General features: G+C 73.7%; 46 protein-coding genes and 1 pseudogene. 18 read left to right on the forward strand and 29 right to left on the reverse strand.

The window, feature by feature from the left end; genetic code table 11:
* Nucleotides 1-305 precede the first annotated feature (305 nt).
* The 3 genes from ACZ4NT_RS33060 (at nt 306) to ACZ4NT_RS33070 (ending at nt 2,981) form a co-directional block, all read left to right on the forward strand.
* Nucleotides 306-1,283, forward strand: coding sequence for a fibronectin type III domain-containing protein (locus tag ACZ4NT_RS33060; RefSeq protein WP_467728735.1), 978 nt, complete (start codon nt 306-308; stop codon nt 1,281-1,283).
* Nucleotides 1,284-1,345: 62 nt separating this feature from the next.
* Nucleotides 1,346-2,272 (forward strand): LysR family transcriptional regulator, encoded by a 927-nt coding sequence (locus tag ACZ4NT_RS33065; protein WP_121408274.1) that lies wholly within the window; start codon nt 1,346-1,348, stop codon nt 2,270-2,272.
* A gap of 181 nt (nt 2,273-2,453) precedes the next feature.
* Nucleotides 2,454-2,981 (forward strand): hypothetical protein, encoded by a 528-nt coding sequence (locus ACZ4NT_RS33070; RefSeq protein ID WP_121408275.1) that lies wholly within the window; start codon nt 2,454-2,456, stop codon nt 2,979-2,981.
* An 18-nt stretch (nt 2,982-2,999) separates the two neighbouring features.
* On the opposite strand, the gene ACZ4NT_RS33075 is transcribed toward ACZ4NT_RS33070, so the two are convergent.
* From ACZ4NT_RS33075 to ACZ4NT_RS33090, 4 genes are all read right to left on the reverse strand, one after another.
* Nucleotides 3,000-3,602 (reverse strand): PadR family transcriptional regulator, encoded by a 603-nt coding sequence (locus ACZ4NT_RS33075; protein WP_121408276.1) that lies wholly within the window; start codon nt 3,600-3,602, stop codon nt 3,000-3,002.
* A 75-nt stretch (nt 3,603-3,677) separates the two neighbouring features.
* A complete protein-coding gene (locus tag ACZ4NT_RS33080; protein ID WP_467728738.1) occupies nt 3,678-5,693 on the reverse strand; it encodes an FAD-dependent oxidoreductase in 2,016 nt (671 codons plus the stop codon).
* A gap of 271 nt (nt 5,694-5,964) precedes the next feature.
* Entirely contained in the window at nt 5,965-6,747 is a 783-nt protein-coding gene (locus tag ACZ4NT_RS33085) for a putative protein N(5)-glutamine methyltransferase (protein WP_467728740.1), read from the reverse strand.
* 176 nt (nt 6,748-6,923) lie between these two features.
* Nucleotides 6,924-8,012 (reverse strand): ABC-2 transporter permease, encoded by a 1,089-nt coding sequence (locus tag ACZ4NT_RS33090; RefSeq protein ID WP_467728786.1) that lies wholly within the window; start codon nt 8,010-8,012, stop codon nt 6,924-6,926.
* 143 nt (nt 8,013-8,155) lie between these two features.
* Here ACZ4NT_RS33090 and ACZ4NT_RS33095 point away from each other — a divergent pair, with 143 nt between their 5' ends.
* Nucleotides 8,156-8,563 (forward strand): MarR family winged helix-turn-helix transcriptional regulator, encoded by a 408-nt coding sequence (locus tag ACZ4NT_RS33095; protein WP_121408693.1) that lies wholly within the window; start codon nt 8,156-8,158, stop codon nt 8,561-8,563.
* Between the two features lie 112 nt (nt 8,564-8,675).
* On the opposite strand, the gene ACZ4NT_RS33100 is transcribed toward ACZ4NT_RS33095, so the two are convergent.
* Entirely contained in the window at nt 8,676-9,449 is a 774-nt protein-coding gene (locus ACZ4NT_RS33100; RefSeq protein WP_121408279.1) for a GNAT family N-acetyltransferase, read from the reverse strand.
* Nucleotides 9,446-10,366: an NADP-dependent oxidoreductase gene (locus tag ACZ4NT_RS33105; protein ID WP_121408280.1), complete on the reverse strand. Its 921-nt coding sequence runs from the start codon at nt 10,364-10,366 to the stop codon at nt 9,446-9,448. The genes ACZ4NT_RS33100 and ACZ4NT_RS33105 overlap by 4 nt, the downstream gene beginning before the upstream one ends.
* A 298-nt stretch (nt 10,367-10,664) precedes the next feature.
* Here ACZ4NT_RS33105 and ACZ4NT_RS33110 point away from each other — a divergent pair, with 298 nt between their 5' ends.
* A complete protein-coding gene (locus ACZ4NT_RS33110) occupies nt 10,665-11,270 on the forward strand; it encodes a sulfite oxidase-like oxidoreductase (protein WP_467728742.1) in 606 nt (201 codons plus the stop codon).
* Nucleotides 11,263-12,018: a ferredoxin reductase gene (locus ACZ4NT_RS33115; RefSeq protein ID WP_121408282.1), complete on the forward strand. Its 756-nt coding sequence runs from the start codon at nt 11,263-11,265 to the stop codon at nt 12,016-12,018. Before ACZ4NT_RS33110 ends, ACZ4NT_RS33115 begins: the two co-directional genes overlap by 8 nt.
* A 114-nt stretch (nt 12,019-12,132) precedes the next feature.
* Here the strand turns inward: ACZ4NT_RS33115 and ACZ4NT_RS33120 are convergent, their stop codons facing one another.
* Nucleotides 12,133-12,828, reverse strand: a complete 696-nt coding sequence (locus ACZ4NT_RS33120) for an alpha/beta fold hydrolase (protein ID WP_467728744.1) — start codon at nt 12,826-12,828, stop codon at nt 12,133-12,135.
* 163 nt (nt 12,829-12,991) lie between these two features.
* Between ACZ4NT_RS33120 and ACZ4NT_RS33125 the strand changes: the two genes are divergently transcribed.
* The gene (locus ACZ4NT_RS33125) at nt 12,992-13,957 is read left to right on the forward strand and encodes an acetylxylan esterase (protein ID WP_467728746.1); all 966 of its coding nucleotides are present in this window, start codon (nt 12,992-12,994) and stop codon (nt 13,955-13,957) included.
* Nucleotides 13,958-14,012: 55 nt separating this feature from the next.
* Here ACZ4NT_RS33125 and ACZ4NT_RS33130 read toward each other — a convergent pair whose 3' ends face one another.
* Nucleotides 14,013-15,062, reverse strand: a complete 1,050-nt coding sequence (locus ACZ4NT_RS33130) for a phosphatidylinositol-specific phospholipase C domain-containing protein (protein ID WP_467728748.1) — start codon at nt 15,060-15,062, stop codon at nt 14,013-14,015.
* 193 nt (nt 15,063-15,255) lie between these two features.
* Here ACZ4NT_RS33130 and ACZ4NT_RS33135 point away from each other — a divergent pair, with 193 nt between their 5' ends.
* The 4 genes from ACZ4NT_RS33135 to ACZ4NT_RS33150 all read left to right on the forward strand — a co-directional run bounded on the left by ACZ4NT_RS33135 (nt 15,256) and on the right by ACZ4NT_RS33150 (nt 19,286).
* Entirely contained in the window at nt 15,256-16,422 is a 1,167-nt protein-coding gene (locus ACZ4NT_RS33135) for a serine hydrolase domain-containing protein (protein ID WP_467728750.1), read from the forward strand.
* A gap of 145 nt (nt 16,423-16,567) precedes the next feature.
* On the forward strand, nt 16,568-17,293 hold the full coding sequence (locus ACZ4NT_RS33140; protein ID WP_121408287.1) for a GntR family transcriptional regulator: 726 nt from the start codon (nt 16,568-16,570) through the stop codon (nt 17,291-17,293).
* Nucleotides 17,294-17,548: 255 nt separating this feature from the next.
* Nucleotides 17,549-18,382 (forward strand): alpha/beta fold hydrolase, encoded by an 834-nt coding sequence (locus ACZ4NT_RS33145; protein WP_121408288.1) that lies wholly within the window; start codon nt 17,549-17,551, stop codon nt 18,380-18,382.
* A gap of 82 nt (nt 18,383-18,464) precedes the next feature.
* Nucleotides 18,465-19,286, forward strand: coding sequence for an alpha/beta fold hydrolase (locus ACZ4NT_RS33150; protein WP_467728753.1), 822 nt, complete (start codon nt 18,465-18,467; stop codon nt 19,284-19,286).
* Nucleotides 19,287-19,337: 51 nt separating this feature from the next.
* Here the strand turns inward: ACZ4NT_RS33150 and ACZ4NT_RS33155 are convergent, their stop codons facing one another.
* The 5 genes from ACZ4NT_RS33155 to ACZ4NT_RS33175 form a co-directional block, all read right to left on the reverse strand.
* Nucleotides 19,338-20,087, reverse strand: coding sequence for a class I SAM-dependent methyltransferase (locus tag ACZ4NT_RS33155; protein WP_121408694.1), 750 nt, complete (start codon nt 20,085-20,087; stop codon nt 19,338-19,340).
* A gap of 116 nt (nt 20,088-20,203) precedes the next feature.
* Nucleotides 20,204-21,451 carry an RNA polymerase sigma factor gene (locus ACZ4NT_RS33160; protein ID WP_467728788.1) on the reverse strand — a complete coding sequence of 416 codons (1,248 nt, stop codon included), beginning with the start codon at nt 21,449-21,451 and terminating at the stop codon, nt 20,204-20,206.
* Nucleotides 21,442-21,759: a YciI family protein gene (locus ACZ4NT_RS33165; RefSeq protein WP_121408290.1), complete on the reverse strand. Its 318-nt coding sequence runs from the start codon at nt 21,757-21,759 to the stop codon at nt 21,442-21,444. The genes ACZ4NT_RS33160 and ACZ4NT_RS33165 overlap by 10 nt, the downstream gene beginning before the upstream one ends.
* Entirely contained in the window at nt 21,756-22,493 is a 738-nt protein-coding gene (locus ACZ4NT_RS33170; RefSeq protein WP_467728756.1) for a nuclear transport factor 2 family protein, read from the reverse strand. The genes ACZ4NT_RS33165 and ACZ4NT_RS33170 overlap by 4 nt, the downstream gene beginning before the upstream one ends.
* A gap of 83 nt (nt 22,494-22,576) precedes the next feature.
* Nucleotides 22,577-23,785 carry a cytochrome P450 family protein gene (locus tag ACZ4NT_RS33175; protein WP_467728790.1) on the reverse strand — a complete coding sequence of 403 codons (1,209 nt, stop codon included), beginning with the start codon at nt 23,783-23,785 and terminating at the stop codon, nt 22,577-22,579.
* Nucleotides 23,786-24,522: 737 nt separating this feature from the next.
* On the opposite strand from ACZ4NT_RS33175, the gene rho reads away from it, so the two are divergent.
* Both rho and ACZ4NT_RS33185 read left to right on the forward strand, forming a co-directional pair.
* Nucleotides 24,523-25,662 (forward strand): transcription termination factor Rho, encoded by a 1,140-nt coding sequence (gene rho, locus ACZ4NT_RS33180; protein WP_467728758.1) that lies wholly within the window; start codon nt 24,523-24,525, stop codon nt 25,660-25,662.
* 91 nt (nt 25,663-25,753) lie between these two features.
* Nucleotides 25,754-26,941: a D-alanyl-D-alanine carboxypeptidase family protein gene (locus ACZ4NT_RS33185; RefSeq protein ID WP_467728760.1), complete on the forward strand. Its 1,188-nt coding sequence runs from the start codon at nt 25,754-25,756 to the stop codon at nt 26,939-26,941.
* A 52-nt stretch (nt 26,942-26,993) separates the two neighbouring features.
* Here ACZ4NT_RS33185 and ACZ4NT_RS33190 read toward each other — a convergent pair whose 3' ends face one another.
* From ACZ4NT_RS33190 to ACZ4NT_RS33220, 7 genes are all read right to left on the reverse strand, one after another.
* The gene (locus ACZ4NT_RS33190; protein WP_121408295.1) at nt 26,994-27,935 is read right to left on the reverse strand and encodes a glutaminase; all 942 of its coding nucleotides are present in this window, start codon (nt 27,933-27,935) and stop codon (nt 26,994-26,996) included.
* A 37-nt stretch (nt 27,936-27,972) separates the two neighbouring features.
* Entirely contained in the window at nt 27,973-28,803 is an 831-nt protein-coding gene (locus tag ACZ4NT_RS33195) for an undecaprenyl-diphosphate phosphatase (protein WP_121408296.1), read from the reverse strand.
* A gap of 95 nt (nt 28,804-28,898) precedes the next feature.
* Nucleotides 28,899-29,273, reverse strand: coding sequence for a fluoride efflux transporter CrcB (gene crcB, locus ACZ4NT_RS33200; protein WP_467728763.1), 375 nt, complete (start codon nt 29,271-29,273; stop codon nt 28,899-28,901).
* Nucleotides 29,270-29,650, reverse strand: coding sequence for a DUF190 domain-containing protein (locus ACZ4NT_RS33205; RefSeq protein ID WP_121408298.1), 381 nt, complete (start codon nt 29,648-29,650; stop codon nt 29,270-29,272). Before ACZ4NT_RS33205 ends, crcB (ACZ4NT_RS33200) begins: the two co-directional genes overlap by 4 nt.
* Nucleotides 29,647-30,147: a fluoride efflux transporter CrcB gene (crcB, locus tag ACZ4NT_RS33210; protein ID WP_121408299.1), complete on the reverse strand. Its 501-nt coding sequence runs from the start codon at nt 30,145-30,147 to the stop codon at nt 29,647-29,649. Before crcB (ACZ4NT_RS33210) ends, ACZ4NT_RS33205 begins: the two co-directional genes overlap by 4 nt.
* 177 nt (nt 30,148-30,324) lie before the next feature.
* Nucleotides 30,325-31,305, reverse strand: a complete 981-nt coding sequence (locus ACZ4NT_RS33215; RefSeq protein ID WP_121408300.1) for an SMP-30/gluconolactonase/LRE family protein — start codon at nt 31,303-31,305, stop codon at nt 30,325-30,327.
* Nucleotides 31,306-31,375: 70 nt separating this feature from the next.
* Nucleotides 31,376-31,663 carry an ArsR family transcriptional regulator gene (locus ACZ4NT_RS33220; protein WP_121408696.1) on the reverse strand — a complete coding sequence of 96 codons (288 nt, stop codon included), beginning with the start codon at nt 31,661-31,663 and terminating at the stop codon, nt 31,376-31,378.
* Between the two features lie 279 nt (nt 31,664-31,942).
* On the opposite strand from ACZ4NT_RS33220, the pseudogene ACZ4NT_RS33225 reads away from it, so the two are divergent.
* The 3 genes and pseudogenes from ACZ4NT_RS33225 to ACZ4NT_RS33235 all read left to right on the forward strand — a co-directional run.
* Nucleotides 31,943-32,270 (forward strand): annotated as a pseudogene (locus ACZ4NT_RS33225) (substrate-binding domain-containing protein); the annotation flags it as partial.
* Nucleotides 32,271-32,381: 111 nt separating this feature from the next.
* Nucleotides 32,382-32,735: a VOC family protein gene (locus tag ACZ4NT_RS33230; protein WP_121408301.1), complete on the forward strand. Its 354-nt coding sequence runs from the start codon at nt 32,382-32,384 to the stop codon at nt 32,733-32,735.
* 103 nt (nt 32,736-32,838) lie between these two features.
* Nucleotides 32,839-33,231 (forward strand): MarR family transcriptional regulator, encoded by a 393-nt coding sequence (locus ACZ4NT_RS33235; protein ID WP_121408302.1) that lies wholly within the window; start codon nt 32,839-32,841, stop codon nt 33,229-33,231.
* Nucleotides 33,232-33,327: 96 nt separating this feature from the next.
* Here ACZ4NT_RS33235 and ACZ4NT_RS33240 read toward each other — a convergent pair whose 3' ends face one another.
* Together ACZ4NT_RS33240 and ACZ4NT_RS33245 are read right to left on the reverse strand one after the other, a co-directional pair.
* Nucleotides 33,328-33,771 carry an SseB family protein gene (locus ACZ4NT_RS33240; RefSeq protein ID WP_121408303.1) on the reverse strand — a complete coding sequence of 148 codons (444 nt, stop codon included), beginning with the start codon at nt 33,769-33,771 and terminating at the stop codon, nt 33,328-33,330.
* Nucleotides 33,772-33,950: 179 nt separating this feature from the next.
* The gene (locus ACZ4NT_RS33245; RefSeq protein ID WP_121408304.1) at nt 33,951-34,571 is read right to left on the reverse strand and encodes a hypothetical protein; all 621 of its coding nucleotides are present in this window, start codon (nt 34,569-34,571) and stop codon (nt 33,951-33,953) included.
* A gap of 198 nt (nt 34,572-34,769) precedes the next feature.
* Here ACZ4NT_RS33245 and ACZ4NT_RS33250 point away from each other — a divergent pair, with 198 nt between their 5' ends.
* Entirely contained in the window at nt 34,770-35,426 is a 657-nt protein-coding gene (locus ACZ4NT_RS33250; RefSeq protein WP_467728768.1) for a maleylpyruvate isomerase N-terminal domain-containing protein, read from the forward strand.
* 83 nt (nt 35,427-35,509) lie between these two features.
* On the opposite strand, the gene ACZ4NT_RS33255 is transcribed toward ACZ4NT_RS33250, so the two are convergent.
* Nucleotides 35,510-36,466 carry a MerR family transcriptional regulator gene (locus tag ACZ4NT_RS33255; protein ID WP_121408306.1) on the reverse strand — a complete coding sequence of 319 codons (957 nt, stop codon included), beginning with the start codon at nt 36,464-36,466 and terminating at the stop codon, nt 35,510-35,512.
* A 94-nt stretch (nt 36,467-36,560) separates the two neighbouring features.
* Here ACZ4NT_RS33255 and ACZ4NT_RS33260 point away from each other — a divergent pair, with 94 nt between their 5' ends.
* Complete coding sequence (locus ACZ4NT_RS33260) at nt 36,561-38,093, forward strand: alpha/beta hydrolase family protein (RefSeq protein ID WP_467728771.1); 1,533 nt, start codon at nt 36,561-36,563, stop codon at nt 38,091-38,093.
* Between the two features lie 85 nt (nt 38,094-38,178).
* Here ACZ4NT_RS33260 and ACZ4NT_RS33265 read toward each other — a convergent pair whose 3' ends face one another.
* The 6 genes from ACZ4NT_RS33265 to ACZ4NT_RS33290 all read right to left on the reverse strand — a co-directional run bounded on the left by ACZ4NT_RS33265 (nt 38,179) and on the right by ACZ4NT_RS33290 (nt 44,418).
* Nucleotides 38,179-38,550, reverse strand: coding sequence for a winged helix-turn-helix domain-containing protein (locus ACZ4NT_RS33265; RefSeq protein WP_121408308.1), 372 nt, complete (start codon nt 38,548-38,550; stop codon nt 38,179-38,181).
* Nucleotides 38,551-38,811: 261 nt separating this feature from the next.
* Entirely contained in the window at nt 38,812-39,189 is a 378-nt protein-coding gene (locus tag ACZ4NT_RS33270; RefSeq protein WP_121408309.1) for a DUF6479 family protein, read from the reverse strand.
* A gap of 134 nt (nt 39,190-39,323) precedes the next feature.
* A complete protein-coding gene (locus ACZ4NT_RS33275) occupies nt 39,324-40,847 on the reverse strand; it encodes an FAD-dependent oxidoreductase (RefSeq protein WP_121408310.1) in 1,524 nt (507 codons plus the stop codon).
* A 166-nt stretch (nt 40,848-41,013) separates the two neighbouring features.
* The gene (locus ACZ4NT_RS33280) at nt 41,014-42,345 is read right to left on the reverse strand and encodes an FUSC family protein (protein WP_467728774.1); all 1,332 of its coding nucleotides are present in this window, start codon (nt 42,343-42,345) and stop codon (nt 41,014-41,016) included.
* Nucleotides 42,346-42,426: 81 nt separating this feature from the next.
* The gene (locus ACZ4NT_RS33285; RefSeq protein WP_121408311.1) at nt 42,427-43,314 is read right to left on the reverse strand and encodes an SDR family oxidoreductase; all 888 of its coding nucleotides are present in this window, start codon (nt 43,312-43,314) and stop codon (nt 42,427-42,429) included.
* Nucleotides 43,315-43,392: 78 nt separating this feature from the next.
* On the reverse strand, nt 43,393-44,418 hold the full coding sequence (locus tag ACZ4NT_RS33290) for an SDR family oxidoreductase (RefSeq protein WP_467728776.1): 1,026 nt from the start codon (nt 44,416-44,418) through the stop codon (nt 43,393-43,395).
* Between the last annotated feature and the right edge of the window lie 474 nt (nt 44,419-44,892).

Raw genomic sequence — 44,892 nt, forward strand, 5'->3', positions numbered from 1 at the left:
CGGGGGCGCAGGGGGGGGGCAGAGGCAAGCGGCCCGCGCGCCCCCCCCCCCCCCCCCCCCCCCCCCCCCCCCCCCCCCCCCCCCCCCCCCCCCCTCGCCGGCGCGGGAACGGCGACGACAGCGGTCCGCGCCGTCGGGCATGAACTCCCGTCAGGGCGGGACGAGTTCACGCCACGTCAGGATTCAGCATACGGAGCGGCCGGTCCGCCCGGCGCGCGGCTCCCCCGTCGCTGCCGACCCCTTGATGTGGTCGCGTCGGCATGGCATACAGGTACAGACCAATCCCGCCGAGGGAAGGCAGTGCCGTGCGACGCACACCCATTCCGGTGATCTGCGGCTCGCTGCTTCTGGTGGCGTCCTGCGGCTGGGGCGGCCAGGAGGACGACCGGGGCGGCCGGCTCCCGGCGGCGCCGGCGGGCGTCACCGCGGCGGCGGGCAGCGCGACCAGCGTCCACGTCATGTGGAACCTGGCGGCGGGCGACCCCGAGATCGACGCCTACGAGGTGTACCGCGGGTCCAGGAAGGTCGAGGACGTGCCCGGTACGGAGCACATGGTGGACGTCACCCGGCTCGCACCGGGCACCGCCTACGTCTTCACGGTGCGGGCGCGGACCGCCGGGGGTGACGTGGGACCGCACAGCCGTCAGGTGTGGGCCACCACACCCGCGGCGACCGCGGCCGACCACCGGGCCCCGACCCGCCCCGGGCACCCGCGCGGCAGGACGGTCGGCGGCCGGGCGGTCCAGCTGTCCTGGGAGAGGTCGACGGACGACCGGCGCGTGGCCTCGTACGACATCTACCAGGGCGGTTCGAAGATCCACAGCGTGGGCGGCGGCCAGACGGCGGCCGTGGTCACCGGGCTGCGGCCGGGCACCCGCTACACCTTCACCGTGCGGGCGCGCGACGCGGCCGACAACGTGTCCGGGGCGAGCGAGGAGGTCCGTCTCGGCACCGCGGCGGGCGCGGACGACGGCCGGGGCACGGCACCCACGGACTTCCGGGCGGGGACCCACCGGACCGGTGGCGCGTACTACCTCGACCTGTCGTGGATGCCGCCGGAGACGGACGGGGTCGTCGCGGAGTACCGGATCCTGCTGGACGGGCACTCGGCGACCTCACTGGTGTGGGGCGGCACTCCGCCGCCCGGCAGGGCCACCTACAGCTTCTACCTGGGGCGCACGGCGGGGGTCACCCATCGGGTGCGGATCCGGGCGAAGCTGCCGGACGGCACCTGGGGCGGGCTCTCCGCGGAGCGGACGGTGACGACGGGAGACGCGACGTAGGCGGCAGCCGAGGGCGGTCGTCGACGCATCAGGGGCGATAGGCGGAGGCTAGGGTTGGGCGCGTGAACCATAAGGATGCGCATACCGCCCCCCTGGACCTGTCCCAGCTGCGCACCTTTCTCGCCGTCCACCGCGCCGGGTCGTTCACGGCGGCCGCGCGTCTGCTGGGGCTCTCCCAGCCGACGGTGACGACCCAGATGCGGTCGCTGGAGGAGCAGCTGGGCCGCGAGCTGTTCGAGCGGCAGCCGCGCGGGGTGCGGCCCACGGCGGTGGCGGACGAGCTCGCCGCGCAGGTGGCGGCGCCGCTGGACGCGCTCGCCGCGGTCGCGGAACGCGGCGGGCCCGGCGCCGACCAGGTGCCCGAGCCGGTGCACGTGGCGGGCCCCGCCGAGCTGCTGTGCACCCGTGCCGTGCCCGCCCTGGCCCCCCTCACCGCCCGGGGGGTGCGACTGCGGGTGAGCACGGGGCTGACCGACGAACTGCTCGACGGCCTGCGCGGGGGCCGGTTCGACCTGGTGATCGCCACGACCAGACCGCGCGGCCGCGCCCTCACGTCCGTGCCGCTGGGCGACGAGGAGTTCGTGCTGGTCGCCTCGCCCGAGTGGGCCGACCGGATCGGCCCGGAGCGGGTCGCCGCGGAGGGGGCGGGCGCCCTGCACGGCGTGCCCCTCGTGACGTACGCCGAGGATCTGCCGATCGCCCGGCGCTACTGGCGGCACGTGTTCGGCGTTCGGCTCACCGGGTACGCCGCCATCACGGTGCCCGATCTGCGCGGCGTGCGTTCCGCGGTGGCGGCCGGCGCCGGGATCAGTGTGCTGCCCCGCTATCTGTGCCTGGAGGAGCTGGCCTCGGGGACGCTGGTGCCCCTGCTGTCCCCCGAGGACCCGCCGATCAACACCGCGTACCTCGCGCAGCGTCCCGGGGCTCCCGACAACCCCCACGTCGCCCTCGTCCGGGAGCGCCTGCTCCAGGCCGGGCGCACCTGGTGAACCTGCCCCGGGCCGGCGTCCGCGGGCCGCCGGGCGAGGGCATTCGTCACCTGCCCGGCCCCCTCCCGCGTGCGGGACCGGCCCGGGGCGCGTTGGCTCTCCCTGAGGCAGCACGGCCGCTTCCCCATCCAAGGCGGCTCATGGGATGTACCGCCAACCGTGCCGCTGGAGGGCAAGTCCTATGCGTACCAGTCAGATATTGCTTCGCTCCGGCCTGACCCTGGCCGCCGCCGCACTTCCCCTCACCCCGGTCGCCGGATCGGCCACCGCGTGGGGTGCGGGGATCTCGGTGAGCACCAGCGGCTCCACGGTCACCGTCACCACCAGTGCCTGCTCGGGATACGGCGGCAGCTTCGGCAACGCCTCGCTGCTCACCAGCAGTCAGTCGAGTTTCGCCCAGGGCCGCCAGACGGCGCTGACCGGCACGAGCAACAGTCAGATGGCCAGCTGGTCGGGCGTCAGCTCGGGCACCTACACCGTCATCGTGGTGTGCCAGAACGGCACCACGGCGGGCACCCAGTCCATCGTCGTCTCCGCCCCCACGATCTCCGCGACGGCCTCGCCCTCGCGCGGGGTCATGGGCGGTGTCGGCGGCGCGTCCAAGGACTACGGCACCCTCACGCTGGTCGGCGGTGGTGCGCTGGTGGCAGCGGGCACCGTGGGAGCCGCGTGGTTCCTGCGCAGGCGCTCGAAGCCGCACCGGCTCTGACCGGCCGGCCGGTACCCGTCACGCGGGCGGCCGTCCGTCGGCCTCGGCCGGCCGGACGGCCGCCTGCTCGGGCCCGGGCAGGCGGCCGTCCAGCTGCTCGAACTCCGCGAGCGCATGGGTCAGCCACCGGGTCCAGAACGTCTCCAGATCGATCCCGGCGCGCAGCACCAGATGCTGGAGCCGGTGCTGAGGGCTGTCCTTGCCGGGCGGGAAGTCCCGCTCCTGGATCTCCTCGTACTCCGCCAACTGCTGCCGGTGCAGGTCGAGATGGCGGCGCAGATCCGCTTCGATGCCCGCGCTGCCGACGACCGCCGAGGCCCGCAGGCGCAACAGCATGGTGTCGCGCAGCGGCTTCGGGTCCTGCGGGGCCGCGGTCCAGCGCGCCAGTTCGGTGCGGCCGGCCGCGAGGACCTCGTAACTCTTCTTCTGGCCCCGTGCGGGCTGCTCGGACGGCAGCGCGCGGATGAGCCCGTCTGCCTCCAGTCGTCCCAGCTCGCGATAGATCTGCTGGTGCGTCGCCGACCAGAAGTAGCCGATCGACTTGTCGAACCGCCGGGTCAGCTCGAGCCCCGACGACGGCTTCTCCAGCAGGGCGGTGAGGATCGCGTGCGGCAGTGACATGGGCTCATCCTAGGGAGGGCCGCCCACCGGGCCGCCCTCCCCTCGTTCGTGCCGTGACCTGCCCGGAGGCGGGTCCTAGAGTGCGGCCGCCAGTTCCGTGCCCTGCTTGATGGCACGCTTGGCGTCCAGTTCGGCGGCCACGTCGGCGCCACCGATGAGATGGACGCTGCGGCCCGTGGCGAGCAGCTCCTCGTAGAGGTCGCGGCGCGGGTCCTGACCCGTGCACAGCACGACCGTGTCGACCTCCAGGACCTGGCTGCGGCCGTCCACGGTGACGTGCAGTCCGGCGTCGTCGATCCGGTCGTACTGCACGCCGGGCACCATGGTCACGCCGCGGTGCTTGAGTTCGGTGCGGTGGATCCAGCCGGTGGTCTTGCCGAGTCCCGCGCCCACCTTCGAGGTCTTGCGCTGCAGGAGGTGGACGGTGCGCGGCGGGGCGGGCCGCTCGGGTGCCGTGAGACCGCCGGGGGCCCGGTAGTCCATGTCGACGCCCCAGTGCCGGAAGTACGTGGCCGGGTCCTCGCTCGCCTTGTCGCCGCCGTCGGTCAGGTACTCGGCGACGTCGAAGCCGATGCCGCCGGCGCCGAGGATGGCGACGCGGTCGCCGACGGTGGCCCCGTCCCGCAGGACGTCGAGGTAGCCGACGACGCTGGGGTGGTCGACGCCGGGGATCTCGGGGGTCCGCGGGCTCACGCCCGTGGCGACGACGACCTCGTCGTACTCGGAGACGTCCTCGGCGGCGATGCGGGTGTCCAACCGGACGTCCACGCCGTGCAGTTCGAGCTGGGTGCGGAAGTAGCGGAGGGTCTCGTCGAACTCCTGCTTGCCGGGGACCCTTCGGGCCACGTTGAGCTGGCCGCCGATCTCGCTCGCGGCGTCGTAGAGGGTGACGTCGTGGCCGCGCTCGGCGGCGGAGACCGCGCAGGCGAGTCCCGCCGGACCGGCGCCCACCACGGCGACCCGCTTGCGCAGCCGGGTCGGTGCGAGGACCAGTTCCGTCTCGTGGCAGGCACGCGGGTTGACCAGGCAGGAGGTGATCTTGCCGCCGAAGGTGTGGTCGAGACAGGCCTGGTTGCAGCCGATGCAGGTGTTGATGGCCTCGGAGCGGCCCGCCGCGGCCTTGGCGACGAAGTCGGGGTCCGCGAGCATCGGACGGGCCAGCGACACCATGTCGGCGTGTCCGTCGGCGAGCAACTGCTCGGCGAGTTCCGGGGTGTTGATGCGGTTGGTGGTGACCAGCGGGACCGAGACGGCGCCCATCACCTTCTTGGTCACCCAGGTGTACGCGCCGCGCGGCACCGAGGTCGCGATGGTGGGGATGCGGGCCTCGTGCCAGCCGATGCCGGTGTTGATGATCGTCGCCCCGGCGGCCTCCACGGCCCTGGCCAGCGTGATGACCTCGTCCAAGGTGGATCCGCCGGGCACCAGGTCGAGCATGGAGAGCCGGTAGACGATGATGAAGTCGTCGCCGACCGCCTCGCGCACCCGCCGGACGATCTCGACCGGGAAGCGCATCCGGTTCTCGTACGAGCCGCCCCAGCGGTCCTCGCGCCTGTTGGTCTGCGCGGCGATGAACTCGTTGATCAGGTAGCCCTCGGAGCCCATGATCTCGACGCCGTCGTAACCGGCGCGGCGTGCCAGGACGGCCGCTCGCGCGTAGTCGTCGATGGTCTGCTCGACCTCGGCGTCGGTGAGCTCGTGCGGCGGGAAGGGACTGATCGGCGCCTGGAGCGGGCTGGGGGCGACCAGGTCCTGGTGGTAGGCGTACCGCCCGAAGTGGAGGATCTGCATCGCGATCTTCCCGCCCTCGCGGTGGACCGCCTCGGTGATGCCGGCGTGCTGCTCGGCCTCCGCCTCGGTGGTCAGCTTCGCGCCGCCCTCGTAGGGCCGTCCCGCGTCGTTGGGAGCGATGCCGCCGGTGACGATGAGCCCGACACCGCCGCGGGCCCGGGTGGCGTAGAACTCCGCCATGCGCTCGAAGCCGCGCTCGGCCTCCTCCAGGCCCACGTGCATGGAGCCCATGATCACGCGGTTGGGCAGCGTGGTGAATCCCAGGTCGAGCGGGTTCAGCAGGTGCGGGTAACGGCTCATCGGCCCCTCCGTGCGCGGTGTGGTGTGTCTGTTGTAGACGACGGCCCGACGCTTTTGCAACTAGTTGCATAACCGGAGGGACCGAGGTCACACGGACCGTCGGGCGAGCGGCCCTGGGGTGCAATCGGGATCGGCTCGGATCAGGCCGCGGCGCCTGGTGCGGTGCATCGCAAGGCGGAGCACGACCCGCGCGCCGGCGCGTACTCGGGTGATGCGACAGACGAGGTGCCGTGCCGGGCGTCGCGGGCCGGGGCAATCCGAACGGCACCCCCTACTCGCCCGGCCGGATGCCGATCACGACGTGGGCGTGCATCTCCTCGGAGACCGCCAGGCGGGCGAGCAGGCCGCTGCGGGTGAAGACCTCGACGGCCGACGGCGCCTGGAGCTCGCTCGTCTCGACGAGCAGGCAGCCACCGGGGGCCAGCCACCCGGGAGCTCCGGCGGCGACACGGCGCAGGACGTCCAGGCCGTCCGCGCCCCCGTCGAGAGCGGTCAGCGGCTCGTGGTCGCGCGCCTCCGGGGGCAGCAGCGCGACCTCGCCGGTGGGGACGTAGGGCACGTTGGCCGCGAGGACGTCCACGCGACCGCGCAGGGTGCCGGGCAGCGCCGCGAACAGGTCCCCCTGATGGACCCGTCCGCCGAAGGCGGCCACGTTGCGGCGGGCGCAGCGCACGGCGGCGGGGTCGATGTCGGCGGCGTGCAGCTCCGGCCGGCCGAGCCGGCCGGCGAGCGCGGCACCGACCGCACCCGAGCCGCAGCAGAGGTCCACGACCACGGCCGCGTCCCCGGCGTGGGCGAGGGCCTGCCGGACGAGGAACTCGGTGCGGCGGCGGGGCACGAAGACACCGGGGTCCAGGGAGACGCGCAGACCGTGGAACTCGGCCCAGCCGACGACGTGTTCCAGGGGCAGGCCCGCGACCCGGCGGTCGACCATGGCGGCGACCTCGTGCGGATCACGGGCGGTGGAGAGGATCAACTCCGCCTCGTCCTCGGCGAACACACAGCCTGCGGTACGAAGTGCGGCGACGACGGCGGAAGATGAGAGGGAAGGCATGGAAGCCGAGAGCCTTTCGATGAACCGAAGGGCGCTCTCGCGGTCACCTAGCGCCGGTGACCCGTGTTGCCTCGAGGTGAGAGCACCCGACCTGACACAGCGGTAATGGGTCTCACCTCCGGGCGACTTGTCGGCTGGGACCTTCCGCAACCGCGACCGCCACATTACAGGAACGATCAGACGGCGACCGACTCCTCCAGCTCCTCCTCGACCTCCCCGTCCGCGGCCGCGACGGGGTCGGCCGGAGCCGTTCCGGCGGGCGCTGCCACGACGGCCGGCTCCCGCTCGGCGCCGTCGCCGGCGCGACGGGTGCGGGACCGCTCGGCCGCACCGGCGACGGCGGTCACCAGCAGGCCGACCGCGAGCCAGGCGACGAGCGTCGCGACGTTGCCGGACAGGCCGTCGCGCTCGAAGTAGAGGAGGCTGCGGACGCCTTCGACGAAGCCCGCGCCGTTCCAGAACGCGTGCAGGGTGCCGAAGAAGCCGTTCTGCAGCTCGGGCCGGAACAGACCGCCGGAGCTGGTGAAGTTGAGCATCACGAACAGCACCATCATGGCGAGGGTGGTCCAGCGCTTGAGGAAGGTGTGCAGCCCGACGCCGACGAACAGGATGCCGGCGGAGTAGAGCCAGGCGAGCCCCCACACGCCCACGAGGTCGTGGTGGGCGAGGTGGAACACGGGGCCGGCGAGCACGGCGCCGACGACGCTCACCGCACCGGAGACACCGACGGCCAGCAGGGCCCGTATCCGCATCGGCAGGGCGGCTCCGGCGGCACCGAGCGCGGCGACGGACGCATAGGAGCCGATGCTCAGCGCGACCAGCAGGAAGAACAGGCCCTGCCCCGTCGGGTCGTCGTCGACCGTCGGGGTCACGTCCGTGACCTTCAGGGGCTCGCCCTGCTGCGCGGCGACCGGGGTGAAGACCTTCTCCACGGCCAGCGCGCCCATGTCGGAGGCGGCGGTGGCCACCAGGAGTTCGGGAGCCCTGCCGTTCGGCGCGTAGGCACCCGTGACGTCACGGGACTCCAGGAGGCCGACCGCCTCGGCACGGGTGGCGACGGTCCGGACGTCGAGCGCGCCCCCTGCGCGGTCCTGGACGGTCTGGGCGAAGACCTTCGTCTCGGGCCCGGAGCCCACGACCGCGACGGGCAGGTGGTGGGGCTCCGGGGTGACGAAGGCGCCCATGTAGGCGAGCCCCATGCCGACGCACATCAGCAGCGGGGTGATCAGGTGCGTGAGCACATGGCGCAGGGCCGGGGAGCGCAGGCCGGGGACCACGGGACCTCCATTGGTTGGCATATACAACTCACTATCCAGTTGTACTATACAACCAGGAGTACCGAGGGAGTTGTTCCGTGACCGCAGCCAATGAGCCGGCCGACGCCGCCGTCGAGACCATCCAGCGCGAGATGACGGCCTTCGCCCGGCGCGCCCGGGCCTCGGCGGGACGCATGCACCCCGAGCTGTCGCTGGTCTCGTACACCCTGCTCGGGCATCTCGAGGAGCGCGGCGGCTGCCGGGCGACCGATCTCGCCGCCCACTACGCGCTGGACAAGTCCACGGTGAGCCGGCAGGTGGCGGCCCTGGAGCGCGCCGGGCTGATCGAGCGGCGACTGGACCCCGAGGACCACCGGGTGCAGGTGCTGCATCTGACGGAGGCGGGCGCGGCCATCCTCGTCCAGGTGACCGAGAGCCGCCGGAGCGCGTTCCGGGAGCGGCTCGCCGGCTGGTCCGAGGACGACCTCACGCGGTTCGCCGGATACCTCCTGCGCTACAACGCCGCGGGGACCGACGCCCCGCCCACGGCCGGAGCCTGACGGGCAGCGGGCGCCCGGCGGCGGTCGCCCACCCGGGCGCCCGCGCGCCCGGCGCCGGGTTCCCGCCGGGCGCCCATCCGTCCGTGAGGGGGACGGGCGCCCGCCCTCCTCGTCACGCGACCGCCGGTACCTGCCCGTCCGCCGCTTGCCCGGGTACCCGGGCCGCCATGAAGCGGGTGGTGCGGCGCAGGCGGAAACCCAGGGCCTCGTAGAGCCGGATGGCGTTGGTGTTGGCCGCCCCCGTGTGCAGGAACGGGGTCTCCCCGCGCTCGCGGATGCCGTGCGCGACGGCCAGGATCAAGCGGCCGGCCAGTCCCCGGCCCCGGAAGTCCGGGTCGGTGCAGACCGCGCTGATCTCGGTCCAGCCGGGCGGATGCAGCCGCTCCCCCGCCATCGCGACGAGGGCGCCGCCCCGGCGGATCCCCAGGTAGGTGCCCAGCTCCACGGTGCGCGGCAGGAACGGTCCCGGCCTGGTGCGCCGGACCAGGTCCAGCATCTCCGGCACGTCGGCGGGCCCCAGCGGCACCGCCTCGGCGTCCGGCGCCGCGGCGAGGCCGTCGTCGACGAGCTGGACCCCCTCCAGGCTGAACGTGACGTCCCACCCCTGCGGGGTCCGTCCTCGGAAGCCGGCCAGGGGCGCCTCCCCGCCGGGTCCGACCAGCTCGGCCAGATCCGCCCAGTCGGCCGCGGTGGGCTCGTCCGGCAGGGCCAGCCACGGCGACACGTCGGTCGGATAGCGCAGCACACGGCCGCGGCGCTCGGCGAAGTGGGCGTGCGGTCCGGTCAGCGAGGCCAGGGCCGGGTTGTCGAGGACGTGCCGCGCGGAGTCCTCCCGGGGCCCCTCGGAACCCGTCGCCAGGCGCTCCGTGCTCGCGTCGGTGCTCATGCCGCGACCTCGATGACGATCTTGCCGCGCGCATGGCCGTCCTCGACGACGCGCAGCGCCTCGCCGGCCCGGTCGAGCGGGAACGTCCGCGTCACGAACGGCCGGAGGCCGCCCTCGACGACGAGCCGCGCCACCTCGTCGAGCACGGCCGCCGTCCGGGCCCGCGCGACGGCGGCTCCGCCCAGCCGTGCCACCGTCTCCCGGTCGGCACCGGTGATCAGCTTCGATCCGTCGGGCAGCAGGGTCGCCGCCGCCTCCAGGACCTCTCCCCCGACCAGGTCGAAGACCGCGTCGACCCCGTCCGGGGCGGCGGCGCGCACCCGCTCGGCCAGGCCGGGACCCGACGGCACGTGCACGGCGCCCAGCGACTCGACGAAGTCCTTCTTGCCGTCGCTCGCGACGCCGACGACACGCAGTCCGGCGGCACGGGCGATCTGCGCGGCCGCGACACCGACACCGCCTCCCGCCCCGGTGACGAGCAGCGTCGCGCCCGGGGCGAGATCCAGCTGGCGCACACCGTCGTACGCGGTGGCCGCCGCCACCGGAAGCGCGGCGGCGTCCGTGAAGGACAGGGCGGCCGGCTTGTGCGCGGTCACCGTCACCGGGAGCAGCGCGTACTCGGCGTATCCGCCGGCCACCGGATTGCCGAAGACCTCGTCCCCGGCGGCGAAGCCGGTGACCTCCGGGCCGATCTCCTCGACGACACCGGCCACCTCGTTGCCGAAGACCGCCGGCAGCTCGCGGGCCGGTCCGCCCGGCCGCCGGTAGCCGGTCCGCTGCTTCCAGTCGACGGGGTTCACGCCCGCCGCGCGCACCGCGACCAGCACCTCGCCGGGGCCGGGCACCGGCCGCTCCCGCTCGACGAGGGCCTCGGTCTCCGGGCCTCCGTACCGGGTGAAGACGTACGCCTTGGGCATGGACAGCCTCACTCTCCCTTCGCTGCCGCCGGACGGGCATCACCGGCGTCGGCACCTACGGCAAGGGAGATCACGACGCGGCTATTCCCGGGGGTGCCGAGTGTTCACACGGCCGCAACGATCGGTCCCGGCGGCCCACCGGGGCGCTGGGTCGGACCGTCGTCCGCGTACGGTTGAATGCGTACGCACAGACCGCGCGAGCACCTGTCCGGGGCGTCGCCCGCTCCGGTCGGCTGCGTACGCACACCGATCGAGACCGACCCCGCGCCGTCCCGCAGGCGGCCTGGAGGCAGCACGTATGAACGTCACCCGAGGCTTCACCGGGCGCGCCCGCGTCCACAACGCCGGGCTGCCGCCCGGCCAGTACGACGCGGGTGACGACTGGCCCGTCCTGTCCGCCGAGGTCACACCGGAGCTGGCGCCGGCCGACTGGACCTTCCGGATCGACGGTCTGGTCGCCGAGCCCCGCACCTGGGACTGGGAGAGCGCGCACGCGCTGCCTCCGTCCTCGTACGAGGGCGACATCCACTGCGTGACGAGCTGGTCGAAGTTCGGCGTGCGCTTCGGGGGCGTGTCGCTGGACGCCTTCCTCGACCTCGTCCGGCCCGACGCGGCCGCCACCCACGCCGTGGCCTACGCGCACACCGGCTACACGACCAACGTCCCGCTGGCGGACCTGACGGGTTCCCGTGCCTGGATCGTCTGGGAGTACGACGGCGGGCCGCTGCCCGCCGAGCACGGGGGCCCGGCCCGGCTGATCGTGCCGCACCTGTACTTCTGGAAGAGCGCCAAGTGGATCGCGGGGATCAGGCTCCTGGACCACGAGGAGCCGGGCTTCTGGGAGCAGAACGGCTACCACGCACGCGGCAACCCCTGGGAAGAGCAGCGTTACTCCGGTGACTGAGACCTTCGTACCCCCGACCCCGTTCGCCGTGCCCGGCCGGATCGCCGTCGGTGAGCAGGCCGCCGCACACTGGCAGACCGCCACGCTCACCGCGATCCGCCGCGAGACGGCGCTCGCCTCCACGTTCCGCTTCGCGGTGCCCGGCTGGACCGGGCACCTGCCGGGTCAGCACCTGATGCTGCGGCTCACCGCACGGGACGGCTACACGGCCCAGCGCCACTACTCGATCGCGTCCGCACCCGACGACTCGGGGCACATCGAACTCACCCTGGACCACGTCGACGGCGGTGAGGTCTCCGGCTGGTTCCACACGGTGGCCAGGCCCGGCGACGAGGTGCAGGTGCGCGGCCCCGTCAGCGGCTTCTTCGCCTGGCCGGGCGACCGGCCCGCGCTGCTGATCGGCGCGGGCTCCGGGGTCGTCCCGCTGATGTCGATGGTGCGGCACCGCCGCGCGAGCGGTCTGCGCGTCCCGCTCCGGCTTCTGGTGTCCGCGCGCAGCCCCGAGGAGCTGATCTATGCGCGGGAGTACGGCGAGGAGACCACGCCGGTCTTCACGCGCAGCGCCCCGGCCGGGGCGCCCGTCGGCCGTGTGTCGGCGGCACATGTGGCACCGCTCCTGGCCGAGCGCCCTCCGGGTGGGTGGGAGGCCTATGTGTGCGGCTCCAACGGGTTCGCGGAGCATGCCTCGCGGCTGCTGGTAGCGGCCGGCCAGCCGGTCGACCGTATCCGCATCGAGCGCTTCGGCTGAGGCGCGAGGGGGCGCGGGACGTCCGGTCGCGCCCCTCGCGCCGTGGAGCGCACACCGCTCGGTCCGGGCGTGGCCGAAGCCCGTTCACCCGGACCGGGGGCCCTGCCCCCGCCCTCAGCGGCACTCGTCGAGCAGGACCCTCGCCAGTTCGTGCGGCTGGGAGAACATGGGCCAGTGGCCGGTGTCCATCTCGACGAGGTGCCAGCGCTCGCTCTTCAGTGCCTCGGCCACGTCGTCGTTCGGCTCGGCGCCGTCCAGCAGGCACTTGATGTAGGTCGCGGGCAGTGCGCCGACTGGGCGCGCCAGCACGGCCGGTTCGGTCAGCGAGGCCCCCGGGTGCGGGGTCGCGCCGGCCGCGATCCGCGCGATCTGCCCGCTGGTCAGCCCCTGACCGTCGTACTCGTCGGCGGACAACGGTGCCCAGAACCCGTCGTTCTCCGCGAGCGCGGCCTCGAACCGCTCCTCGCCCTGCCACCAGCCGGCGGCGAACGAGACGCCGTCGACCGGGATCTCGGAGTCGACGAAGACGACCCGGGCCAGCCGGTCGCCGATGCGCTCGGCCGCCTGGCCCACCGGGATGCCCGCGTAACTGTGGCCGACCAGGACGACGTCCCGCAGCCCGAGCCGCTCGACCTCACCCGCGATGTCCTCCACATGGGTCCGCTGCCCTGCGGGCAGCGCCTGTTTCTCCGCGAGGCCGGACAGCGTCAGGGCGTGCGCCCCGCAGCCGGCCGCCCGCAACTCGGGGACCACCTCGTCCCACGCCCAGGAACCCAGCCACGCGCCTGCCACCAGAACGAATTCCGTCATGGAGAAAACGTAGCGGCGCGCTCGGACATCGGACCGTCCGAATCCCGCTCCGGCGTGCTCGGTCCCCGCATTCCGAGGACCCCTGGCGGGCGCGCGCACGGCGCCCGTACGGTGTGATCATCCGCACCCCGCTGTCAGACCCCGACGCCGAAGGTGGTCCTTCATGGCCCTGTTCGACCTCCCCCTCGACGAGCTCCGCGGATACCGCAGCGCTTCGGCCGAGCCCGAGGACTTCGACGCCTTCTGGGCGAAGACCCTGCGGGAGGCCCGCGAGCACGAGCTGGACGCCCGCTTCGAACCGGTTCGGTCGCCGCTCAGGACCGTCGAGCAGTTCGACGTGACGTTCGCCGGGTTCGGCGGTCACCCGGTCAGGGCATGGCTGACGCTGCCGGCCGGGGCGGACGCACCGCTTCCCACGGTCGTCGAGTTCGTCGGGTACGGCGGCGGGCGCGGTCTGCCGCACACCCATCTGCTCTGGGCCTCGGCGGGCTTCGCGCACTTCGTGATGGACACCCGGGGCCAGGGCAGCGCCTGGGGCGGCGGCGAGACCCCCGACCCGGTGGGCAGCGCGCCCGCGTTCCCCGGGTTCATGACCCGGGGGGTCGAGGACCCGGAGGGCTACTACTACCGGCGGGTGTACACGGACGCAGTGAGGGCCGTGGAGGCGGCCCGGGCCCATCCGCTGACCGACCCCGACCGCACAGCCGCCGCCGGGGCGAGCCAGGGCGGCGGCATCACCCTCGCGGTGGGCGGTCTCGTCCCCGACCTCGCGGCGGTCGCGCCGGACGTGCCGTTCCTGTGCGACTTCCCCCGCGCGACGACGCTGACGGACCGCGACCCCTACCGGGAGATCGGCAAGTACCTCAAGACCCATCGCGGCCGTACCGACCGGGTGATGAGGACCCTCGCGTACTTCGACGGGGTGCACTTCGCCGCGCGCGGCCGGGCACCGGCCCTGTTCTCGGTGGCGCTGGAGGACCAGACGTGCCCGCCCTCGACCGTCTACGCCGCGTTCAACGCCTGGGCGCACGACGACAAGACGATCGAGGTGTACGACTTCAACGACCACGAGGGCGGCGGCCCCTACCAGGAGGCGGCCAAGCTGCGCTGGCTGCCGCCGCGCCTGTGAGGCGTCCCGGCGGACGCCGGGACGTGTGGGAGCCCGCCGGTCCGCGCGGGGGCCCTCAGCCCCCGGTTCCGCGCGGGACGACGGTCGACAGGACGGCGGGCAGCGGGTACCAGTCCGCGGACACCACGCTGGCGTGGCGTCCGGCCAGCAGTCCGACCCGGTCCAGGGCCTGGTCCTGCGTCGGACGGGTGCCGTCGATGGCCGGGGCCACGTTGTGGGCGTCGGTCATGACGAGAAGGTAGTGCCGGTCGTCGTACCAGCCGGTGTCGATCGAGCCGTTGGAGTAGGTTCCGGCGTCTCCGTCGAAGACCACGAACCAGGGCCGGATCGTCGGGTCCGTGTACCGGGTGCGCGGGTCGCCCGCGGTGGCGCCGTGCACCGCGGGGAAGGCGGCGGCCTCGCGCAGGCGGCCGGCGGCGGCGAGGTCGCGCAGATGCGTGGCGTACTCCCGGTCCGTCCAGAGCGTGTCGGCGGGGTTGCCCTCCTCGACGGTACCGGGGATCAGTTCGACGACGAACTTGCCGGCGAGGGCGGAACGGGCCGGCCAGCCGTCGGCACGGACGGCGGCGTCGAGGTCGGCGTGCGCGCGGACGACATCGGCGGGGCGCAGCAGGGCGTCGCCGAGCTTGGCGGTGAGCAGGGCGTCCAGCTGGGCGGGCCCCCGGCCGTTCCTGGCCTGGAAGCCGTCCTTCATCTCCACCTTGAGCTGGATCGGCCGGTGGCCGGGGTGGGCGTCGTGCCAGGCCCTGATGTCGGCCAGGCAGCCGCCGAGGTCGCGGTTGCGCGACTTGGTGCGCAGCTCGGAGGCCCGGGCCGCGTTCTCGCAGTTGTTGTCGTTGCCGAGCGGGTTGCTGTGCGAGACCCGCCAGGAGAAGCCGAAGACGTTGGTCCACACGTCGAGTTCGAGCATGCCGGCGCCGGAGTCCAGGGCGTCGGCGAGATAGGGGTACTTGGTCTTCTCGTAGGCGTTGTGGACGCCCACCCAGGTCGTGGACGAGTACGCGGGGTCCGCGGCCGTCGACGGCGGTGCTGCCGCCAGGGCCAGCACCGCCGCAGCCGTCACCGTGATCCCGGTGCGTGTCCACGCCTTCGCATGTCTGGGCATGTTCCCCCTGTCTCGTACGTCTCGGTGGTCAACCGCAGTGCAGCGTAGGGGTGTTGGGTGACATCCGGAAGATCGTGGAGTGAAGGACGGGGCGGCGTGATCCCGCGCCTTCCCTCCAGTCCGACCAGTCGGTATGTTCGGGTCGACGGAGCGCCCGTCCGCGCTCCGCGGCCCGACGGACGACGGAGGTCCCATGTCCCCGCAAGTGCCTCTCGTGCACGGTCACTGCGACGCCCGCTTCTCGGCGGTGCGCGCCGCGTTCGAGGAGAACTTCCGCGAGCGCCGGGAACTCGGCGCGGCGGTGACCGTCGTCCACCGGGGGACGACCGTGGTGGACCTGTGGGGCGGCTGGGCCGACGCCGCGCGGACCCGCCCCTGGGAGCGCGAGACCCTGGTGAACGTGTGGTCGACATCGAAGGGCCCGACCGCGCTGTGCGCCCACATCCTGGCCGACCGGGGGCTGCTCGACCTGGACGCCCCGGTCGCCGCCTACTGGCCGGAGTTCGCGGCGGCGGGCAAGGGGTCCGTGCGCGTCCGGCACCTGCTGTCGCACCGGGCGGGACTGTCGGGGCTGCGGGAACCGCACACGCTGGAGCAGCTCTGCGACTGGGACCTGACGGTCGCGCGGCTCGCGGCGCAGGAGCCGTGGTGGGAACCGGGAACACAATCCGGCTATCACGCGCTGACCTACGGCTTCCTGGTCGGCGAGGTCGTGCGGCGGGTGTCGGGTCTGCTGCCGGGGGCCTTCCTGGAACGGGAGGTGACCGGGCCGCTGGGGATCGACTTCACGATCGGGCTGCCCGAGAAAGAGGCAGGCCGGGCGGCCGAGCTGGTGCATCCGCCGGCCGCGACGGCGAGTGAACAGGCCGCCGTCTTCGCCCAGTTGGCGCCGGCGGCGGTGGCCGCGCTCACCAACCCGGCCGTGGGGGCGGCGGAGGCCGTCACCGCGCGGTGGCGGGCGGCCGAGATCCCCGCGGCCAACGGCCACGGCACCGCACGGGCGATAGCCGCGCTGTACGGCATCTTCGCGGAGCGCGGGTCCCACGGCTCGGCGAGGGTGCTGTCGGCCGAGGCCGCCGAGCGGGTGCGCGAGGGCCAGGGGAGCTGCCGCGACCTGGTCCTGGGCGCCGGCTTCGCGCACGAGACGGAGATCGGACTCGGACTGTGGCTCAGCGGGCCCAACGGCTCGTACGGGCCCAACCCGAGGGCTTTCGGACATGACGGCTTCGGCGGCTCGTGCGGCCTCGCCGACCCGGAGGCGGGCATCTCGCTCGGGTACGTGATGAACCGCATGGGCCCGCACATCGCGGACGACCCGCGGAAGACGGCACTCGTGGACGCCGTGTACACGGCCCTCTGAGCACGCCGCCGTCACGGGACCGGTGCGGGCGCAATTCGGCCGAACCGGCGGTCCGCTCTTCCCTAGTGGTTTAGACCAATGCTAGATGTGGTCGCGCAACGAGCCCGCACGGCTACGCCTTGTCACCAACAGGAGGCGCGGAAACATGGCCCGCACCGTCCCCACGTCCGACCACGAGCCCCGCTACCGGCGCATCGCCACCCAACTGCTCGACGAACTCAGGGAGGGAGCCATTCCCCCCGGTGAACGGCTCCCCGGGGAGAGGGATCTGGCCGCCCGCTTCGGCGTCAGCCGCGAGACCGTCCGTCAGGCGCTGCAGATGCTGCGCGGCAGCGGACTCGTCTCCACGGACCGGCGCGGCAGCCACGCCACGCTGCCCGGCAGCACGGTCGAGCACGTTCCCTCGCTGGACTTCCCCGTGGGCGCCCACACCGCCGAACCGTGCGCCGTGCACCGCACCAGCGTCGTCTGGGAGACGCCGCCGCCCGAGCACGCCCGCGCGCTGGGCCTCGCCCCGCAGCGGCCCACACTGGTTCACCGCTACGAGTCGGCCACCGCGGACGGGACCGGCCTGCGCACCGCCGTGACGTCCTTCTCCGCGGTCGCCGTCGCCGAGGTCGAGGAGCTGGCCCGCTACCGCGACCGCGCGGACGGCAGCGGCTCGGCCCACCTGCGGCGGGCGTACGACTGGATGCGCAAGGCCGGGCTGACGCTGCACCACCGGGACTCCATCACACAGCTGCCCAGATCGGTGCGGGTCACCCGGCGGGTGCACGACCAGTACGACCGGCCGCTGGAGATCACCGACCTCGTCGTGGAAGCCCAACAGGACGCCCTCGTCTACGAGTTCACCCTGCCCGCCGCCGGATGACATGCCCGGCACGGCGGAGGTGGGGGCGTACCGCGGCCTTCCGGACCGAGGGGTCCCGGGGCGGCTTCTCCGTCGCCCGCGGTACGCGCTCGGACCGGACGAGGCGGTGGCGCCGGGCAGGGCCCGCCAGGACCGCGACCTCCGAGCCCCGCCGGAGCGGCGGGGCGGAACCCGGGGGCGCGCCGGGACGGCCGGCGGCAAGATGCAGTCATCTGACAGATCCCTTGACGAGCCCGGACGCCTAACGTGCTGGATATGTCCACCCACGACGCACAGCAGATCGAGCGGGCCAACGCCACCGAGCGTGTCCCGGTCGTCTTCGTCCACGGACTGTGGCTGCTGCCGAGCAGCTGGGACCGGTGGGCCGCGCACTTCGAACAGGCCGGGTTCGCGCCCGTCGCACTGTCCTGGCCGGACGACCCCGACACGGTCGCCGAGGCCAACGCCCACCCCGAGGTGCTCGCGGGCAAGACCGTCGGCCGGGTCGCCGACCATCTGGAGGCGCTGGTCGCGGGGCTGGCGAGGAAGCCCGCCGTGATCGGTCACTCCTTCGGCGGACTGCTGACCCAGATTCTCGCGGGGCGGGGCAGGTCCGCCGTCTCGGTGGCGATCGACCCCGCTCCGTTCCGGGGAGTCCTGCCGCTCCCGGTGTCCTCGCTGCGCGCGTCCGCGCCGGTGCTGGGCAATCCGGCCAACCGCAACCGGGCCGTTGCGCTGACCTACGAGCAGTTCCGGTACTCCTTCGCCAACGCGGTCGGCGAGGAGGAGGCCAGGGAGCTGTACGACACCTTCGCGGTACCCGCACCGGGCGCCCCGCTCTTCCAGGCGGCCACGGCCAACCTCAACCCGTGGACCGAGGTCAGGGTCGACACCCGGAACCCCGACCGCGGCCCGCTGCTGATCGTCTCGGGCGAGAAGGACAACACGGTGCCCCGGGCGATCGCCGACGCGTCCTTCAGGAAGCAGCGGCGCAACCCCGGTGTCACCGAGATCACCGAGGTCAAGGACCGCGGCCACGCGCTGACCATCGACCACGGCTGGCAGGAAGTCGCGGACCTCGCACTGGACTTCGTGCGCCGCTTCGTCTGACGGCCCCTCCCGGGTCCACGCCGACCCGTGGTGCCCGCGCGCCGCGTCGCCCGATCCGGCGCACGGACACCGGCAAGCACCAATGAGCACCTTCACCACCTCCGACGGCACCGAGATCTTCTACAAGGACTGGGGCAGCGGACAGCCGGTCGTTTTCAGCCACGGCTGGCCGCTCAACGCGGACGCCTGGGACGGCCAGCTGCGGCTGGTCGCCGAGAACGGCTTCCGGGCCATCGCCCACGACCGCCGCGGGCACGGCCGCTCCGGCCAGCCCTTCCAGGGCAACCACATGGACCAGTACGCCGATGACCTGGCCGAGCTCATCGAGAAGCTCGACCTGCACGACGTCGTCCTGGTCAGTCACTCGACCGGCGGTGGCGAGGTGGCCCGCTACATCGGCCGCCACGGGACGGGCCGGGTCGCCAAGGCGGTGCTGCTGGGCGCGGTGCCCCCGCTGATGCTGAAGACGGACGCGAACCCCGAGGGCACGCCCATCGACGCCTTCGACGGGATCCGCGCCGGGGTCGAGGCGGACCGCTCGCAGTTCTACTGGGACCTGAGCGAGGCCTTCTTCGGCTTCAACCGGCCCGGCGCCGCGGTGTCGGAGGGCATGCGCCGCGCGTTCTGGCTGTGGAGCATGCAGGTCGGTCTGAAGGGTGCCTACGACTGCATCAAGCAGTTCTCGGAGACCGACTTCACCGAGGACCTGGCCCGCATCGACGTGCCGACGCTCGTCGCGCACGGCGACGACGACCAGATCGTGCCGATCGGCGCCGCCGCCCTCAAGACGGCCCAGCTCGTCAAGGACGCCACGCTCAAGGTCTACCCGGGTGCCCCCCACGGCCTGGTGGGCGAGTTCGAGAAGGCCTTCAACGCCGACCTGCTCGACTTCATCAAGAGCTGACGTCGGGCCCGCCCCGCCGATGGGGCGGGGCGGCGACGGGGCGGTCCCGGCTCAGCCGGGTGCCGCCCCGGTCCGCGTGGCCACGACCAGCCGGCAGCGCGGGCTGCCGTCCCGCCTGCGCCCGAACTCGGGCAGCGCCCGCAGTTCGACCGCGAAGCCCGCGCTCTCCAACTCCCGCCGCACGTCGCCCAGGCGGAAAGCGCGGTAGTACATCACGAACGGTGGACGCCAGAGGGCGTTGCGCACCCGCATCACCGCGTCGAAGCCGAGCAGGGCCCAGTACCAGGGGGAGCTCGGTGGTGCGGGGGCGGCGACGGGGAACGCGAAGCGTCCGCCCGGCCGCAGCACCGAGTGGGCCCCGGCGAAGAGGCCCGGCAGCTCCCGCGGCAGGAAGTGCCCGAACGCCCCGAAGCTGACGACCAGATCGAAGGCGGCGCCGAAGGGAAGGGCGCGCGCGTCGCCACGTACCCAGGAGACACGCGGCGCACCGGCCCGCGGCTCCGCGGCGTACCGCTCCCGCGCCACGGCCAGCATCCCGGCGCTGATGTCGACGCCGGTCGCGCTCCTCCCGCACAGGGTGCGCAGCACCTCGGTTCCCGCCCCCGTGCCGCAGCAGAGGTCGAGGCCGTGGTCGAAGGGCCCCAACGGGCCGAGGGCCCGCGTCACGGAGTCGAGGATCGCGTCGGGTGTCCGGAACGGGGTGCGGTCGAACTTCGGCGCGAGCAGGTCGTAGCCGTGCTCGACGGACGAGAGGGCCTGAACGGCCAGTTCGCGCAGGGTCGGACCGTCGGGAGTGAACATCGCCAGCAGCTTACGGCGCCCGGCGGACGCCCACACCGCGGACGGGGTTTCGGGTAGGGCCTGCGGCCCGGTTCCGGAAGCGCGGAGCCACACCGTGCGCCCCGGGGGCGCCGTCCTCACGCAGGCAGGCACTCCCGGAGCCGCTTCTCCAGGAAGCGGCGCTCGGCCTCGTTCTCCGCCAGTTCCAGGGCCCGGGCGTACGCCTGTGCCGCCTCCGCCGTCCGGCCGGTGCGGCGCAGCAGGTCCGCGCGGGTGGCGGGGAGCAGGTGGTAGCCGTCCAGCGCGCCCGTTCCCTCCAGCTCCGCCACCAGGGCCAGCCCCTTGTCGGAGCCCTCGGACATGCCCACCGCCACCGCCCGGTTCAACTGCACCACGGGTGAGGGCACTTGCCGCACCAGCTCCGCGTACAGGGCCGCGATGTCGGCCCAGTCGGTGTCCTGCGCCGTGTCCGCGGTGGTGTGGCAGGCGGCGATGGCCGCCTGGATCTGGTAGGGACCGGGCCGCCCGCGGCGCAGCGCGGTCTCGGCCAGGGCCGCGCCCTCCTCGATCGCCGCCCGGTCCCAGGCCCCGCGGTCCTGGTCCTCCAGGGTCACCAGATCCCCCGCCGCGTCGACCCGGGTGCCGCGCCGGGCGTCGTGCAGCAGGAGCAGTGCGAGCAGACCGAGCACCTCCGGCTCGTCGGGCATCAGCCCGGCCAGGACGCGGGCCAGGCGGATCGCCTCCGCGCACAGATCGGTACGCAGCAGGCGGGCGCCGGACGTGGCGGCGTACCCCTCGTTGAAGAGCAGGTACAGCACGCCGAGGACGCCCGTGGTCCGCTCCGGCAGCAGATGCGCCGGCGGAACCCGGTAGGGGATGCCGGCGTTGCGGATCTTGCGTTTGGCGCGCACGAGGCGTTGCGCCATGGTCGCCTCGGGGACCAGGAAGGCGTGGGCGATCTCGGCCGTGGTCAGCCCGGCCAGGGTGCGCAGCGTCAACGCCACCCGCGCCTCGACGGGCAGCGCCGGATGGCAGCAGGTGAAGATCAGCCGCAGCCGGTCGTCGGGCACTCCCTCGTCGTCGTCGGGGTCCCGGGGCCCCTGGTCCTGCGTCCGCACCGCCACCTCCCGCAGCTTCCGTGCCCCCACCGCCTCCCGGCGCAGCACGTCCAGGGCACGGTTGCGTGCCGTCGTGGTCAGCCAGGCGCCGGGGCGCACCGGCACGCCGTCGCTGCGCCACCGGTGCAGTGCCTGCGCGAAGGCGTCCTGTGCGCACTCCTCGGCGAGGTCCCAGTCGCCGGTCACCCGGATCAGGGTCGCGACGACCTGGCCCCACTCCGCGCGGAAGGCGGCCTCGACCGCCTCCTCCACATGGTTCACTCCCAGACCGGCCGCACCTCCACCGCGCTCCCGCCCACCGCCGCATGGCAGCGGGCGGCGGCCGCGACGGCCTCGTCGAGGTCGGCCGCCTCGATCAGGCCCAGCCCCGCGACGTACTCCTCGCAGGCCGCGAAGGGCCCGTCGCCGAGCAGCACCTCGTCCCCGTGGACGCGGACCGTGGTGGCGTCGGCGGCCGGTCTCAGCCACACCCCGGCCCCCGCCCCGCAGGAAGCACGGGCGAGGCTCTCGGCGACCGGGACGGGGCCGGGCTCCTCACCTCCGGCGGGAGCGCAGAGGAACAGCACGTACTTCACGACGGGAGGTCCCCGCTGCCCGCGTCGAACGGCACCGAGGCGTGCTGGTGAACGATCCGCCAGCGGTCCCCGGCGGCCCGGTAGCCGGTGGTCGTCCGCAGCAGGCTGTCCAGCGGCTCCCCGGTGGTCCGGGTGGCGCGGATCCGGACCAGGGCATGGCTGAACGCGATGCTCTCGTCGACCCGGACGCGGAACTCCAGCACCTCGCGCTCCACCGGCCCGGCGACGGTCGAGAACCACCACTCCTCGGCCTTGCGGAGAGCGTCGACGCCACGCTGCTCCCTGCCGCTCATGGGGTGGAACACCTCGACGTCGGGCGCGTAGCAGGCCATCGCCCGCTCGACGTCCCGCTCGCGTGCCGCGTGGGTGAGTTCCGCGTCGATCCGGCGGATCTCCCCCTCGGCGTCCTCGTCCTCCCAGAACGCCCGCACCTCCAGGGCGCCGAGGGCCGCCACGGGGTGCCCCGCGGCCACCCGCACGGCCTCCTCCAGGCTGTCGCAGTCGAGGACGTCGTATCCGGCGATGTACTCCTTGGTCTCGGCGAAGGGCCCGTCGGTGCGCAGCACCTCGCCGTCGCGCACCCGTACGGTGACCGCGTCGGCGGGCGCCCGGAGCCGGTGGCCGTGCAGCCGGACACCGCGTTCGGCGCCGTGCTCCTCGACCCAGGGTTCGACGGGTGCCATGCCCGAGGCGTCTGCGGTCTCGTCGCCGCAGACCAGCAGCATGTACTTCATGGTTCCTCCAGGGGCTCGCGGGGTGCTGACACCCCACCGACGAACGGGCCGGCGTCGAATCGACACTCGCGTCGGCGAGTTGTTCAGATCCGTACGGGCAGGACGCGCACGCTGTTGCCGACGAAGCTGGCGGAGCGCGGCAGGTCCCCTTCGGGCACGGCGAGATCGAGGTCCGGGAAGCGGGTGAACAGACCTTCCAGGGCGATGGTCGCCTCCATCCGTGCCAGCGGGGCACCGAGGCAGTAGTGGGCTCCGTGCCCGAGGGAGAGCGGGCGCACGGCGTCGGGCCGGCCGGGCCGGGTGACATCGAACCGGTCGGCGTCCGCCCCGTGCGCGGCGGGGTCGCGTCCGGCGGCCGAGTAGCCGGCGAGGACGGGGATGCCCGCGGGGACGGACGTGCCGTCGACCGTCAGGTCCCGTACCGCGTAGCGGAACGGGAAGTAGCTGACCGGGGCGTCCCAGCGGAGCGTCTCCTCGACGACGTCCGACCAGCTCGCCGCCCCCTTGCGGACCGCCTCCAGCTGGTCCCGGTGACCGCACAGCGCGCGCACGGCGTTGGTGACGAGGTTCAGCGTGGTCTCGTGCCCGGCGATGATCATCAGCACCAGGGTGCCGATGAGTTCCTGCCGGCCGAGCCGGTCGCCGTCCTCGTCACGGGCGGCGATCAGGGCGCTGGTGAGGTCGTCGCCGGGCCGTTCGGCGCGGGCGGCCGCCACCGCGCTCAGGACGTCCACCAGCTCCCGGTTCGCCGCGACCACCGCCTCCGGTGCGATGTCCGTGGCCACGACCTGGTTCGACAGGTGGTGCAGGGTGTCGCGGAACTCGCTGTCGACACCGAGGAGTTCACCGATCACGCCCATCGGCAGCGGCATCGCGAAGTGCCGTCGCAGGTCGGCGACTCCGCCGTCCGCCTCCGCCGCCGCCTGCAGGTCGCCGAGCAGTCGGGCGGTCAACTCCGCGATTCTCGGGCGCAGTTCCTCGACCCTGCGCGGGGTGAACGCCTTGCTGACGAGGGACCGGAGACGACGGTGGTCCGCACCGTCGGCGGTCGTCATGCCGGGGACGGTGGCGAAGGTCGTCAGGGGCCAGCCGTCGGCTATCCGCCCCTCCCGCAGGGCGGTGAAGTGCCGGGCGCTCTTGGCCACATCGGGGTGGGCGAGGAATTCCTTCAGCGCTTCGTGTCCGAGCACGGCCATGCCCTCGACCCCGCCGGGCAGGACGACCTGCGCCACCGGGCCCTGCGCCAGCAGCCGTGCGTTGGCCGCGTGCGGGCAGCCGCCGGCCGAGTCCATGGTGTGCGGCACGCCGGACGTGGTCTCCACCTGATTCTCCTGACTGACGCGCCGAGTTGAGCGGTGTGAGCGCTGATTCTGCCCGCTCGGGGCGGCCTGCGCAGCGGGTCGTCGGACGCCCGCCCGGCCCGGCACCGCCCTCGCCGGGACGCACACGATGACGGACCGCCGGTGGCCGACGAAGACGTGCGCCGGCCGCGACCCCTACCGCTGCCGCGGCCGGCGCCCGCGGCGGAGGACGCGACAGACTCCGGTTCGCGCGGTGTCGCCACCGAGGCGTCGCTGCGGCGGCACCCCGCCCACGACCGCAGGCCGTCGTGACCGCGGCCCGAGGCGTCCCCGCGTGGGGCCGTCCCCGCTCCCCGCCGGGAAGCCGACTCGACCGCCGATACCGGCCCCGACCTGCGAAGAGACCCAGGGGCACCCGGCGGGACCGAGTCACTTCCGCACTCGCGCACCGTTGTGTGGTACCTTGCCTTCAGCACTCGTGTACGCCCCCTTCTCGGGGTGCCGGTGCAGAATCTCTCTCCTCCAGCTGTGGCGCCCGTCCTCCGTGGACCGGCGGTCCCGGCTTCTCGGCAGCACACCTGAGCTCGGCCACGGACGTCCTCTTCGTCCGTCGTCCGTCCGCCGCACACCCGGTGGCGCCTCCCCGCCGCACGAGGCGTGAACAACTCCGCCTCACGGCCCCTCCCCCTCCCTCATGTCTTCATGAACCGTCCTGGAAAGGACCTCGCATGACCACCACACTCGAACACCCCCCGGTGAGGAAGCAGCTCCCGGCCCCGGCCTCCGGTGTCCTCGACATCGCGCACAACGGGCAGGGGTATCTGCGCCCCGCGAGCTGCGAACCCACACCGTCCGACGTACAGGTCCCCGCCGCGCTGATCCGCCGGCACGGCCTGCGCAAGGGCGACACCGTCGAGGGCCTGCGCGGCGGCGCCCGCACCCTCACCGACGTGCTGCTCGTCAACGGCAGCACACCGCAAACCCTGGGCCGCCGACCGCACTTCCGCGACCTCACCCCGCTGCACCCGCAGGAGCGACTGCGCCTGGAACATCCCGCGAGCGCCCTGTCCGGACGCGTGATCGACCTCCTGGCCCCCGTCGGCAAGGGTCAGCGGGGCCTCATCGTGGCCCCGCCCAAGACCGGCAAGACCGTGCTGCTCCAGCAGATCGCCGCGGCCGTCGCCGGCAACCACCCCGAGTGCCATCTGATGGTGGTGCTGCTCGACGAACGGCCCGAGGAGGTCACCGACATGCGGCGCTCGGTACGCGGCGAGGTCTTCGCCTCGACCTTCGACCGGACGCCGAAGCAGCACATCGCGCTCGCCGAGCTCGTCGTCGAGCGGGCGAAGCGGCTTGTCGAGGCGGGGCAGGACGTCGTCATCCTGCTGGACTCCCTCACCCGGCTGTGCCGGGCGCACAACAACGCCGCCGCCGGCGGCGGCCGCACCCTCAGCGGCGGTGTCGACGCATCCGCGCTGCAGGGCCCCAAGCAGCTCTTCGGCGCCGCGCGCCTGGCCGAGGAGGGGGGCTCGCTCACCATCCTCGCCACGGCCCTGGTGGAGACCGGCTCCCGTGCCGACGACTTCTTCTTCGAGGAGCTGAAGGGCACCGGAAACATGGAACTCCGCCTGGACAGGACCCTGGCCTCACGGCGCGTCTTCCCGGCCGTCGACATCGCCCCGTCCGGCACCCGGCGCGAGGAACTCCTCCTCGCCGGACCCGAGTTGGCGGCCGTACGCGGACTGCGCCGCGCCCTGCAGACCCGGGACGGCCAGACGAACCTCGAAACGCTCCTGGAGCGGCTGCGGGCCACCCCCGGCAACGCGGCCTTCCTGCGGCAGATCCAGCCCACCCTGCCCGCCGCCTGACACCCCCGCACATGCGGCATCCGGGTGCTGGATCCGCGCCGCTCGGCCCTGACACCCCGGCCGACGGCGCAACCATTTCTACGTTGATCATATGATCAACGGATTCTCATCCCGCGTCGCCGTCTCGTGCTCCGCCCTCTGTGCGGTCGGCGTGCTGGCCCTTGCGCCGGGCCCCGCCGCCGCCCGCGTCGGAACGGACCCGGGCGCGGCGAGACCCACGGCCGCCGCGTCACCGTCGCTGTACCGCTCCGGAACCCAGGTCCTGCCCCGCTCCGGGGCACCCGCACTCCCCCGGGTCTCCGCGCTGTCGTGGGTGGTGGCCGACGCCGGCACGGGCGAGGTGCTCGCCGGACACGACGCGCACCGCCCGCTGCCCCCGGCCAGCACCCTCAAGACCCTCTTCGCCCTCACCGTGCTGCCCGTGCTGCCCGGCGGTGTCCAGCACACCGTCAAGGAGGCGGAACTGGCGGGAATCGGCGACGGCAGCAGCCGGGTCGGGGTCGCCGAGGGCCGCACCTACAGCGTCGCCGACCTGTGGCGCGGCGTCTTCCTCAACTCCGGCAACGACGCCGTGCACGTCCTGGCCGCGATGAACGGCGGCTGGCACTCCACCGCCGCGCAGATGCAGGCCAGGGCCCGCGCCCTCGGCGCACTCGACACGCGCGTCGTCTCCCCCGACGGATACGACACCCCCGGCCAGGTGTCGTCCGCCTACGACCTCGCGGTGTTCGGCCGGGCCGGGCTGCGCAACCCGGACTTCGCCCGGTACTGCGCCACCGTGCGGGCGAAGTTCCCGGCCGGCGGGTGGGCGTACGACATCCAGAACACCAACCGGCTGCTCACCGGCGCGGACGGCGTGGCACCGTACCCGGGTCTGATCGGTGTGAAGAACGGCTACACCAGCCATGCCGGCAGCACGCTCGTGGCCGCCGCACACCGGGGCGGGCGCACCCTGGTCGTCACCGTGATGAACCCTCAGTCGGGCACGTCCTTCGCCGTGTACGAGGAGGCCCGCTCACTGCTCGACTGGGGCTTCGCAGCCGCCGGCCGGGTCACTCCGGTCGGTTCCCTCCTGCCGTCGCAGACCGAGCCCGCCGCCCCGTCGCCGTCCTCGTCGGCGGCCGCGCAGGCCGGGCCCGCCGCGCTGCCGCCCGCCCCCGCCGAGGAGAGCGGCGCCGACTGGTCGGAGACGGGAGCGATCGCGGGTGCGGCCGCTGTCGGCGCGGGCGCGGTGGCCCTGGCCCTGCGGGTCGGGCGCAACCGGCTCACACGCGGCTGAACCCCCGGCGGCTCCACGGGACCGAGGGCCGGGGCCGGGGGCGCCGCCGTGCTCAGAACACCGACAGCCCCGTCAGCGTGGTGAACCGGTCGAGGGCCGCGACCCCGGCCACCGAGTTGCCCCGTTCGTCGAGTCCGGGGCTCCACACGCACAGCGTGCAGCGCCCCGGCACGACGGCGATGATGCCGCCGCCGACACCGCTCTTGCCGGGCAGCCCGACACGGTAGGCGAAGTCCCCGGCCGCGTCGTACGTGCCGCAGGTCAGCATCACCGCGTTCACCTGCTTGGCCTGGCTGCGGCTGAGCAGCCGGGAGCCGTCGGCGCACACCCCGTGACGGGCGAGGAAACCGGTCGCCAGGGCGAGGTCCGCGCACGACGCCTCGACGGAGCACTGCCGGAAGTACTGGTCCAGGAGCACCGGCACCGGGTTGCCGATGTTGCCGTACGACGCCATGAAGTGCCCGAGGGCCGCGTTCCGGTCACCGTGCGCGGCCTCTGAGGCGGCGACGCCCGCGTCGAAGGTCAGCTCGCGGTTGCCGCTCTCGGCGCGCAGGAACTCCAGCAGCGCGTCCGCCGCGTCACCGGTCTGGGTCTGCAGCCGGTCGGTGACGACGAGGGCGCCCGCGTTGATGAACGGGTTGCGGGGGATGCCGTTCTCGTACTCCAGCTGCACCAGGGAGTTGAACGGGTTGCCGGAGGGCTCGCGGCCGACGTGCTCCCACAGTTCGTCGCCCTCGCGGGCCAGGTCGAGCGCCAGCGTGAAGACCTTCGTGATGGACTGCGTCGAGAACGGCCGCCGCCAGTCCCCCACGCCGTACACCGTGCCGTCCAGTTCCGCGACGGCCATCCCGAACCGGCGCGGGTCGCAGGCCGCCAGCGCCGGGATGTAGTCGGCGGGCCGCCCGCGGCCGGGCCGCTGCGCGATCTCGGTGGCGATGCGTTCCAGCACCGGCTGGAACATGAGGGACGACGAGGGCACGGGCATGATCGCCATTGTGCCGCGCGCGTGCCCGGCGGGCTCGTCCCGCGCGTCAGAGGACGCCCGCTCCGAGCAGTCCGAGCAGCAGGACGCCGACGGCGATCCGGTAGACGACGAAGGCGTTGAACGAGTGCTTGGCGACGTACTTCAGCAGCCAGGCGATGGAGCCGTACGCCACGACGAACGAGACGGTCGTGCCGGCCGCCAGCGGAGCGGCGCCCACCCCCGTGCCGAGCGCGTCCTTGAGCTCGTACAGGCCGGCGCCGGTGAGGGCCGGGATGCCGAGGAAGAAGGAGAGCCGGGTGGCCGCCACCCGGTCCAGGTCGAGCAGCAGCGCGGTCGACATCGTGGCGCCGGAGCGCGAGAAGCCGGGGAAGAGCAGGGCGAGGATCTGCGAACTGCCGACCAGCATGGCGTCCTTGAACGAGGTGTCGTCCTCGCCGCGCTTGTGCCGGCCCAGCCGGTCCGCCGCCCACATGACACCGCTGCCCGCGATCAGGGAGGCCGCGACCACCCACAGCGAGGCGAGCGGTCCCTCGATGAGCGGCTTGGCCGCCAGACCCACGACCACGATCGGCACCGTGGCGCAGATGACCCACCAGGCGAACTTGTAGTCGTGGGAGTGGCGCGCCTCCGGGTCGCGCAGTCCGCGGCCCCAGGCGGAGACGATCCGGACGATGTCCTTGAAGAAGTACACGAGCACGGCGGCGATCGCACCCACCTGGATGACCGCCGAGAAACCGACGACGGCGTCGTCGTCCACGGGAATCCCCATCAGCCCCTCGGTGATCTTCAGATGGCCGGTCGAGGAGACGGGCAGGAACTCGGTCACCCCCTCGACGGCTCCGAGGACGACGGCCTGACCGACGCTGATGACGCTCATGGGATCCCGTTCTGCTCAGGGAAGGAGTGCGGCGGGCACAGTCTTACTACACGGACGCGCCCCTCCCCGACCATCGCCGAACGGCCGGACAGGCCCTATCCCCACCACGCCTCGGCCAGGGCGGCCCCGGCGAACGCCGCACCGAGCCCCGCCGCCACGCTCGCGACGACGTTGGCCGCCGCGTGGAACCGGGCACCGCCCTCGGCCAGCCGCAGCGTCTCGTAGGAGAACGTCGAGTACGTGGTGAGCGCGCCGCACAGCCCGGTGCCGAGCAGCAGCTGGAGGTGCGAGGTCGCGGCGCCCGCGGCGGCGGCGCCGGTCAGCAGGCCGAGGACGAGGCAGCCGACGACGTTCACCGCGAAGGTGCCCCAGGGGAAGACGCTGTCGTGCCGGGACTGCACCGCGCGGTCCGTCAGATAGCGCAGCGGTGCGCCGACCACGGCGCCGGCGACGACGAGCAGCCAGTTCACAACGACCTCTTACCTTCCCCGCCCGTTTCGCCCGGCTCGCCCCCGCGGCCCGCGTACCGGATGACCTCGCAGTCGTCGAGGATCACGAGCCCCTCGGTGACCAGTTCGTCCAGTTGCGGCAGGAAGGCGCGTACGCGCTCCGCGGTGTCCACGATCACGATCGCGACCGGCAGGTCCTCGCTCAGGGAGAGCAGCCTGGTCGTGTGGATCAGGGAGGAGGCGCCGTAGCCCTCGATGCCCCGGAAGACGCTCGCGCCCGCGAGACCGGCGGCCCGGGCGCGGTGCACGATCTCCGTGTAGAGCGGTCTGCGGTGCCAGGTGTCGTTCTCGCCGATCAGGATCGTCACCCGCAGGGCGCTGCCCGTCAGCCTCGTCATCGCCGCCCCCTCGCCAGGGCACGGCGCGTCGCGGCCACCGCGAGCCACACCGCCGCGAGCGCCGCGCAGAGGGTCGCGGCGAGGTAGGCCATGCCCGTCGGGGCGTGTCCCGTGTCGACCAGCCGCTGGATGTCGACGGCGTACGTCGAGAAGGTGGTGAAGCCACCCAGTACCCCGGTGCCGAAGAACGGGCGCACCAGACGGTGGGCCGCCCACACCTCGGTGATCACCACCATGAAGACGCCGATCACGGCGCAGCCGGCCACATTGACGCCGAACGTGGTCCAGGGGAAGCCGCCGTGCTGCGCGGGCCACAGCAGGGAGGCACCGTACCGGGCGGTCGCGCCGATGCCGCCGCCGAGGGCGACCACCGCCACGATCGGGGACTGCTCACGCCAGGAGGAGCGACGGGCGGGCCGGGGCAGGACGACGTCCGGACCGGCGGGCCCGGAGGGGGAGGCGGGCACGTCCGTCCGCTCGGGATGGGGCACTGTCATGGACGTACGACTCCTCCTCGCCGGGCGCCGGCGGACCGGGCGCACGACCTCGCCGGGGAGGGACCGTCGGCGGCACCCCCGCCGCGGTCCGGGCGGGGCGGGCCCCACCGCCGCACCGCGGACAAGATCACGGCCGGTGAACAGCGTAACTCCGGGTGTGCCGCCCGCGCACGCGGGTCAGCGCCCGGCAGACGGCGCTTCGCAGACCGCGACGCCCTTCTCCCAGAGGCTGCCGAGGACGAGCAGGCCGTCGGCCTCGCACACGCTGGTCACCATGCGGAAACGGGAGTGGCGGCGCTCCAGGTGGTGCACGGTCCGTCCGTCGTCGTCGACGGCCAGGACCGCGGCGAACCCGGTCGGGCGGAAGGGGGCGTGCACCGCCACCCGGGCCGCCGCGCGCCGTACGGCGGGGCCGCGCCGGTGCAGGAGTTCCAGGGCGCCGACCCGGGGTCCGGCCAGCGCCACCCAGATGAGGCCGTCAGGGCCGCGCCAGATGTTGTCGGGCTGCCCGGGAAGGTCGCCGACGAAGGTCTCCGTCCGCCCGGCCTCCGGTCCGGTGAGCCGGTGACGGACGAGGCGGGCGGCCCCGGTCTCGGCGACGACGAGGAACGACTCGTCGGCCGCCGGGGCGAGCCCGTTGGCGAACTGGAGCCCTTCCAGGACGACTTCGGGTTCCTTGTCGCCCGGCGCGAGGCGCAGCAGACGGCCGGATCCGGTGTGTTCGACGAGGTCGCCGATCCAGTGCTCCAGCGGGTGGTGCCGACTGGAGACGGTGAAGTAGACGGTTCCGTCGGAGAGAGCGACCGCGTTGCTGCAGAACCGGAGCGGCTCGCCGGCCACCGAGTCCGCCAGGACGCGTACGGCCCCGTCCTCCAGGCCGACCCTGAGCAGTCCCCTGCGGGCGTCGCAGACCAACAGGCCGCCGTCCGGGAGCAGTTCCAGGCCCAGCGGCCTGCCACCGGTCTCGGCGAGCGTCTCGATGCGCGCCGGACCGGGCCCGGCGAGGCCGTCCAGGCGCAGGATGCGGCCGTGCTCGTCGCCGGTGAGCACCCGGCCGCGGCCGTCGGCGACCACGTCCTCGGGTCCCCGGCCGCCGATCCCGACGTAACGGCGAGGCGTGAGCGCGGCGGGGTGCCGGTGGTCGGGCGACGGGGCCATGAGTGTCTCCGGTCGGTCGTGGGGCGGGGTACGGGTGGTGCCCTCACCGGGTGTCCGGCGGGGGCAGCGGCTACCAGCCCTTCTCGAAGAGGTGCTTGACCTCGGCGATGCGGTACTCGTCGCGCCGGTAGACCGTACGTCCCGCTCTCCGCTCGGTGCGCAGGAGCCCCAGCCGGGCGAGGAGTTCGAGGTGCGCTCTCGCCACGGGCAGGCTCATGCCGAGTGCGGCGGCGACGGAGGCGGGGCTGACGGCTTCCACGTCCCGGTCGCGGAGCGGGCGGCGCGGACGGACCCCGGCGGGATCCTTCATCCACTCCAGGATGTCCAGGCGGTCTTCACCGGCGGGTACCTTCAGCATCTCGTCCCCCTCCGTCGCGGCTTCTCCGGCCACTGTCCCGCGTCCGGCGGCGGCGCGCAGGGCCCTTCGGTCCTTTGGCGGAGGCCGAACGGGCAGAAACAGCCACCGGGGCAGCCTTCGCGGACCCGTTCGCGCTCACGGGCCCGGCTGCCGCGGCAGCCGGGCCCTCCGGCGCGCTCAGCGGCGGCGGAACCACGACATGGCCGGAAGGGCCCCGTCTTCGCAGTCGAAGAGCGCCTGGTTCTCATAGCCGTTGCCGGACGCCGGGCCCTTGGGGTCCGGGCGAGCGGCGAGGCGGGGCCCGAACGGCTGCTGGCCCTCGCGCCGGACATGGACGGGGTCTTCGTCGCCTCCGGTCCGATGGCGCAGGGGGTGCTCGCGGCCCCGCACAAGGCGGGGCGCCGGGTCCCGCAGGACCTGGGGGTCGGCGGTTTCGACGACTCCCCCGCGGCCACCTCGGCCTCGCCCGCCCTCACCAGCCATCCGCCAGCCCCGGGACCGGATCAGCGCCGAGATGGTGCGGGTCCTGCTCGCCCGGGTCGAGGGCGAGCAGGACCCGGCCGCGGTGATCCTGCCGACGGAGCTGGTGCGGCGCGAGTCGACGTGAGAGCGGAACGACGACCGGTCAGGATCGGAGAAGCGGTCCGCCCTCCCCCGTTCTAGCGTGGAGGGGCCGGCGCGGGAAGGCCGGCTCTCAGCGATCTCGGAGGAGTACGCCATGACCGCCGGCCTCACGACCGTCATCTATCCCGTCAAGGACCTCGCGCAGGGCAAGGCCCTCTTCCGTGCCCTGCTGGGCGTGGACCCGTACGTGGACGAGCCCTACTACGTCGGCTTCCGGGCGGCCGGGCAGGAGATCGGGCTGGATCCGGGCGGCCACGCCAAGGGCATGACGGGCCCGGTGCCGTACTGGAAGGTGGCGGACGTCAAGGCCTCGCTCGCGGCGCTCCTCGACGCGGGGGCCCAGACGCTCCAGGACGTCCAGGACGTCGGCGGCGGCAGGCTGATCGCCTTCGTGAAGGACGCGGACGGCAACCTGATCGGCCTGCTCCAGGACCCCGCCGGTTCCTAGTCCGGCACGGGCGCGTCCATGAGGGCGGGCCGGGGCGCGGACTCCATGCACCTGCAGTAGTTGCGTGGTCAATGAATGGCCGGATGTCTGTTACCGTGCATATATGGCAGCCAAGACGTCCGGCGCCCGCCTTGAAGAGCAGTGGCGGGACATCCTGTCGGTGCACGCGCGCACCATGTGCGAGATCGACCGTGCCCTGCATCCGCACGGCCTCGGTGCCAGCGACTTCGAGGTACTGGACATCCTCGCCACCGGCGCCGCGGCGGACGCGGGTGAGCAGTGCCGCGTGCAGAACATCGCGGGCCGGGTCCATCTGAGCCAGAGCGCGCTGTCGCGTCTGATCGGCCGGCTGGAGAAGGAGGGGCTGGTCGAGCGCACCGTCTGCCAGGAGGACCGGCGCGGAGTGTGGGTCGCCCTCACCGCCAAGGGCCGCGACCTGCACGCCGAGGCGCTCCCCCTGCAACGGGCCGCGCTCGCCCGCACGCTGGACGCCTGACGGTTCCCTCGCGCGGCGGCCGCCACGAGGAGCATGTGGGACGGGCCCGGCCACTCCCCTCCTGGACGGCGGCCGGGCCCGGACGGCGCGCGGCGGTTACGCCCGCGGCCGGGCCAGAAGGGTGCGGACGCCCTCGGAGGTGAGGGTCAGACCGTGCGGCGAACTGGCGTCGATGGTGAGCGACAGATCGCTGGTGGGCCACTGCGAGGCGAGTGCTCCCAGCGGCACGAGACGGTAGCGCGAGACGGAGGGAAGCAGGCCGGCCATCTCCACTTCGGAGGTGAACACCGGGACCACCTGCTCACCACCCGGCTGGTCCAGCACGGGCAGGGCCACGGCCGAGGGGTCGACCGCGTCCTCCTCGGCGGCGTCGTCGGGTACGGGGACGAGGACGTCGCTCCCGGCCAGCGTGTCCAGCGCCACCACGTCCTGGGTATTGCGGGCGAGGGTGTCCAGCGCCTCCTGCGCCGGAGTCGCGGGCACGGGGGCCGCGGCGTAGTCCTCCACGGGTCCGGTGTGGTCGTTCGAGGGTGTCTCCATGGCTGATTCCCAGGTAGTACGGACGGGCCACCCGGGACAAGATCGCCCCGGGGCGCAACCCCCGTCGCGTACCCGGACCCGGCCGGGGCATTCCTGGGAATCACGGATCGGGCCCGGACGCGGGCGGGGTGCGCCGCGCGTCCGGGCCCGTCCCGCACCCGTCCGTGCCGGGCCCGTGCTCAGTAGAGCTTGTTGACGGCCCTGACGGTCGTCTTCTTGAAGTCCTTCACCTGGGCCTGCTTGAAGGTGCCCATCTGCGACCACTTCACCAGCGTCACCGTGGTGCCGTCCCGGCCGACCGAGAACAGACTGATGTCGGAGGCACCCCAGGAGGTCTCGGTGTGGACCCCGTAGACGTGGGCTCCCTCCTCCACCTTCAGCTTGCCGTAGTACTTCTGCGTCGCCGTCACCTCGGGGTCCTGCTCCATCAGCTGCTCGGCACAGCCGTCGAGACCCTTGCGCAGCAGGGCCGCGAAGTCCTTGGCCCGCTTCTCGCTGCGCTCCGTGACGGTGACCTGCAGCGCGTTGGTGTCGTAGTCGGTCCAGTAGGTGCGGTGGCTCGCGATCGACGGCAGCGCCTCCCCGACGCAGATCGGCAGCGGGTCCGGCTGACCGGCGGTCACGTCCCCCGCGTACCAGGCGGACGACGGATGCGGCGGCAGCTCGCCGGGCGACAGGAAGCGGGGTGTGCCGGACGCGGACCGGACGGCGGCGCTCGCCGGGACGGCGGTCGCGGTCACCACGGCGCCGACCGCCAGAGCGGCCAGGACGAGCCGCGTGCCACGGGTGCGGATGTTCATGTCTCCCCCAGTTGATGGTTCGTCATCAGGCGTGTGCGGTCCCTCCGAAGAATGCCTCCGGCCGACCACCACGCCCCGTACGACCCGCCAGGGCGCCCGATCGTTGCCCCGCACCCGCGCTACGGATCCGTCCCGAATGTCACCGGAGGGCAACAGGCGCCCCCGCGCGCCCCTCCGCCCAGGCACTACCGTGCCGACGTGGATCTCTTCTCGCTCACGTGGACAGCGCTGCGCGCGGCGGTCGCCGCCCTTCCGGACGAGGACTTCGCCCGGCCCTCGGGCTGCACCGGCTGGCTCGTACGGGACCTGGTGTGCCATCTGGTGATCGACGCCCAGGACGTCCTGATCACCCTGGCGACACCCGCCGTGACGGAGCCGACCCGCGACGCCCTGTCGTACTGGGAGGTCACCGGTACACCACCGGCCGGGGACGATCCGCTCGACGCGCTGACCGTCCGGCTGGCGGCCGCCTACGAGGAAGCGTGGCTGCTGAGGTTCCACCTCGACGACGTCGGCTCCGCAGCCGGCCGTGCCGCCGCACTGGCCGACCCGGAGCTCCGGGTGGGCACCCGCGGGCAGGTCCTCACGGCCGCCGACTACCTCTCGGCGTACGTCCTGGAGTGGACGCTGCACCACCTCGACCTGGTCGCGCACCTGCGGCACGTGCCGGGACCGCCGGCGGAGGGGCTCGCCCGGTCGCGCGCGATGCTGGAAGCGATCGCCGGGACGGACTTCCCGGCGGCGTTCACCGACGAGGACGCCCTGCTGGTGGGCACCGGACGGCGCGCGCCGACCGCCGCGGAGCGGGCGGCGCTGGGCGAAACGGCCGCGCGACTCCCGTTCGTCCTCGGCTGACGGCCCGGCGGGGCGGTGCCGTCGCCTCTCGCCCGGCCCCGTGCCCGCGAGTGCCCGGTGCCGTGCCCCGGCGGTCGTGGTTCTCAGGCCGCCGCGACGCGGGTCTGCGCCTCCAGCGCCGCGAGCAGCCAGTCGTGCGCGGAGCCGGGGGTGGGCTCCGTCCGGCCGCCCGGCGGGGTGATCACCTCGGCCACCAGCTCCCAGTACCGGTCGATGCGCGGATCGGCCGCCAGCTGCCGAGCCAGTAGGCGCCGGAAGTCCGGGGTGTCGCGGGCGCCGTAGGCGCTGACGTACGCGGCCACGAAACCGTCCAGTGCCTCGCCCGGGTGCGGTGCCCGGTCCCGCCGCAGCTGCACGCCCGCCAGCTCGTACGCCTCGGCGAGCCCCGCGTACAGCACCGCCGCCCCGCGGACACCGGCGCTCCGGTGCGCCTCCGGCTGGGGCCGTTCCCCGCCCGGGCACGGCCCGAGCGTCAGGGCGTTCAGCCGGGCGAAGGCGAGGACCTGGGCCGGTTCGGGATCCTCGGGCGGCTGCGGCACGGCCACCTCCAGGAACGCGGCCGTCGACCGGGCCGGCATCCGCGGCGGCAGCCACGCCCGCCAGAACCGGGCCAGCGGAGCCGTGCTCGGCGGGACCGCCATGGCTCCGACCAGGAGGAGCCGTTCGGACCGCTCACCGGGAGGGCATTCCTGCACCAGCCGCAGCGCCGCCTCCCGCCAGCGCAACTCCCTGAGCCGGGAACCGAGTTCGCGCAGCTGCCCGGCGACGGCGTCCTCCAGGACCCCGCCCGGCGCACCGGCCCCCTCCTCCTCGTCGAGGATGCGGCGCACCTCGGGCAGCGGCAGGTCGAAGGAGCGCAGGGAGCGGATCAGACGCAGCCGGGCGAGTGCGTCCGGGCCGTACCGGCGGTGTCCGCCGGAGCTGCGGGAGGCCTCGGGAAGCAGCCCGCGGTCCGAGTAGAAGCGAACGGTCTTGACGGTGACGCCCGCCTGCTCGGCGAGTTCACCGATGCTGCACAGACCGTCGTGCGACGAGAACACTTGAACCTCCCTCAGGGGGAGTTCCTACCGTACCGGCGAGCGCGGCCGGGTGATCGGGACGGGTCGCGGACGACGACGTACGAGGGAGCGGACCATGACCGTTTTCGTTCTGGTGCCGGGCATGTTCACCGGCGCGCACGTGTGGGAGGAGACCGGCGCGCGGCTGGCCGCGGCGGGCGCCGAGGTGCACGCGGTCGCCCTCACCGGACTGGACGGCCCCCGGGCCGCCGCGGACGCCGCCGTCGATCTGGAGACGCATGTCGCGGACGTGCTCCAGGTGATCGACGCGGCCGGTGCGACGGCGGGCGACCCGGACATCGTGCTGGTCGGTCACGACTACGGCATCCATCCGGTGAGGGCCGCGGCCGACCGGCGGGCCGGCCGCATCGCCCGGATCGTGCACCTGGACGCGGGGATGCCGCAGGACGGCGACCCGGCCCTGGCCGCGGTGCCCGACCAGTCGCTGCGGAGGCGGCTGGCCGGGCACGCGCCGGGCGGTGCGGCCCAGGCCGCCCACGGGGCGCTGCCTCCGCCGTCCCGCGACGGGTGGCAGTCCTGGGGCAGCACCGCGGGTGTCCCCGACGCGGCGCTGGACCGGCTGACCGCCCTCGCCGCCCCGCAGCCGCTGGGCACCCTGCTCCAACCGCTGCGGCTGACCGGTGCGGTCGCCGCGGTGCCCAGTACCGGCGTGCTCTGCACCGGCAACGGCGTGAGCATCGAGTTGGTGCAGATCCAGGTGGACCTGGGCGACCCCGCCCTGCGGACGCTCACCGATCCGCGTGTCACCTTCTTCGAACTTCCCACCGGACACTGGCCGATGCTGTCGTGCCCCGGGGCACTCGCGGAGGTCCTGCTCTCGGCGGCGGCCGGCGAGGGCCACCGGCTGAAGGCACCCGGCCCGGCCGAACCGCCCGCCCATCTGCGGCCGTTCCTGCTGGACGTGCCCGAACTCCCGCGCGAGCGGCGGGAGAACGTCGACCTGTACCTGCCCTCGGCCGAGGGCCCGCGTCCGGCGGTGGTCTTCGTGCACGGGGGCCCGGTGCCCGCCGGGGCCCGGCCGACCCCCAGGGACTGGCCGACCATGACGGGATACGCCCGCCACGCGGCGGACCGGGGTGTGGTGGGAGTGACGCTCGACCACCGGCTGCACAGCGTGGACGACTACGCGCGCGCCGCCGCGGACGTGGCCGCCGCCGTGGAGGTGGTCCGGGCCGATCCGCGCGTCGACGCGGACCGGATCGCGCTCTGGTTCTTCTCGGGCGGCGGCCCGCTCACGGCGGAGTGGCTGGATGCGCCCCCTTCGTGGCTGCGCTGCCTGGCGGCCACCTACCCGGTACTGGTGCCGCTGCCCAACTGGGGCCTGGACGACAGCCGTTTCCACCCGGCGAAGGCGGTGGCGGGCGCGGGCGCCCTGCCGCTCGTACTGACCCGTGTGGGACTGGAGGCACCGGAGATCGCCGCCACCGTCGAGGAGTTCCTCGTGGCGGCCGAGGACTGCGGGGCGGCGGTGGAGGTGATCGACGTACCGCGGGCCCGCCACGGCTTCGAGAGCCTGGACGCCGTCGAGGAGTCACGCGAGGCCGTGCGCCGCGCGATGGAGTCGGTGGTGGCGCACCTGACGGCCTGAGCGGCGACGGGGGCGTTCCGCGGAACCGGCCGACCCTTCCCCGGGGCCGCCCGCGTCATGGCGGGCGGCCCCGCACGCCGTGGGCTCAGTGGTCGACCTTCGGACTGCGCGTGTGCTCGGGTTCCGCCTCCTGCCGGGGCCGCTGCTCCGTGTGCCGGCGGTCGTGCCGGGCCAGGAGGGACAGCAGATCCCCCACCGCCAGACCGGATTCCGCGGGGTGCCTGAGGATGGTCCCCTTCTCGATGCGGTACTCGTTGGAGCGGCCCTGCCGGGTGTGCGTGAGATACCCGTCCTGCTCCAGATCGGAAATGATCTTCTGGACCGCGCGCTCGGTGAGCCGGCAACGGGCGGCGATGTCGCGGATCCGGGTGGTGTGATCCTCGGCGATCGCGGCCAGCACGCGGGCGTGGTTGGTGAGGAAGGTCCAGCCTGTGTGTGTCTCCGGTACTCCGCCCATCGCCCCAGCATACGGCGAGGCATTCGCGTATACAAAAGGGCGAAACGGAGTTCACGTATCCCGGGACGGGTCAGAGGGTGCGGCCCGCGCGCCCCCGCAAGGCGTCGGCACGGGGGCCGTCGCTCCACCGGCCGGTGCGGGCCGGAAAGGGCGGAGCCCTCCGCGCCTCGCGGCGTCGGAGAGCTCAGCGGGGCTGCCCTTCCGAACCCCGTGCCGTTCGAGTCCCCCCACGTGTCCCCCTCATGCGCCGGGAGCTCGGGGTCAGGTGCGGCCGGAACCGCCGCTGCCGAAGGAACCGCTGGAGCCGGAGTCCCAGCGGGGCCGCGGCTGGTCCTGATCGCCGGAGGTCCTGCTTCCGGACTGGTGGACCTGCTGCGGACGCAGCCGCTCGCTCTCGTCCGCGGCCCGGGGAACCTCGTCCGGCTCCCGGGTCTCCCTGGTCTCGCGGACGGCACCGGTCGGCGGCAGCGTCGGCTGCTCCTCGGGCTTCGGGGGCCCGGGTTCGCGGCGCCGCACCTTGATGCCGAGCCGGACCGCCCAGATCAGCGCACCGGCGATGATGAGTCCGCCCACGAAGGCGCCCATCACGCCGAACGCAGCGTCCTTGAAAACAGCCAGGTCGTATCCCGTCGCATCCATGGGTGCCGGGTACCCCGCAGCAAACAAGTAATCCACCTCCACTCCTCACCGACCCCCGCTGACCTCCGCGTCTTCGGTCCCCGCCGCGGCGGGGACCGCCACCACCCCAGGCCGGGCGGCAACGGCACACGCGATCAGATGTCCCGTCGTTCCAGCGGGCTGGTGGCGGGACCCTGGACGATCTCGCCGTCCGTGCCGAAGCGCGAACCGTGGCAGGGGCATTCCCAGGTCCGCTCCGCCCGGTTGAAGGCCACCAGGCAGCCGAGGTGCGTGCAGCGCGCGGAGACGGCGTGCACCTGTCCGCTGTCGTCGCGGTAGACCGCACACCGCCGGCCGTCGACGCGCACGACCGCCCCGTCGCCGGGAGCGATGTCGTCCACCGAGTGCGCGGGCCCCGAGGAGAGCCGGTCGCCGACGAAGTGGCGGGCGACCTTCGCCTGGTTCTTGAGGAAGGCCGGGGCCTCGCGCACCGCCGACAGCACTCGCCTCGGGTCGTAGAGGTCGCTCCACGGCGACTTCTCACCGCTCACCAGCGCCGCCAGCAGCCGGCCCGCCATGATGCCCCCGCTCAGGCCCCAGCCGCCGAAGCCGGTGGCCACGTACGCGTGCCGGCTGCCCGCGTGGAGCGGCCCGACGAGCGGCACGGAGTCGCTGGAGTCGTTGTCCTGGGTGGCCCAGCGGTGGGTGAAGGAGAGCTCTCCGAAATGCCCGGTGGCCCATGCGGCGAGCCGCCCGAACCGCTCCTCGACGTCGGCGGTGCCGGGCGTGAAGTGCTCGCCGGTGACGATCAGGAGCCGCTGCCCTTCCCGGTACGGGGCGGTGCGCAGCGAGCGGGTGCCCTGCTCCTTGGTGATGAACATGCCGTCAGGATCGAGGTCGGCCGACAGCGGTGCGGTCAGGACGAGTTCGCGGCGCGGCGAGAGCCGGGTGAAGAGCAGGGCCCGGTCGAAGATCGGGTAATGGGTGGCGACGACGACGTCCCTCGCCGTGACCACGGCCCCGTTCTCGGTGGTGACCTGACAGGGCTCGCCCTCCTTGAGTCCGACGACCCTGGTCCGCTCGTGGATCACCGCGCCCCGGCGGCGCAGGTCGTCGGCGAGTGCGAGGAGGTATTTACGGGGATGGAACTGCGCCTGCTCCGTGACCCGGACCGCGCCCGCGACCGGGAACGGCAGGCCCGTCTCCGTCACGTACTCGGCGGGCAGTCCGGCCTCCCGCGCCGCCCGGGCCTCCTCCTTCAGCTCGTCGACGCCCGAGGGGTCCTGCGCGAACGTGTAGGCGGCGGTGTCCTCCCACTCGCAGTCGATGCCGAGTTCGTCCACGACCTCCGCCGCGTGCCTGATGGCGTCCGTCTGGGAACGCGCGTACAGCCGGGCCGCATCGGCTCCCCGGATGCGCCGCAGCCGTGCGTAGACGAGGGTGTGCAGCGCGCTGAGTTTGGCGGTGGTGTGGCCGGTGACGCCCGCGGCGATCCGGTCGGCCTCCAGCACCGCCACGCTGCGGCCCCGGCGGGCCAGTTCCCAGGCCGTGCTGAGACCCGCGATCCCCGCGCCGATCACGGCGACGTCGACGGTGATGTCCGCGTCCAGGGACGGCAGGTCCGGGGCCGGCGCCGTCTCGATCCAGTACGACTTCTGCTCGTCCGCGTACGTGTTCATGGGCCCCGGGTTCCCAGCCCGTCGCGGCCGAAGCGCCGCGGTGCCCGGATGGCCCAGCGGCCTGCGCGGGGCCTCCCGCGCGCCGGCCCGCGACGGGAACCGGGACATCCTCGCGGATCACCGGAGCGCGGGACGCAGGCCCGCTCACCCGCCGGGACGGCGCGACTCAGCGGCCCGCGGGCTGCTGTTCCACGTGCTCGCGCGCCGGGGCCACCGCGTCGAAGGCCGAACCGGGGTCCGCACTGCGCAGCAGGGCCGACAGGAGCCGCCGGGTGTCGGCGAGCACCCCGCCCGTGGTCGGGGTGAGCACCCGGCGCCCGTCCGCGGTCGCGGCGGTGAGACGGCGGTGCGCCGCGGAGGCGCGGGCCAGCGCGCGCCTGCACCGGTGGGTCCGGTCGTCGCCGTACGGCGGGCCGTCCGCGAGGTGGCCGTCGTCGTGCCGTGCGCCGTCCGTGAGGTGGTCGTCGAGCAGGCAGACGTCGCCCGCCGCGCGCAGCAGTGTCGCCAGTGCGTCGCGTGCCTCGGCCGGGAGCGGGGGCCGGACGGCGGCCTCGGCCAGCGTGCGCATGGTCCGCACGAGATGCTCGGTGACCTGGTCCCAGACGAAGTCCCAGGCGGCCGGGGGTTCCGGCGGGACCCGCCGCAGCCGTCGCGCCGGGTTGATCCGGTAGCTCTCGTCCGACCAGCGCCGTGCCTCGCGCAGCTCGGTCACCCTGTCGGTGAGGCGCTGCGCGCTCTCGTACCAGTGGCGGGCGTGTTCCTGGTCGTACTCCTCGGCCAGCTCGTCGGCCACATGGTGCAGCAGGTCGCCGCAGGACCGCGGGAGTTGTTCGCGGAGCTGGGTCACGCGCCGGGTGTGGACGGGCGGGAGGACCAGGGCGTTGACACCGATGCCGATGACCGCGCCGAGCAGCGTCTCCAGCAGCCGGTGCAGGATGTCGGCGCCGGTGTAGGAGCCGTAGACGAGGACGAACAGCGCGGCGGTCGGTGCGTAGAGGCCGTTGGACCCGAAGCGTGCGTAGTTGCCGAGGAGGACGGTGACCGGCAGCGCCAGGGCCATCGCGGCCATCTCGTTGTGCGTGAGCACGCCCGCCCCGGCGGCCAGCAGGGTGCCCACCAGCACCACGACGAGCTGCTGGAGCGCGGACAGCAGGGAGCGGTAGACGGTGTTGTGCATGAGGAACAGCGCCGTCCAGGGCGCCAGCAGCGCCATCGGCGCGTCCCACCACCAGCCGGCCACCGCCCACGCCAGCAGCGCGGCCGCCGCCGCCTTGAGGGACTGTACGGCGGTGTTGCGTTCGGAGCCGGCCTCCGTGAAGGCCCGGTGCACCGAACGCGAGATCTCCCGCAGTTCCCATTTCAGGGTGTGCAGGACGACGCGGCGTTCCTTGCCGGACGTCTGTCGGGTCGCCCGCTGTTCCACCGTGCTCCTGTCCTCGTGGTCGTGCCCGGCCGGCGTCTCGGCCCGCCCGGCCTCGTCGTCCGTCGTGTTCGGCAAGCGTTTCGGGTACCCGGCCGGGGTCGTACGCGCTGCCCGCCAGGTGGTCCGGCCCCGTGAGCCGGGCCGTCCGTCGCCCGGTCAGGGCAGCGGCGTCCCGCCCGTGGCGTTCATGATCTCCGCGGTGATGAAGCTCGCCTGCTGCGAGGCGAGGAAGACGTACGCGGGGGCCATCTCGGCGGGCTGGGCGGGCCGTCCCAGCGGGGCCTGCTTCCCGAACTCGGCCGTGTCGGGCATCGTCGCGGGGATCAGCGGTGTCCAGACGGGGCCCGGGGCCACCGCGTTCACGCGGACGCCGTCGCCGGCGACCATCTGCGCGAGGCCCTGGGTGAACGTCACGATCGCGCCCTTGGTCATGGCGTAGTCGAGGAGGTGCGGGCTCGGCTTGTAGGCCTGGACGGACGTGGAGTTGATGATCGAGCCGCCCTCGGGGATGTGCGGCAGGGCCAGCTTGCACAGCCAGAACATGCCGTACAGGTTCGTGCGCACCACCCGGTCGAACTGCTCCGTGGAGATCGCGGAGATGCCGTCCGGCTGGGACATCTGGTACGCGGCGTTGTTGACCAGGATGTCGATCCGGCCGAATTCCGCGACGGCGCGCTCGACCAGGCGGCGGCACTGCTCCTCCTCGCGGATGTCGCAGGGCACCGCGATCGCCTTGCGTCCGGCGTCCTCCACCAGCCGCGCGGTCTCCCGGGCCTCGTCGGCCTCCTCGGGCAGGTGGGTGAACAGGACGTCCGCACCCTCGCGGGCGTAGGCGAGGGCCACGGCCCGGCCGATGCCGGAGTCCCCGCCGGTCAGAAGTGCCTTGCGGTCCGTCAGCAGGCCGCTGCCCCGGTAGGACTCCTCGCCGTGGTCCGGCGGCGGGTCCATGGGGCCGGTCCACCCGGGGTGCTGCTGGTCTTGTTGCGGGAAGTCGGGCCGCGGGTGCTGGTCGACGGGGTTCTGCTGCCGCCCGTTGTCACTCATGGGTACTGCCTTTCCTGCTGGGGGGAAGCGCGGCGCACGCGCCGGCTCGTGAGTGCCCAGGAGCGCGCGCCCCACACGTCAGCCCACGGTGTGTCCCTGCAGCGGGGCCGTGTCCGCTCCCGCACCGCTCCGCATGCCCTCCAGCAGCTCCTCCAGCGCCTCGACGGCGGTGTGCCGCGGCTGCCAGCCGAGCTCGGTACGGGCGCGCGTGCAGTCCAGCAGGGGGGCCCGCAGGACGGCGTCGAACAGCTGCGGCGACGCCGGCAGCAGGTGCAGGGCCCAGGCCGCCGCGAGCCCGGCACGGGCCACCGCGCTCGGCAGGCGCACGGTCCTGGCGTGGAAGAGTTCCGCGAGGACGCCGGCGTCCAGCGGCGGGTCGGCGGCGATGTTGAAGGGGCCCCGCACGTCGCCGAGAGCCGCGAGGCGGTAGGCCTCCGCCGCGTCGTCGGTGTGCAGGGCCTGGAAGCGCAGCCCCGGGATGTCCGGGACGACCGGCAGTGCCTCGGGCTTCAGCGCGGGCCCCGGCAGGAAGCGCCCGCCGAAGATGCGCCGCTGCTCACTGGCCGACTCCCGCTTGAACAGGAATGCCGGCCTCATCCGCACGACGCGCGTCCCGGGGTGTTCCCGTTCGAAGGTGTCGAGGACGCGCTCCAGGTAGGCCTTCTCCCGGGTGTAGGCGGCTCCGGGCCAGCCGTGCGTGGGCCAGGACTCGTCGACGGCGCGGCCGTCGGGGCCGGGTGAGTAGGCACCGACGGAGGAGGCGTGGATCAGCGCCGGGACACCCGCCTCGGCGACGGCCTCGAAGACCCGGGCGCTGCCCAGGACGTTGGTGCGCCAGGTGACCGCCGGGTTCCGGGCGGGCTGGAACTTCCAGGCGAGGTGGATCACGGCGTCCGCGCCGCGGAACAGCTCGACCGGGTCGGTGTCCTCCGCCAGGTCCACGGCCTTCCACGTGGTGCGGGGCGGCGACCAGTCCGGGACCCGGCGCGCGAGCCCCACCACGGATCCGACCCCGGGATCCTCGCTCAGCAGCCGCACCACGCTGGTGCCCACGTTGCCGGTGGCCCCGGTGACGACGATCTTCTTTCCGGGTGAGTCCGTCACGTCGCGAGTCCTCTCGTGCGGTTCCGGAGCGATGCGGCTCCGTCGGTGGCGCCGCCCGGCCGAAGCACCCGGGGGCGGGGCCCGGTCGGAGCGGCTGTCCGGGTTCCCCCGTGGCACCGCCCCACACGAACGCCCCCGGCGGGGCTCCGCCCCGGGCCGGGTCGCCACGCCGGCAGGCGCGGCAGGCGCGGCAGGCCTGCTCGACGGGTCCCTGGGTGGCCGACCGGCCGTCCGGCTCACACACGTCGTCGAGCATCGGGCACGCCGGGAGAGTCCCCCCGCGGCCGGCGCTTCGGGCACACACCCCTCCGGGGGCCGTCGGCGCAGGGGCCGGGCGCCGTGCCTCCCCGCCGGAGGTGTCCCCGACCGTGCGGATACGGGGCAGGGGGGGGGGGGGGGGGGGGGGGGTCCCCCCCCCCCCCCCCCCCCCCCCCCCCCCCCCCTCCCCCCCCCCCAAACAAACAAAACCCCAGA

Source organism: Streptomyces sp. NPDC026417, assembly GCF_055567695.1.

What these genes read in the sequence shown, in the direction of transcription:
- ACZ4NT_RS33190 (WP_121408295.1), bottom strand. Translation starts at nt 27,935, where the DNA reads ATGGCGATCATGCCCGTGCCCTCGTCGTCCCTCATGTTCCAGCCGGTG.
- ACZ4NT_RS33175 (WP_467728790.1), bottom strand. Translation starts at nt 23,785, where the DNA reads ATGGACTCGGCCGGCGGCTGCCCGCACGCGGCCAACGCACGGCTGCTG.
- ACZ4NT_RS33085 (WP_467728740.1), bottom strand. Translation starts at nt 6,747, where the DNA reads ATGCCTTCCCTCTCATCTTCCGCCGTCGTCGCCGCACTTCGTACCGCA.
- ACZ4NT_RS33125 (WP_467728746.1), top strand. Translation starts at nt 12,992, where the DNA reads ATGGCCCTGTTCGACCTCCCCCTCGACGAGCTCCGCGGATACCGCAGC.
- ACZ4NT_RS33245 (WP_121408304.1), bottom strand. Translation starts at nt 34,571, where the DNA reads ATGAACATCCGCACCCGTGGCACGCGGCTCGTCCTGGCCGCTCTGGCG.
- ACZ4NT_RS33130 (WP_467728748.1), bottom strand. Translation starts at nt 15,062, where the DNA reads ATGCCCAGACATGCGAAGGCGTGGACACGCACCGGGATCACGGTGACG.
- ACZ4NT_RS33170 (WP_467728756.1), bottom strand. Translation starts at nt 22,493, where the DNA reads ATGAAGTACATGCTGCTGGTCTGCGGCGACGAGACCGCAGACGCCTCG.
- ACZ4NT_RS33155 (WP_121408694.1), bottom strand. Translation starts at nt 20,087, where the DNA reads ATGTTCACTCCCGACGGTCCGACCCTGCGCGAACTGGCCGTTCAGGCC.
- ACZ4NT_RS33070 (WP_121408275.1), top strand. Translation starts at nt 2,454, where the DNA reads ATGCGTACCAGTCAGATATTGCTTCGCTCCGGCCTGACCCTGGCCGCC.
- ACZ4NT_RS33110 (WP_467728742.1), top strand. Translation starts at nt 10,665, where the DNA reads ATGAACGTCACCCGAGGCTTCACCGGGCGCGCCCGCGTCCACAACGCC.
- ACZ4NT_RS33230 (WP_121408301.1), top strand. Translation starts at nt 32,382, where the DNA reads ATGACCGCCGGCCTCACGACCGTCATCTATCCCGTCAAGGACCTCGCG.
- rho (WP_467728758.1), top strand. Translation starts at nt 24,523, where the DNA reads ATGACCACCACACTCGAACACCCCCCGGTGAGGAAGCAGCTCCCGGCC.
- ACZ4NT_RS33185 (WP_467728760.1), top strand. Translation starts at nt 25,754, where the DNA reads ATGATCAACGGATTCTCATCCCGCGTCGCCGTCTCGTGCTCCGCCCTC.
- ACZ4NT_RS33105 (WP_121408280.1), bottom strand. Translation starts at nt 10,366, where the DNA reads ATGCCCAAGGCGTACGTCTTCACCCGGTACGGAGGCCCGGAGACCGAG.
- ACZ4NT_RS33120 (WP_467728744.1), bottom strand. Translation starts at nt 12,828, where the DNA reads ATGACGGAATTCGTTCTGGTGGCAGGCGCGTGGCTGGGTTCCTGGGCG.
- ACZ4NT_RS33145 (WP_121408288.1), top strand. Translation starts at nt 17,549, where the DNA reads ATGTCCACCCACGACGCACAGCAGATCGAGCGGGCCAACGCCACCGAG.
- ACZ4NT_RS33205 (WP_121408298.1), bottom strand. Translation starts at nt 29,650, where the DNA reads ATGACGAGGCTGACGGGCAGCGCCCTGCGGGTGACGATCCTGATCGGC.
- ACZ4NT_RS33080 (WP_467728738.1), bottom strand. Translation starts at nt 5,693, where the DNA reads ATGAGCCGTTACCCGCACCTGCTGAACCCGCTCGACCTGGGATTCACC.
- ACZ4NT_RS33135 (WP_467728750.1), top strand. Translation starts at nt 15,256, where the DNA reads ATGTCCCCGCAAGTGCCTCTCGTGCACGGTCACTGCGACGCCCGCTTC.
- ACZ4NT_RS33195 (WP_121408296.1), bottom strand. Translation starts at nt 28,803, where the DNA reads ATGAGCGTCATCAGCGTCGGTCAGGCCGTCGTCCTCGGAGCCGTCGAG.
- ACZ4NT_RS33095 (WP_121408693.1), top strand. Translation starts at nt 8,156, where the DNA reads ATGACGGCCTTCGCCCGGCGCGCCCGGGCCTCGGCGGGACGCATGCAC.
- ACZ4NT_RS33220 (WP_121408696.1), bottom strand. Translation starts at nt 31,663, where the DNA reads ATGCTGAAGGTACCCGCCGGTGAAGACCGCCTGGACATCCTGGAGTGG.
- crcB (WP_121408299.1), bottom strand. Translation starts at nt 30,147, where the DNA reads ATGACAGTGCCCCATCCCGAGCGGACGGACGTGCCCGCCTCCCCCTCC.
- ACZ4NT_RS33075 (WP_121408276.1), bottom strand. Translation starts at nt 3,602, where the DNA reads ATGTCACTGCCGCACGCGATCCTCACCGCCCTGCTGGAGAAGCCGTCG.
- ACZ4NT_RS33270 (WP_121408309.1), bottom strand. Translation starts at nt 39,189, where the DNA reads ATGGATGCGACGGGATACGACCTGGCTGTTTTCAAGGACGCTGCGTTC.
- ACZ4NT_RS33235 (WP_121408302.1), top strand. Translation starts at nt 32,839, where the DNA reads ATGGCAGCCAAGACGTCCGGCGCCCGCCTTGAAGAGCAGTGGCGGGAC.
- ACZ4NT_RS33275 (WP_121408310.1), bottom strand. Translation starts at nt 40,847, where the DNA reads ATGAACACGTACGCGGACGAGCAGAAGTCGTACTGGATCGAGACGGCG.
- ACZ4NT_RS33215 (WP_121408300.1), bottom strand. Translation starts at nt 31,305, where the DNA reads ATGGCCCCGTCGCCCGACCACCGGCACCCCGCCGCGCTCACGCCTCGC.
- ACZ4NT_RS33265 (WP_121408308.1), bottom strand. Translation starts at nt 38,550, where the DNA reads ATGGGCGGAGTACCGGAGACACACACAGGCTGGACCTTCCTCACCAAC.
- ACZ4NT_RS33100 (WP_121408279.1), bottom strand. Translation starts at nt 9,449, where the DNA reads ATGAGCACCGACGCGAGCACGGAGCGCCTGGCGACGGGTTCCGAGGGG.
- ACZ4NT_RS33150 (WP_467728753.1), top strand. Translation starts at nt 18,465, where the DNA reads ATGAGCACCTTCACCACCTCCGACGGCACCGAGATCTTCTACAAGGAC.
- ACZ4NT_RS33140 (WP_121408287.1), top strand. Translation starts at nt 16,568, where the DNA reads ATGGCCCGCACCGTCCCCACGTCCGACCACGAGCCCCGCTACCGGCGC.
- ACZ4NT_RS33285 (WP_121408311.1), bottom strand. Translation starts at nt 43,314, where the DNA reads ATGAGTGACAACGGGCGGCAGCAGAACCCCGTCGACCAGCACCCGCGG.
- ACZ4NT_RS33260 (WP_467728771.1), top strand. Translation starts at nt 36,561, where the DNA reads ATGACCGTTTTCGTTCTGGTGCCGGGCATGTTCACCGGCGCGCACGTG.
- ACZ4NT_RS33240 (WP_121408303.1), bottom strand. Translation starts at nt 33,771, where the DNA reads ATGGAGACACCCTCGAACGACCACACCGGACCCGTGGAGGACTACGCC.